The organism is Shewanella sp. GXUN23E, from assembly GCF_050865035.1.
GTDB lineage: Bacteria > Pseudomonadota > Gammaproteobacteria > Enterobacterales > Shewanellaceae > Shewanella.
Genome location: NZ_JBOZWP010000001.1, coordinates 173,015 through 230,685 on the forward strand (window position 1 = coordinate 173,015; position 57,671 = coordinate 230,685).

A 57,671-nucleotide genomic window follows, 5' to 3' on the forward strand; every position below is an offset into this window, starting at 1 on the left:
CACGTTGGTCGGGATCATGCCGATCAGCGTATCCATCACCCCGGGCACCTTGCCCTGCTCGGCAGTCACTGTCATCAAATCATGACCGTGACCGGTAAAATCCACGCCCATACCGGGTTTGAATACCGAGCCCATCACCAGTGCCAGCGCAACCGCCAGGCCAGAAGTGGCGATAAAGAAACCAAAGGTGCCGACACCGATTTTCCCGGCGGCCGGGCTGTTACCCAAACTGGCGGCACCGGCCACAATGGACACCAGCACCAGTGGGATCACCAACATTTTGACCAGACTGATAAAAATGGTGCCCAGCGGGGCAAAAATGGCCGCCTGCTCGCCCAGGGCGAAACCAGCCAGGGCACCGATGATCATGGCGATCACCACCTGTACCCCGATGTTTTTGAAAATACTCTGCTTGCTCACGTTCTCTTCCCCATTTGCTGACAGCTTTATATTTGCCGCCTTATTTACTGCGCCTAAAGTAGCATATTCATCACTGTGTTAACTGTGAAACATCACTCCGTTCGCGCCAAAAATAAGCAAAACACAAAAATACACGCTCAATCCAGATAAACTTTCAAAATTAAATGCCAATTTTTATGGATTAACCAAAAACACATCTATTCAGGTATACCAAATCAGACAATCTGCATTATCGACGAGGTTTTAACCACAGAGTAAATGCTGTTTGCGGCCAATTATTCAGCAGATTCCCCGCCAGCACCGCTCAATACCGGGTTACCGGTAAAAACGGGCCGCCTGACATCTGCCACAACGGCTGTTGTGACATTCGCAGAGCCCACAATCAATGGTCAGGTTTTCGACTCTGACGGTATCACTGTTGGCAGGCTATCGCGGCAGGAAGCCCTCAAGCGGGAAACTGATTGAGCAGCAACAGCATCCCCGGCAACCAGGCGGTGAAGATACCGCAGAACACGGCAAAATAGCCAACGCCCCGCCCCATCGGACGCTGCAGCGCCAGCTCAATAAAACCGGTCAGCCACAGCATTCCCCAGCTCAGCCAGATTGCCATCCAGATCAGGTTACCCGGTGTCATGCTGATTAAGCCCAGGGTATTTGGGTCAATCACCGACAGCGGCAAAGTATTGATAGCCACGAACAGACAGTACCAGCCATAGAGCCGGTCATCGAGATTGAACATCGAGCGCGCGGCAATATACAGGTAAGTAAAGGCAAACAGCAGCCCGGCAGCTGCGGCAAAATAGTCACCGCGGATGATGGCAATAATATTCACCACCAGCGACAGCAGGCCGGTAAACACATTAAATACCGCTGCCGATTTGTCATCGACACCAATCAGTCGACCAATGCCGTTGAGGATCAGTACCACCCCAACGTAAACCAACACCAGCCCCAGCATGATACGCACTCCCGCCAATTGAAATCGCAGCAGTCTAGCATACTCATGAATGCCCTGTTGTCAGCATCATAACCCGGTTGATGACTTATCCGGATTTGCGCTGCCATCGTCAAACGACGCCAGAGCAGTGAAGGTCCTGAGCACTCAGCGGCAGGCATGTTTTTAATATCAAAAAGCCCTGCGAAACGTTCGCAGGGCTGTCTATTTCAAGTCAGTGTATGAGTGAACTTAAGGCAGTTGCCAGCAGAAGTGGTCATCCGCCCGGGTTGCAATAGCCAGACCACCTCACAGTCCGGCTTACCAGCGGTAACTGATTTCCAGCTCCCACTCGGTCATCTGCAATTGGATCTGCTGATCTGAGGTGGCCACAGCCGGATTACGCCCCTTCAGCGTCTGTCCCGGGGCATACATCAACGCCAGACTCAGCTCACGGCCACCCGACAGCGCACGGGTCATCCCCAACGTCACATGTTGCTGCATTACCCCGGGGGCCAGAATGTTGAAAATCACCTCAGTATCCGGGATCGGCTGCTTACCATAGCTGAACCCGGCCCGCCAGTTGTACTCAGGCATGGAACTGACAACCCACTGGTAACCCAGCTTGTAAACCGTCATGTCCTGCCAGCCAAACCCCGGCCCCCCGTCGGCACCCATGCAAAACCGGCTGTCGCCACCGCCATAAGGCTGCGGAAAACATTGCCAGAGTGCGGGCAACATGGGGTTACCCACCGCCGCCACGTCCGAATACTGAATGTGCTGCACATCGAACACCAGAGTGCCGGCGGCACTGACATCATAGGCCAGCCCCAGATTCCAGTTGGCCGGAATATCGAAGTCGCCATGTCCGGCGAACAGCCCGGCGTAACGGTCAAACTCACTCATGGCAATTTTCGATTGATAAGCTGCGCCCAGCGTCAGCCCATCTATCACCTCACCCATCCAGCCCAGCTTGAATCCCCAGCCGTAACTGCTGTCGACGCCCCGATTGGACAGATTATCGGGGTCGGTCGACCAGCCGCCGAATGCCGACAGGCCGCGGGCTTCAAATCGTTGATAGGCAAAAATAAGACTGATCCCCAGTGAAGAGGTTTCGGTCACTTTTCTGGCGTAGGAGGCGTTGACAAACAATTGCTCCAGATTTACCCCGGCCGCACCGCCATAATAGGTGCCCATCCCTGCGGATGCGCTGCCCGGATAGTCGGTATTCATACCGCCATTGCCGTAAAGTGTCAGCCCCAGGCTGGCATCAGCGCCCAGCATCCAGTTTTTGGCCAGATGGGGAATCACAAAGTAGTTGCTGCCGCTGTCCACTTTGCCGGCCACCAGCGGAAGCTCAGGCGGCATCATCGGCGGCGCCGTCAGAGTGCTTATCTCATAACTTCTGGATGGGCTGAACAGCGCAACGCCCATATCCAGCCGCTCCCCCACAAATACCATACCGGCAGGATTGGTGGCAGCGGCCATGGCATCCTGCGGCAACGCCGAGCCCGCACCTGCCAGCCCTTTGTTCTTGGTGCCATAACCGTGGCCGAAATAACCGTTGGTCGCCTGCGCCGGTATCAGGGTGCTCAGCATCACAGTTATCATTGCCAGTATCAGGGGACTGGCTGAAAAAGTCCGAATCTGCATGACTCAACTCGTTGAATAACATTCAGGGTATAGACAAAGTGTAGACCCGGAAAACCCATGAGCAGCGGTCAGGATGCAAGCGACAGGACAGCGGCATGCCATAGCCAGCTGCCTGCGCAGTAAAAAAGGCGAAAAAACACCCTCCTGTGACGGAACAACAGACATAAAAAAGCCGGACTCTGAAAGTCCGGCTTTTACCCGCTGGCAATCTCTATCCAGCCATATTAGCCAGCCATATTAGCCAGCCACTATGCGGCCCTTCTTTCTGCCCGCCGGGCGATGTACCAGGCGACAAAGGCGATCAGGGAAACCGCCAGAATAATCAGGGTTGCCAGTGCATTGATTTTGGGGGATACCCCCATGCGTACTGAGCTGAACACCACCATGGGCAGAGTGGTCGCCCCCGGCCCGGAGGTAAAGCTGGCAATCACCAGATCATCCAGTGACAGACTGAACGACAGCAGCCATCCGGCCAGCAGCGCCGGCATGATCATAGGCACAGTGATCAGGAAAAACGTCTTGAGCGGCGTGGCCCCCAAATCCATGGCCGCTTCCTCGATAGAGCGATCCAGCTCCCTCAGCCTGGCCGAGACCACCACAGCCACATAGGCGGCGCAGAAGGTGGAGTGAGCTATCCAGATAGTCAGCCTGCCCCGCTCTGCCGGCCAACCCAGCAGATCTGCCATGTGCACAAACAGCAGCAGCAGGGATAATCCGGTGATCACCTCAGGCATCACCAGCGGCGCGGTGACCATGCTCGACAGTGACATCTTCAGCCAGGAGCGCCTGAAGCGGGTCATCACAAAGGCCGCCATGGTGCCCAGCACCACCGCCATGGAGGCGGAATAAAAGGCGATGATGAGACTGGTCCACACCGCATCCAACAGCTGCTCATCTTTAAGCAGCTCCAGATACCATTTGCCGGAAAAGCCGCCCCAGACGGTCACCAGCTTGGAGGCGTTGAACGAGTAAAACACCAGAATAAACAAAGGCGCATACAGAAACACCAATCCCAGGCACAGTGCCAGGGATGAAGCACTTGGCCGTTTCATCAATCTTTCTCCAGCGCGCGCCCCTGAGCGCGGTTAAACAACATAATCGGAATGAACAGCAGCACCAGCATCACAATTGCCAGCGCCGAGGCCACCGGCCAGTCGCGGTTGTTGAAAAACTCCTGCCACAGCACTTTGCCTATCATCAGTGAATCCGGGCCGCCGAGCAGCTCTGGGATAACAAACTCGCCCACTGCCGGAATAAATACCAGCATGCAACCGGCAATCACCCCGCCTTTGGACAAAGGCAAAGTCACCTGCACAAACGCCTGCCATTTGCGGGCGCCGAGATCAGCTGCAGCCTCCAGCAGCGAGCCATCCAGCTTGGACAGGGTCGAGTACAGCGGCAGGATCATAAACGGCAGATAGGCATAAATAATGCCGATATACACCGCCAGATCGGTATTGAGTATGTGCAGCGGAGTATCAATAGCGCCCACCCACAGCAGTACTGAGTTGATCACCCCATCGTTGGACAGCAGCCCCATCCAGGCATAAATGCGGATAAGGAAGGACGTCCAGCTGGGCAGCATTACCAACAGCAGCAGCAAGGGCTGATGCCGTTTGGGCGCTTTGGCAATCGCATAAGCCATGGGATAGCCGATGGCCAGACAGCCCGCCGTGGCAATCGCCGCGGTTTTCAACGAGCTGAAATAGGCGGTGTAATACAAAGGATCATCCGCCAGCAGCAGATAGTTACCCAGATTGATAAACACCTGCAGCAGTTCATCGCTGTAGCTGAAAGTCGGCTCATAGGGGGGGATCGCCATAGCCGCCGTGGAGAAGCTGATCTTCAGTACGATGGCAAACGGCAAGCTGAAAAACAGCACCAGCCACAGCAGCGGAAACCCCAGCACCAGGCTGCGGCCATTGATCCCGGGCAGCGACAACCTGCCGCCAAACCAGCGTTTCAGTGCCATCATGTTCTCAGCACCACCCCACTGGTGGCCTCCCAGCTGATATACACGCTGTCATCCCAGGTGGGGTGATCGGCGCCGCGCTCCCGGTTGGTCATAGAGCACTGCACTATCTGGCCGTTTTCCAGCTTGATGTAGTACACAGAGATGCCGCCCAGATAAGCGATATCGTGCACCATACCGGCAGCCCAGTTGTATGGCTGCTGCGGTTTGTCACGGCTGATCAGGGTCTTTTCCGGGCGCACGGCCAGCCAGCAGTGTTTATCCTCAATATTGGTGGCAATACCATGGCCGATGCAGAAACGCTGCGGCAGGCTGTCAGAGCGGATAATGGCGTGATCCGCCTTGTCCTCGACAATCTCGCCTTCAAACAGGTTCACCGAGCCGATAAACTCGGCTACCATGCGGCTGTTGGGCGCTTCATAGATATCCATTGGCGTGCCGGTCTGGACCACCCAGCCTTCACTCATGATGGACATGCGCCCGGCCATGGTCATGGCTTCTTCCTGGTCGTGAGTCACCATCACACAGGTCACGCCGACGCGCTCAAGAATTTCCACCACTTCCAGTTGCATCTGGGTCCGCAGCTTCTTATCCAGCGCGCCCATGGGCTCATCCAGCAGCAACAGCTTGGGCCGCTTGGCCAGAGAGCGGGCCAGTGCCACCCGCTGGCGCTGACCGCCAGAGAGCTGATGCGGCTTGCGCTTGGCATACTGCTCCATGCGCACCAGTCGCAGCATTTCGGCCACCCGCTCGGTAATTTCTGCCTTGGGTAGCTTGTCCTGTTTCAAACCAAAGGCGATATTCTGTTCTACCGTCATGTGGGGGAACAGTGCATAGGACTGAAACATCATATTAATGGGGCGCTCGTAAGGAGGCAGATCAGTAATATCCTGACCATCGAGGAAAATGCGCCCTTCACTTGGGGTTTCAAACCCTGCCAGCATACGCAGCAGTGTGGTTTTGCCTGAGCCAGATCCGCCCAGCAGCGCAAAAATCTCGCCGCGGTTAATGGTCAGGGACACTTCATCGACAGCGCGCACGCCATCAAAAATCTTGCTGACACGCTCAATGCGCAGCAGTACATCAGAGGTGTTAGGGTGGTTGCCACAAACAGCAGTGCTCATAAAAATCTCCAACCCAATAAAACATCAACGCCAGAGCTGCTGTTACCAGCACTCCGGCGTCTTTTTACAACAAAACAGTTACCACATCAGGGTAAACGGCTTAACGACCTGATATCACCTTGGTCCAGACACGGGTCATGTCGCGCTGGGCTTTGAGTGGACGCACGTCCATCAAAAACAGCTTGTCCATGACTTCAGCAGACGGATAAATACCCGGGTTGTTGCGGATAGCCGGGTCAACCAGTTGCTGCGAAGGCAAATTGGGGTTGGCATAGGCCACATAGTCAGAGATCTGGGCGATCACTTCCGGGCGCAGCAGGTAGTTGATGAACTTGTGGGCATTGTCCACATTGCTGGCGTCGGCTGGAATGGCGATCATGTCAAACCACAGGTTGGCGCCCTCTTTGGGGATGGCGTACTCAACATGCTGACCATTACCGGCCTCTTCTGCACGGGCCTTGGCCTGCAGAATGTCACCGGAGAACCCGAAGGCGACACACAGGTTGCCGTTGGCCAGATCCGACACAAAACGTGAGGAGTGGAAATAGCGGATATTGGGGCGCACTTTGGACAGCAGCTCTCCGGCCTTTTGCAGATCGGCACGCTGGGTCGAGTTGGGGTCAATGCCCAGATATTGCAGTGCGTGGGGGATCATCTCATCAGGAGAGTCCAGGAAAGAAATACCGCACTGTGCCAGTTGATCGGCGTATTTGGGATCGAAGATCAGCGCCATGGAATCCACCGGCGCATTATCACCCAGAATCGCCTTGACCTTATCGACGTTATAGCCGATACCGGTCGTGCCCCACAGATAAGGCAGGCTGTATTGATTACCCGGATCAGTCTTGTCCAGCTGACTCATCAGCTTGGGATCCAGGTTTTTGAAATTCGGTAACTTACTCTTGTCCAGCTGCTGGAACGCACCAGCCTGGATCTGTTTGGCCAGGAAATGGCTGGTTGGCACCACCACATCATAACCACTGCGACCGGACAGCAACTTGGCTTCCAGTACTTCGTTGGTGTCGAACACGTCGTACACCACCCGGATACCGGTTTCTTTTTCGAAATCTTCCAGTACCTTGGGTTCAATATAATCAGACCAGTTATATACCCTGACCACTTCCTCTGCCCGTGCCAGCGCACTGATGAGCAAACCGGAAGTAACCAGGGTCAGCAGGACAAACTTGTTTATCAGCTTCAAGGCTTTCTCCTCACTATGAAGCAACCGCACAGCCCCGTTTGGCAAGCGGCAATTAATGGGCGGCGTAATGTATCACGCTTGACAAAAATGTCAGCTTTCATCGTTCAAAAAAGCGGCAAAAGCACTGGATTTTTTGAGATTCCGCGCCAGGGTTTAATATTTTATCTGTCAGAGGAGTGGCAAACTGCTGCCACGACCACAAAACCCTGAGTATGCCCCGGGTTAAAATGAAACTCAGGCAACGGGCGGTAACCCCTTCCGGCTTTGATGGTATCCAGCGACAACACCCTGGCGCTGCTGTCCTGGGAAACTTTATGATAGAGTCATGACAACGGAATACAGCACAGTTTCCCCTTCCTTCAGTCAGACGTTCAAGGAGATCATAAATGACTGATAACCTAATTAAAATTCTATTTCTGGCAATCGCTGTTTATGTGATTTACAAATTGCTGTTTGCGGGAAAGTCAGGTATGACCTTAATGGAAATGCACTTTAAGGATGGCCGAATGACCAGCCATAAAGGCAAAATTCAGGACAGATTCGAGCGGGATATCAGGGCGCTGGCCAAAAAAGAAAAGCTCACCTGTGTCATCCGTGCCGAGCGCAGCGGCAGTGTGCGCCTGCATGTATCAGCCAACGTGGGTGACAATCTGACCCAACAGATCCGTAATCTGTTCCCCTTCGAGTACTATGAAAAAGTGACTGCTGACAACAGCAAGAAGGTCAGTTGATCGACGTCGGTGCCGATGCGGTATTTCTCTTCGCCGGAGCCCCCGCTCCGGCAAAAACCCTACCAGACGCACAAATTAACCCAAATTAACCCACTGCGTTTTAATATGACGGCATTTCATGCTAGATTTCGCGTCTTTTTTAACCCGAAGAACTTAATTCAGCCGCATGAGAAGCTTTATTCAACGTCACGGACGCACCAATATTGTTATCTACATTACCCTGTTGGCTGTGATCACTTCGGATCTGTTGAGTTTGCTGTTGTTCTGGGCCAGCGACAGTTCCCGCAGTCTGCTGATCCCGACCTTTATCAGCACTATGGTGCCGCTGATTGTTACGCCTGCAGTATCCTGGCATCTGGTGGGCCTGCTGATCAAAGTGGACCGACTGGAGCAGGAAATGCGCCGGCAAGCCTGCACCGATTATCTGACCCGCCTGACCAATCGCCGCGCTTTTTTCAATAAGGCACCGGTCTTGCTGCAAACCTCTGAATGTGTCTGCCTTATTTTGCTGGATATCGACAAATTCAAAGCCATCAATGACAACTACGGCCACCCCACAGGTGATCAGGTCCTGATACAGTTCGCCAATACCCTGAAAGCCAATCTGCCTGCCGGTGCGCTGGCGGCGCGAATGGGCGGCGAAGAGTTCGTCATCCTGCTGGCCAATACCCGGGCAGAGCAAGCAAAGGACCTCTGTACATCCCTGCATAATGCCATTGCCGCGCGCACTGTTGTCTTTGATAAACGGCAGCTCAGTTACACCGTCAGCATGGGGCTGACCGAAGCCTTTGCCGCTGTTAATATCGACAGGTTACTGCAGCAGGCAGACAAGGCGCTGTATCAGGCCAAAGCCAACGGCCGCAATCGCACAGAGATCTTCCAGCCAGATGACGCCCCTGACTAACCCGGTCTAACAAGCCCACCGCATATCAGCAGCCTGTGGCGATCATTTAAATTCCTGCACCGGATTGACTGCGCTGCGGCGGCATTGTTCAATCCATATCAGTGCCCTTAATCACCTCCCCATCACTTTGGTGCCAACCATGTCAGGAAAATCATGAATCAGGAAATGAAAGCACTGCTGTTCAATGCCTTTGTCTGTCCCGGCAGCGGGCATTTATTGCTGGGTAAAAAATGGCAGGGATGGAGCATATTGGTCATCAGCACCCTCAGCCTGGCGCTGATGATGACCGATATACTGACACTGTCACAACACATAGCAGACGATATTCTGGCGGGCCGCTTACCACTGAACCCAGCCACCATCATCACCGAAGTCCACCGGCAGATGCAGTCGCTGACCGGGGCCGCCACCGCATTCTGGTTATTGATAGCCAGCTGGGCATTCGCTGTGCTGGACAGCATCAGAATGGTGGTTTCAACTCCCCCTTCTCAATAACCGGTAACATGGCTGTGCCGGGGGATGGCGTTGAACAGCACTCAGAAGCCTGAACAGCAAGTTCAGCGCGGCGTTTTTTGTATCACCAGGGTTACCTGCGCCACAGTAATGCCAAACTTGTTGATATCGCTGCGATTGATAATGGTGTGGTCATTCACCAGAAACATCCAGTCATCGAAACTGACCTGATACTGACTGCCATCAACCGCCAGCAACATATCGTATTGCCACCTCAGCGCACTGCCCACCGCCTGACCCTGAGCCGCACCCAGAATATCGCCGGCACGGCCAAGATATTGCCCCTCTCCCAGTGCATCAATCACCCAGACACGCTTTTGAATTTCACCATCGTCATACACGAAGTCTTCATCCAGCGTCAGCTGTGAGCCCTGCCAGGATGCCTGCATGCTGACATTGAACCTGCGCACCACCTTGCCGGAAAAATCCTGAACCACGCCCGATGCCGTCAGCGCGCCCTGAAAGAACTGCTCCAGCACCAGCCTGGGCTGAGTATCCCGGTAATCCTGAATATCCACGCTGCCACAGGCAGTCATCATCAGACTCAACAGCAGCACCATTAACAATCGCATGTTTTCTCTCCCAGCAATTGTGCCCGCAGCGCCGGACGACTGGTATCGGGCGACAGCCAAATCGCCAGAAATGCGTCGGCAAATCCCGGCTCAGCGACAGTTCCCAGAGGCTTGCCATTAAAATAGAACTGCCCCGAATCCGCCGACTGACAATCAAAAGCCAGCGATTGCCCCTGCTGTACATCCGGCCACAGCCCTGCAAGCGCACGCTGCCAGCGGACAATAGCCGATGAGGTATAGCCCAGGTGTTGCCACTGCTCTACAGTGGCCTTGAGCAAATCCGTCGCATCTATATCCCGCAGGTAATCAATCTCCAGCCTCACCGGATAATCACCCGGCCGGTATTGGCCCGAGGGGGTAAATAGCCCGGCACGATACAGCTCAAACCACAGCAGACTCATTTGTCCCCGGCCAACCTGACGCCACGTCACAGCAGATTCCGTGGCCAGAGGGTCACCGGCAGAATTGACCTGCGCCTTTGACCATTCACCGGCAACACCAGGCAAGCCTGTCAGAGACAGTAGACACAACCCACAGTACAAGCAGTGACGCGACAAGCGAGCTGACAACCGAAACTGTCCCCGCTTTGGCAAGAGAGCAATATTCATCACTGAGTCTCCGTTAAAGGCGCACCACCATTTGCATGGCTCATCCGCGCCAGCCAACCCCCTAAAGGCAGCAAAAGCAGCCAAATCCCGGCCAGCACCAGAGCGGTGATGATATCCCCCTGAGGCAGGTAAACCGCGCCCAGACGGCTGCCGGCAACATAGCTGAGCGGCCCGAATATCGCCCCCAGCAGTGCCACGCCCCATACAGGAAAGCGAGTTAAAAAGCTGAGGCTGGCATTGAAGCTCAGCGCGAAATGCAACCACAGCAACACCAGCCACCAGGGCAAAGACTGGAACTGCAGCAAGCCGAGCCAACAAAGCAAACCATCAAGGATAATCCCCGGCGCCGCCATCAGGCTAAGCAGACGTATGTCCGGGCGCCGACAGGGCGTCATCACCAGGTGAATCACCAGCAGAATCACACTGACGTTCAGGGATGCATTGCCCATCACTACCCCACTCCACCACACCAGCTGGAAACTTAAGGCATTGAATCCTATCCACACGCGGCCAGATATCATGCGCTGCGTCCATCACTCATTCACAGCGCACAGGTCGATAGCCGGGTTTGGCTGCAACAAAATGCACTGTGCCAGTGGTGCGCTCCAGAAATCCACCTTCGCAGTAACACAAATAAAAGCGCCACATGCGAATGAAGTCTTCGCCATATCCCAGCTGGCGGATGGCCGGCAGTGACTGTTCGAAATTTTCCCGCCAGTGCGCCAGTGTTCTGGCGTAATCCATGCCGATATCCTCCAGTTGCACCAGCACCATATCGCTGTGGCGCGTCAGTTGATGGGTCATCTGGCTGACCGACGGCAAGCACCCGCCCGGGAAAATGTACTTCTGAATAAAATCCACGCCTTTGCGGTAGCTGTCATAACGCCTGTCAGCGATGGTGATGGCCTGCAACAACATCCGGCCATCCGGCTTCAACAGGCTGCTGAGCCTGGCAAAAAAGCCTGGCAGATACTCATGCCCCACGGCTTCGATCATCTCGATGGATACCAGGCGGTCATACTGGCCCTGCAACAGCCGATAATCCTCTTTAAGCAGGGTAATACGATCACTCAGTCCCTCGGCGTCGACCCGCGCGCAGGCATACTCATACTGGGCATCAGAAATCGTCGTGGTGGTCACTTTCACGCCATAATGTCGGGCCGCATAAATCGCCAGTGCGCCCCAGCCGGTACCGATCTCCAGCAGCGTCTGGCCGGGCTGTAAATCCAGTCGCTCACAGATGGTGTGCATCTTGTGCAACTGCGCCTGCGCCAGGCTCATATCCGCCTGCGGATAGATAGCGCTGGAATAGAGCATTTCCCTGTCAAGAAACTGCTGATACAGGGCATTGCCCAAGTCATAGTGCGCCAGAATATTGCGCTTCGAACCCTCGCGGGTATTGCGCTTTAGCAGGTGCCCCAAACGATTGAGCGGCCTGGTGAGCCAACCGAAACGCCGCTCAATATCGTCAAGCAGACTCATATTGGCAGCAAACAGCCGGATGACCGCAGTCAAATCCGGGGTATCCCAGCCTCCGGCAATATAGGACTCAGCCGCCCCGATGGAGCCACCCACCAGCACCTGCCGGTAGAAGCGGTTGTCATGCACCTGAAGTTGTGCCTGCCAGTGACTTTGTTTGTCGCCAAACCAGTGCTCACCGCCTGGTTCGCGGATCATCAGGCCTCCACAGGCCAGTTTGCCCAGCGCGCTGAGCAGCAGGCGTCTGGCCTGTTCGTCTGTCCATGACGTTTTTCTGTCGATTCGGGTTGCTGTAGTTTCCATAACGCAGACCTTCTGTAGTTCGCTGTTTAACTTTGTGGATCGTCGGATTTCAGGGCGGATTTCAGGCCACCGGGATGTCCGATAAAGGGAACACCTTTGACCCAAAGCCGCAGCGCCTGCCAATAAATACCCGCAAGGATGCGCCCGGTCATCAGCGGAAAACGCCTGACCATGCTCGCCAGACTGACGGGCGTAAATGGTTGCCGGACAAGTTCGAGGGAAGCGCTGAACAGCCGCTGCTCGCCCTGATTGTCAATGCCAATACGCAGTTGCTGCGCCGGCGGCGTGACCCGCCACAGATATTTCATGTTCAGATCCATAAACGGTGAAACATGAAATGCCTTGTCGCAGGTATCGACCACCTTGTCCCGCGCCTGACTGTCGACTGCCGCCAAGTCCACCAGATAGTAATGACGCTCATTCCAGGGCGTATTGCTCACCTCGGCCAGCAGGTAAATGGGGCGACCCGCCTGATAGCCAAAAAAGAAATTGACCGGACTGAAATACCAACCGAAGTGGCGTATCTGACCGGCAAACACAATTTGGCTGCAGGGCTTGCTGGCCCCCAATTGCACCAGCTTAAGCTCCACCCTTTTTTTCAGTGATCGGACACAATATTGCTGCCCCTTGCCCACACCATCACGCAGGTAGTCACCGGCACGAAAACTCAGCGGTGCAAAGCCCGAGGCGGAAAACCAGCGCGAGCAGGACTCAAGCTGCGGTATTTCATCCAAATCCAGTACCAGCATCCCCATCTCATACTCAAAGCTGTGGTGACGGGGCGCGCGCCGCAGATGTCGCACCTGCCCCAGGTATACACCGCTGCTGAACTGCTGCACCGACGATTGCGGCAACCAGGACGCTGGCGTCATGCCACCCTCCTGCCGTCGCCGGCAAGTGGCGCGAGCTCCGGTCCATCCAGACTGAGGCCAAACTTGCGGCATACCGCCAGTGCGCTTTTGACGCCGTCTTCATGAAAACCGTTGTGCCAGTATGCACCGGCGTAAAACGTGTGCTGCTTGCCACAGATCTCCTCCTTGCGGCTCTGGGCGCGGCTGCTGGCCTGATTGAACACAGGGTGGGCATAGCTGAAACGGCGCAGAATTTTGTCCGGGGCGATGAGCCCGGTCTGATTCAGGGTGACACAGAAAGTCGGGGCATCCGCGGGCAGGCGCTGCAGAATATTCATGTTGTAGGTGACGCTGGCAGGACGGCGACTGTCACCATCGAGACGATAGTTCCAGCTGGCCCATGCTGCGCGGCGTTTGGGCAACAGCGAGGTATCGGTATGCAGCACCACGTCATTGTCCTGATAACGCAGATCGCCAAGGATCTGCTGCTCCTGGGCACTGGGATCAGCCAGCATTGCCAGCGCCTGATCGCTGTGGCAGGCCAGCACCACCTCATCAAAGCGCTCTTCGCCATAGCCGTTGGTCGTAATCAGCACGCCATCAGCAAAACGCCTGATATGCTGCACCGGGGTCGACAGCCGAATGCGCTCGGCAAAGGGCGCGGTTAACCCGGGAATATAGCTGCGCGAGCCACCCGCCAGCACGTACCACTGCGGTCTGTCAGTGACACTCAATAAGCCATGATTGTGGAAAAAGCGGATAAAAAACTGCAGCGAGAACGCCCGCATATCGTCAATGCTGGACGACCAGATGGCGGCGCCCATGGGCAGAATGTAATGGCCGGCGAAGAAATCCGAGAAGCCTTCAGCGTCCAGAAAATCGCCCAGATTGCCAACCGGAAACACCCCGGATTCATGGATGGTTTTACAGCGCCGATTGAAGCGCACAATCTCGGCCAGAAAACGCCAGAATCCCGGATTAAGCCAATTGCGCTTCTGGGCAAACAGACTGCTGAAGGTATGCCCATTGTATTCCAGCCCGGTCTGCACATTATGCACGCTGAAACTCATTTGAGTCGGCATGGGCAGAATATCCAGACCGGCCAGCAATTGCTGAAAGTTGGGATAGGTGCGATCGTTAAACACAATAAAACCCGTGTCGATGGCCCACTGTTTACCATCGACCGCCACATCGACCGTGGCAGTATGTCCGCCAATATAATCGTTGGCCTCAAATACCGTCACCTCATGGGCTTTGCTGAGCACATGGGCACAGGTCAAACCGGCAATGCCACTGCCAACCACGGCGATCTTCTTCATGGTGTCACATCCTTATCCTGAGAAATCTGAGGTGCCGATACGGTACGACCGGCGTTCAGTCTGACCATCAACGCCTGCCACCAGGCTGTGGGAAGAGATCCCAACGCCTTAAGCAGCCAGGTAAATCTTTTGGGGAAATGTATTTCCCGCCGCCCCTGCGCCAGTCCCCGCATTATCTGTTGCGACGCGTGAGTCACATCCACACTCATGGGCATGGGAAAATCGTTGCGGGCGGTTAAGGGGGTGCGCACAAATCCGGGGCAAATAAGCGTTACCCCTGTGCCGCGCCGGCCCGGTTGACAGGCCAGGCTGATCGCCAGCGTTTTGGCCAGATAATTAAGTGCAGCCTTGGACGCACCGTAAGCCTCCGCCCGGGGAAGCGGCAGATAGGTCGCGCTTGAACTCATCAGCGCCAACCGGCCCCGGGGTGACAGCAAGGGTAAAAAGCTGTTGAGACAGTAGCCCACGGACAGCAGATTGGTCGCGATAATCCGCTCAAACAGGCGATCATCAAAATGCCCAGGATCGTCGATGTACTCGCAGTTACCGGCATTGAGGATCAGCAGGTCCAGCGTTTGTCCCTGCAGCAATTGCGTCAGATGGCGACCGGCGCTTTGCACGCCTTCACGCACGGTAACATCAAACACCAGTGGCACACTGCCGGGCACAGACGCCAGTCGTTGAGAACTGCGGCCACAGGCAAATACCTGCCACCCCTGGGCGAGATAGTCTTTTGCCAGCTGCGCGCCAATCCCCGAACTGGCACCGGTGATCAGTACCCGGCCTTGCGGCGATGAACCATGCCTTGCAGCCTGACTCATACCGCCACCCGTTTTTTCAGCAGCCGAATCGTGCTGCCCAGCAGCGGCACATGCTCATACAACATAGCGCCGGCATCAAAGTAGTCACGATGACGAATGATCAGCGAATCATCACAACTCAGCAGGCTGACACCATCAAGCCTGAGCAATTCGCCACCTTTGAGTTTGCGGTGGGCATAATTCATGGTCCATTCGATAGCGAACTCGCTGCCATCACCAATCACCCGCTGAATATCAAAACTGATACTCAGCAAATTCTCGTACATAGAGGCAAAATATCGCTTGAGCGCGTCACGCCCTTCCACCCGGTGCAAAGGGTCGGTAAACACCACGGCCGGATGATAAATGGAGTCCAGCAAATGCAGATTATCGCGGTTGAGATTGCCGTATAAGTCGATAAAAGCGCAGACCACCGCCTCGCCTGATGACGTCCCGGCCGCTTGCCCACTCGCCGACAGCGCCACATGGATTTGGTTAACCGCGGCCGGTATTACAAAGCCTTGTGTGGCATCTGTATGACCAATCTCTGATTGCACTGTCTTTGCTCCCTTAGTCCCTGATTGCATCATCCCGCTCTCCTGGCCGCCGGGGTGATAGTTGAAGCAGACGCCCGCTTCATGACGCCCAAGGCGATCAATGCCCGCTCCCGCGCGGCGCGGTGCTCCACCACTGGCCTTGGATAATCCGGCCCGGATGCAAACAAATCCGCCCCGTGAATATCCGCCCGGTGCAGCGCCAAGGTCGCCACCTGCGATAGCTGTGGCAGCCATTTACGGATGAATTTGCCTTCAGGATCAAACTTCTCGCTCTGACTGATGGGATTAAATATGCGGAAATAAGGCTGCGCATCACACCCGGTGCCGGCAGACCACTGCCAGCCACCGTTGTTGGCCGCCAGATCGCCATCGATAAGCTGACGGCGGAAGTATCGTTCTCCCCAGCGCCAGTCGATAAGCAGATGTTTGGTCAGGAAGCTGGCGACTATCATGCGCAGGCGGTTGTGCATCCAGCCGGTTTGATTCAATTGCCGCATCGCCGCATCGACGATGGGATAACCAGTAGCGCCCTCACACCAGCGCTGAAATTCCTGCTGGTCATTGCGCCATACAATGGCGTCGGCCAGAGAGTTGAAATTTTGTCCCTTACAGAGTGTTGGAAAGGCCACCAGCAGATGACGATAAAAGTCGCGCCAGCACAGCTCAGTCAGCCAGATATACGCGCCGCGGCTGGCCCACCCGCCTCCTTCCATCAGGGCTTCGGGATAGCGCAGCAGCACAGCGGCGAGACACTGGCGGGGGCTGAGTACACCAATGGCCAGGTAGGGGGACAGAGCCGAGGTCCCCTCCATCGCCGGGAAATCCCGCTGCTCATGGTAATTCGCCAGCTCAGAGTCAACAAAGGTCATCAACAACCGCCGGGCATGCCCTTCTCCCGCCTGCCACAGCGCACTGCTTTGGGGGATAACGTTAGTGCGAGTATCATTGAAACTCACCGGCGCAGGGTCCGGCAACGCGGCCCCCACAGGCTCGGGAACAGCCAATGGCAGGCAGGGCAATGCCAGCAGCTGACGGCGCCAGACTCTGGCAAACGGCGTGAACACCCTGAACATCTGTCCCGACTGATTAAGTACGGCCCCCGGAGGCTGCAGGCAATGTCCTGCGAACAGCTCAAAGCTGACACCGTCACGCTGCAGTGCTGAGGCGACTTTGTTATCTCTGACGATCTCGTTGATTTCAGGCTCTGCGTGAGCGAAGAGAGCACCAATTTGCAGTTGTCGGCAAAGATCGGATATCGCCTGAGGGAGCGCAGCAAAATCCGCCAGATGCAACACATGCAGGGGGATCCCCAGCGCCGCCAGTGAGCGGGCCAACAGGTTGACATGGCGCTCGATAAAATCCAGCTGGATGGCGGCCATATCATGCAGCTCCCACTGCGCCGGTGTTACACAAAAAAGTGCATGAACCTGTCCGCCCTGTGAACGGGCTGCAGCCACCGCCGCACATAAAGCCGCGTTATCCGTCAGCCGTAAATCCGTACGAAACCACATCAGGGAATTGGTTTTCATTGTTGCTCTCCCGTTAATATCAGTTTCGCAGTCAACTCGCCGCTGCTGATGATTTGCCAGCCGGGCTGCCGGGCGTAAAGTGACGCAAACTGACCACAGCACAGCAGAGGTAAGCCCATTGCTGCAACGGACCGGGTCAATACCTGCTGCTGCGAGGCATTCATCGACGCCGGTGCCGCCAGCACCAGCCCATCCAGCGGCATGCGCCCGGCCAGCAGCGGTAACTGCTCAGCCTCCGACAAAGACAGCAGCCACCAGCCAATGTTCTGCGCTGCCAGTTCAAGCCCGGCCAGGATTGCCGGCCCGCTGTCGTCTGCCGATGCCAGCAACACCACCCGGGCGCTCAGGGGACCCCGCCTGCTCATCTGTATTGCCGACAGCCGCTGCCACAGCTGACCGTGCACCCACTGTGTCAGCAGGCCGCCATCGGGCCGCTCACTGAGCAGCAGCGGTAGCTGTGTCAGCCAGGGCTGCAGCAAATGGCGCAGCAGTACCCTGAACGGATACAGCGCCGAGACATCATCCAGTACGCGGTGCAGTTGCATACTGTTGAGTGCCAGTACCGCGCTGTCCAATTGCCGGATATGACCTTGCCATTCATCAGGCTGTTCGGTCGTTGCCGGCGCCCCCTGACTGAGCAGAGGTTTCACCTTGCTGATTGCCACGCCTTTAGCCAGCCAGCTCAGAATGGCTTCAATACGCTGCACATCCGCATCTGAATACAACCTGTGGCCCTTGGGTGTGCGTGTGGGTGCAAGCAAGCCAAAACGCCGCTGCCAGGCCCTCAGGGTGACCGGATTGACTCCTGTCATTCGGGCGACATCACCTATGGTCAGTTTGCTCTCAATATCCATATCTCAGCTTCAGCTCCTGAGGATGCGGTTTGAGATAAACCTGCTCCTGGATATAGGGATTGGGAAATTCCCGCAGGTAGTGATTGATCAGGGTGATAGGCACCAGCAGTGGCTGCAGACCTTCGCGATACTCAAGGATGGCGTCGCTCAGCTCGGCTTTTTGCGCCTTGGACAGCATCTTCTTAAAGTAACCCTGGATATGTTGCAGCGTGCTGGTGTGATTGCGGCGGGTGGCATGGTGTTTCAGCGTCGCCATAAACAGGGAGAAATAGGCCTGCGCCTGCCGCTCGATATCATCATCCGGATTGGCAATCATGGGGCCAAGTAAACGGTAATTGTGCGGATGATGTGCCATCAGCAGGTACTTGTAACGGGAGTGAAACTGCACCAGCTTGTGTCTGGTCAGGCCCTCGGACCTGAGAGTTTGCCAGTCGTGATAGGCGTATACCCGGGTAAAGAAGTTTTCCCTCAGCACCATGTCATGCAATCGTCCGGTTTCTTCTACCGGCAATTCGGGATAACGGCTCATCAGCGCTCTGGCGAACACACCTGTTCCGGTTTTGCCCGCGTTGTTGCTGCCCGGCGCATACTCAAGCACCCGCTCCATGCCACAGGATGGCGATTTGGCGCACAGCAGATAGCCGCCAAGATGTGCCAGTTGTGGCAACGTATCCCGACAAAAGGCCATCATGGGCTCTGTGACATCCAGGCTGCCATCGGCACTCTGCAGCAGAATTTCGTCACCGTGCCGAACCTGTCTGATGCTCTTTCTGGGCGCTCCCAATCCAATGGCCATCTCAGGACAAATGGGCTGAAATTCGAAAAAGCGCTGCAGCTCGTCCGTGCAATAAGCGGAACGTTTGTGACCACCGTCAAAGCGGACATTTTGTCCCAGCAGGCAAGCGCTTATTCCTATTTTAATGGTTTTGGGATCAAAGCCTGTCATGTACACCTCCCTTGCTTGATGACTCTCCATACGCACCATACCTGTACAGAGATCACAATTATGTACAAGTTTTTGAATAAGGTTAAAACAATCAACCAATCAGTGCCGTATCAGCTGAGGCAACAGGCCGGCGCAGAGATGACAGACAAAACCCATCAAGATAATTTCACCATTGAAATTCTGAGCAGTTGGCTACTATCGGAGAAGATTCAGTAAGTTAAGCCGTAAAGGCTAGCCGCTAACGGCGTTTTACCTGTCACTGACAGCCTGCAACCTGGCTGATTGGCAGTTCAGATCCGGTTACCCGCAACGAGCTGTACCATGGCAACTTTACGTTTCCAAAGCCGGCGTTATAGAAAGTAAACCGCTCAGCACACAACAGCTGCCGTACAGCTCAGAACCCGCCGTCAGGTAAAGAAGGTGCAGGCAATGATGTGAGCGGCCTGCAAACATTCCCGTGCAGATGGACATCGGGCACCAATAAGCGGTATCTGACGATTTTTTATGGCCAATAACAGGCAGACAAACGGGACAAGAGGCGGCGCACAGTGGCTGCCTGGGTCAATCTGTCTTGCCAGTGAAAGAGCGGTGGGAAGTATTCGTCGGAATCCTTCGTAAATCTCGCTAATATTTTGGCATCAAATTTGCTGACGCTGGGTATCTGTGTTTCCGGCAATCTTTATGCAATCCAACGTTTCGTCTTCCAAACCTTCTCATCCGCTGTTGGCAGAAAGCTGTGGCGCTTTTGCTGATCTGGGAACTTTCCTGCCTTTGGTACTTGGCCTTATCGCCATCAATCAATTCAACGCGCCGGGTATTTTCCTGGGCTTTGGCCTGTTTGCATTGCTGACAGCCCTGGTTTACCGCCGGCCGGTAGCCACTCAGCCAATGAAAGTCATCGCCGCCCTGGTGATCAGTATGCAGCTGACACCCGGCATGATGCAGGCCAGTGCCATGATGATGGGCGTCATTCTGCTGCTGTTGGCGGCAAGCGGCGCCATTGGCTGGCTGGCAAAACAACTGTCGCAGGCGGTCAGCGTCGGCATTCAGCTGGCTATTGGATTGCAGTTGTTGTGGCTCGGACTTGGGATGATGGATGAAACCCTGTGGCTGGGCCTGACGGCGCTGGTGCTGCTGTATGTGAGCCGCTGGTTGCCCATGACCTATCTGATGATGCCGGCCGTATTGCTGCTGGGCATGCTCTGGCAGTACTTCGCAGGCGATATCAATACTCTGCCGGTGTCTGGCTCGCTGGCAGATCTGCAATTTGGCTGGCCAACAACTGATGAATGGTTCAGCGCCGCAGGATTGCTGGTGCTCCCGCAGCTGGCACTGACCTTAACCAATGCCGTTATTGCCGCTTCGGTGATCGGCAAGGAAACCTTTCCAGAAGATGCCAAAAGATTCTCTCCTGCGCGGTTTGCCACCACATCAGGCCTTGCCAATCTGTTACTATCGCCACTGGGCGGAATTGCCATGTGCCACGGCGCCGGCGGCATGACAGTGCAAACCCACTTTGGCGCCCGAACCTGGCGGGCACCGGTAATGTTCGGTGGCGCCTGTATCGCAGTGGCCATACTCTGGGGCAATGAGGTGAGTTATTGGCTTGGGATGATCCCGATGGCGGTGCTGGGCAGCTTGCTGGCAACTGCCGGTATGCAGCTGGCCTGGTCCAAACGGCTGCTGGATGGCAAACCATTCTGCATTTTTGTCATACTGTCCACGGCAGCGGCCAGTCTGTTGGTAAATGCTGCTGCAGGTTTGGCTGTTGGCATATTGCTGGAGCAGGCAAGACGGCTGGGACGCAGGGCATCCGTTCAATGACAGCGTCTCTGAATCTCTGCAAAGTCAATCTGTCAGGCATTGGCGCTGCGAAGTTCACTGCAATATCAATGCTGACCTTATCTACTCAACAGGAAACAATCCCCTTTTATTCAGGAATAGCTTTGATTGGCTGAAATAATAGCGTGCAAAGCGTTTGGCCTGCGCAGTTTTCCCTGACATCTTGATGAGCGGATCCCCGGACTATCTGAAACACTGGGCCAGTTGCACTCGGGTGGATGCCGCCATCAGGCAGCCGCGCTCTTCATCCGAAGCCACCTTGCATTCGGCCATCAGTGCAGCCTGACCGGGTGATTTGCCTCCCTGAACAAATTTCACATGTTCAATGACCTGAGGACACTGGCTTGCCGGTACCTTTTTATCCTGCCCATAAGCAGACATCAGCACACTGATGCCAACCAGACTGCCAATCACCAGCAGGGGGAATTTCACCATCATGAGGTATTCCTTTCAGGGAGTTTCTAGACTTCTGTAAACCTGAAAGTCCCAGGCCATATGAAAGACTTTCTGATTTACAGCTAAAGTACATAAAGCCTAGTTGAGCTCACCCAATATGGCTAAAGTGTCTTAAAAATTTAACACTAAAAGCATAAGCATCTGAATTAAATACCTTTAACAGATAGCTGTAAAAATAGCCGCATCAGGCTTTAAACATTCCACAATCAATTGACTTTAAATATAAAAACCCAAAAATCCCGAGTCACGCCGTAATATATTGATGCAAATAAAGACCATTTGCATTCAAGCTGCAATTGACTTGCAACATTTAATCGCGCGACACTGTTGCCGCTCAGCCTAAAGTCATACACACAATCATTTCGGTCGATACAAACCACCAAAAAGAGACAGGTAATGCCATGTCAGATCCCAAAGCACTGACGTTTTCAGGGTTTACCCTTTTAGTGGATACCAACCAGTTGTTGTTTGAGGGCAAAGTTGTCGCCATCGAGGCTCGTCAGCTCCAACTGCTGGAGGTACTCGCCAATGCCAGCCCGGAGATGGTAAGCAAACAGGAATTGATGGACATATTGTGGCCAGACACCATAGTGACTGAAGCCTCTTTATCAAGGCTGATCTCCGATACCCGTAAATTTCTGGGAACCCTCGGTGCCAGACGGGATCTCATCACCACAGTTCATGGACGGGGTTTTTGCTTGAGCGCAGAGGTCACTCAGGCTGATGCCTCAACCTTCCTGCACCAATCTGCTGAAGCATCCGGGATACCTGTCGATATCGAGCCGTTTCACAGCGCAGTGGTTAAACCGGGCAAGCGACTGTCGCCGCTTTGTTTGATTGCGCTGACAGTCCTGTCAGCGTCGGTTATAGGATTAGTCCTGTATATGGTGATGGCAAAGTCTGAACCCCAACATAACGACTATGTTGGCACCTGGCAGGTAATGCTGCAGCTCAAGGTCAGAGACAGTGTGCTGAATAAATTCGGTCAACCTGTCTGCACCGACAGTCAACGCAGGTATGATGTTGTTATTCATAAAGATCAGGGAAAATATCGGCTTATTCAACCTCAGTTCACCATGTCATTGGGCGACGATCTCACCCAACCTATCGTTGACAATCTGTCCTATCAGGATGCCGGAGGCTATGTGGATTCGGAGCTGACGCTGTATTTTGTCAGTCACAACCGCATGACGGGCCACAGTCAATGGCAATTCAGAATGACCAGGGACTCAGAGGTCATCTGTCGGGGTGATTCAATCTTTGATGCCGTGAAATAGCGCGACCCAATCAACGATTGCCTGCATTGGTGTATTTAGTGTTGATTGGCGCGGCGCGCAGCTACACAGAAACCTCACTGTTGCCTGTATAGCCTGTATAGCCTGTATAGCCTGTAGCCAAATAACCTCAGGTATTGATGGATACATCAACCTTACCAGGCTTGCGTCAATTCAGGGCGGGAATCGAAGGGTTAAGTTCAGGGAGTGCGCAAAAAAGTCAGTCAACACCTGCTAACAGGGCCGCTGAGTTGACTGTTTGCGACGCTCTAATGAACCCTGTCATCCCCCCCCAACTCAATGCCTGCAGCAATAAAAAGTGTGGCCTGAACCCGAGTGTGGCGCCCGGATACCGTTCAGACCACAACCTAACCTTTAAAGCAGACAAAAATAAACGCCTGTAAAAAATCCAATTCCATACTGCGACTGCACCCAATCGGGCTTCTGTTACAGCTTCTGCTGACAACTTTTAGTGAGTGCTGCATTTTGGTCTCTGTTACCAACCGCAACCTTGCCATCCGATTGGATAACAATAGCGGCGCCGATAACAGCCAGTCTGTTTCACTGGAACAACCAAAGCGCAGTTTCTTCACCCTGGGTCTCTTTATCCGAAGCTTATTCTTCCGGAACAGCGGTATCCGACATTGTGTCCCGGGTAAGCGCTGTCGCACGCTGTCCGGCGCAACATGAACGCTTAACTTAATGCGACATCTCAACTCCGCAGAAACTGACTCAGATCATGCTCCGCTCACGCCTTCTGCGCTTTATCCTTTGTCATCTGTTTTTTGCTTTCGGACATATTGGGATTATTTGTTGGCCGAACGCTTATGGTTATCTGTAGTGATAATGGTTTGTATTGAGTGGCAATGTGGCATCAGTTGTCCCAAATTGCTTGAAAAGAATCTGATACTTTTTGAATAAATTTGCGCAGGGAAAGGATCACCAATCAATCCGGCAAGGGCGGACGTTAATCTTTATGATCAGAACCTGATACCAATAGAATCAACTAGATAAAGTTTAAAAAAAGATAATCGCTGTGTTTGAAAGATATTCCGGTTTCAGGATTCAGCCCAAACCAATACAGATCCTGACAGTGACATTGAGAGGTATTCAGGACTGACGGAGTGCTGATTCAACGATGGCAATCTATGTTGTTCCTGCATTTCTCGGCTTTGTTCCAATCAATCCGGAAGCAAGTCTGTTTGTCGACATATCCCCCCCGTAATACCAGCCCGGCTTGTCCGAATAAGCCAGTCATATTGCCAGCAACAAAATGAATGAGCCCCTGAAGTCTGTTCAGGGGCCTGCTCAGGTCAATATCCGGTAGGATGTCAGGAGTATCTCAGGCTGTTTTGAACTGAGCGATATTGCCGGCCAGCGAGTGCATCATCTTGCGCAGCGCCTGCAAATCATGGTCGATCAATTCCGAACCATCACTGGATTCAACCGCAATGGACACCAAAGACTCCAACTCCTGAGACACGCTGGCAAAGGTTAACGCCTGTTGTCTGGCAGACTCGGCGATACCGGCATTCTTGCTGGCCATATCGCCAATATTGGTCTTCAGCTGCGCCAGCGAAACCCGGGATGTTTCCACCGCCTGCTGCGTCTCATAACTGGCACTGCGACTCTGCTGCATATTGGAGAAGGAAGACTCGGCATTCTGGCGGATCTCATCCAGCATCACCGCAATCTCTTCGGTTGAGCGCTTACTGCGCTGAGCCAGATTACGCACTTCATCGGCCACCACGGCAAAACCCCGCCCCATTTCCCCCGCCCGCGCAGCTTCAATGGCCGCATTCAATGCCAGCAAATTGGTTTGCTCCGAGATGCCGGTAATATTGTCCAGGATCGCCTTCACATTGGTGGTCTGCTTTTGCAGCGACTCCATCATGCCGAAGGTGGTATCAATGCTGGCAATCAGGCTGGTCGAGGTATGGGCGGAAGTTTCACCGGACTTGACCGCGTCATTGGTGTAATTTTCTGCCACCTCTGTGGCTCCCTCGACCTGCAGTGCAAACCCAGCCACATCGTCACTGCTGTGTGACATTTCTGTCATCGCAGCGGCCAGCGTCTCGCATTTTGCGGAGGTCTGACGTGACAGCTCAACATCCCGCCGTGCTTTTTCACTCAGCACATTGAGTGATTCATCGGCGCGGGCAGCCAACTGCACTGCGTCATTGAGCACACTGCGGATAGCCGCCACAAAACTGTCGATATCCTGCTCAATTTCGCCAATCTCATCGCCATGTCCCAGCCCCAGTTGCACGGAGAGATCACGGTTTTTTACCATGGCCTTGAGTCTCGCTCCCAACTCTCTGACTCGCTGGTTAATGGAAGTCACACTGTAAAAGGAGCTGATCAGGATAAGCAGGATCACCAGGGTCAATACCAACATCATACTCCAGCTGTAACGACTTGCCGCCGTCGCCGACTGCTCCAATCGCTCTGACAGCACTGCCAGACTGGCATTTTTGAATTGATTGAGTTGACTGATACGCTGGGTTGCCAAAGGAAACCACTCCTGTGGCGTCGGTCCTTTGATCTGTCCGAGATGGTCTTTCTGTGTCAGAAAATTCTGCTCTATTTCGCGGATTTTCGACCAGGCAGGATCATTGGCCAGCGCCATAAAGCCACTCAGTTCTTTGCCGGGCAGCGCGGTGGCCACCGCATCTGCGGCGAAATTAAACTCATCAATGTAACTTTGCACCCGGGCGTAACCATCAAGCTCTACCCTGCTTTTGGCAAATATGCCATTCAGTGCTCCGCGGGATTGCCCCGCTTTTTCCTTCATCAGTGCCAAAGACAGCAAAGCATTGAGCTCCCTGGAAGCCAGCGGATCGCGGGATTGAGTCGATACCGTGCCCGCAGCCAACAATGCGTGCTTATTCAAACCGGAATAATAGTCAAACGGGGAAGAAGTCGGTGCAAGAGAGTCAACCTGCAGCCTGAACGAAGATTTGCTGTTGAACGTCTCAGAGAGATTGTGCAGCGACGCCTGCCACAATTCGCTGTCGATGTAAGATGGGGAAAAGCCGTTCAGCGCCCGCTGCGCCTTGTCTGCCTGCTGACGTTGCTCATCCAGTTTTTGTCTGATCCCGGCATCGCCACCCGAACCCAGATAACCGGCAGTCAGGCCCCGCTCCACGGCAAACTGGTGCGCCACCTCATCCAGCAAACTGAAGGCCTGCAGCGTTTCCAGGGTTTGTCTGGTCTGTGTGACTTCAGCCCGGCTGTCATGCACCTCAAGCCAACCCAGCACACAGGTCAGAGTGAGCGGCAAACCGACCAGTATTAATAACTTATGTCCAATCTTCAGATTGGTAAATACACCTTTCATGGCAATCAAGTTCCTTCTTTGTCATATCCCTGCTGACCTGGCGCCGGAGCACATCCGGATATTGTGGGAAAACAATATGCCGCAAACGCCAAACCGACAACGGCCTGGATCATTCCGGCTTATCCGGCGCACGCTTTAGAGAATCCCAAAATCCCCGCTCAGGCCCAAACCATTTCCCGATTTTACTCTCTGGCCACTGACAAACTATCGGCCATTGGAGTGACTAACTTAAGGAAAAAATTAAACAAAAAGGCGCCCGCAGGCGCCTTGATCAGCAGGATAAGATTAATCCTGATATTCGCTCATGGGCACGCAGGCACAGAACAGGTTGCGGTCACCATACACATCATCGATACGGTTCACCGTTGGCCAGAACTTGTTGACCTTGACCGCCGCCGATGGGAATACCGCCAACTCACGGCTGTATGGGCGCGCATCAAAGGCCGGGTCCATGATATCGGCCATGGTGTGCGGCGCATTGTGCAGCGGATTGTTGTCCGCTGGCCACTCACCACTTTCCACTTTGGCGATTTCATGACGGATAGCGATCATGGCATCGATAAATCTGTCCAGCTCGACCTTGGACTCAGACTCAGTCGGCTCCACCATCAGGGTACCGGCCACCGGGAAGCTCATGGTCGGAGCGTGGAAGCCATAATCATTCAGACGCTTGGCCACATCCATCTCGGTCACCCCAGAGGCTTCCTTGAGCGGACGCAAATCGATAATACACTCGTGGGCAATACGGTCATTGCGGCCACGGTACAAAATCGGATAGTGCTCGCCCAGACGCTTGGCCACATAGTTGGCGTTCAGCATAGCCACCTGAGTGGACTGCGCCAGACCTTTGCTGCCCAGCAGACGGATATACATCCAGCTGATCGGCAGAATGCCGGCACTGCCGTAAGGCGCGGCCGAGACTGCGCCGTTGTCCTGACTCTCAGCACCGGTTTTCACCACCGCATGACCAGCCACAAACGGCGCCAGATGCGCTTTTACGCCAATGGGGCCCATACCCGGACCACCGCCGCCATGAGGAATAGCGAAGGTCTTGTGCAGGTTGAGGTGCGACACGTCTGCGCCGATAAAGCCCGGCGAAGTCAGCCCCACCTGAGCATTCATGTTGGCGCCATCCAGATACACCTGACCACCATACTGGTGAATGATGTTACAAATCTCACGCACGGTTTCTTCATACACACCGTGGGTGGATGGGTAAGTAATCATCACACAGGAGAGGCTGTCGGCCACTTCGGCGGCCTTGGCGCGCAGGTCGTCCAAATCCACGTTGCCCTGCTTGTCACAGGCAGTCACCACCACTTTCATCCCCGCCAGCTGCGCTGAAGCCGGGTTGGTACCGTGGGCAGACTGAGGGATAAGACAGATATTTCTGTGACCTTCGCCGCGGGACTCATGGTACTTGCGGATCGCCAGCAGACCAGCGTACTCGCCCTGGGCACCTGAGTTGGGCTGCATGCACACTGCATCATAGCCGGTGATGTCCACCAGCCAGTCAGACAGTTCACCAATCAATTGCTGATACCCCTTGGCCTGCTCCTGCGGGCAGAAAGGATGCATATTGGCAAATTCAGGCCAGCTCACCGGGATCATCTCCACCGCAGCATTCAGCTTCATGGTGCAGGAGCCAAGCGAAATCATCGAATAGTTCAGCGCCAGATCTTTGCTTTCCAGACGCTTGATGTACCGCATCATCTCGGTTTCCGAGTGATAGCTGTTGAAGGTCGGGTGGGTCAAAAATTCAGTGTCACGCTTGAGCGCGGCAGGAATGGTGTCCACTGCGCTGGCAACCAGCTCATCATCGATGAAACCTGGCTTGAGGCCATGACCAGCGCCCAGAATGATAGTAAACAGATCGGCGACATCGGCACGGGTAGTGGTTTCATCCAGACTCACACCCAGCGTGCCTTCAGCGTCCTGACGCAGGTTCACACCGGCGGCCTGAGCACGTTCTATGACGGCAGCCTTGTCAGCCACCTTGAAGGTCAGGGTGTCAAACCAGCTGTGGTTCACCAGCTCAACGCCTTTGGATTTAAGACCGGTGGCCAGAATGTCGGCCAGACGGTGAATGCGCGATGCGATGCGCTTAAGGCCGGCTGGGCCATGATACACGGCATAGAAAGACGCCATGTTGGCCAGCAGCACCTGCGCAGTACAGATGTTGGAGTTGGCTTTCTCGCGGCGGATATGCTGCTCACGGGTCTGCATCGCCATGCGCAGTGCCTTGTTGCCGCGGGTATCTTTGGACACCCCGATAATGCGGCCCGGCATGGAGCGCTTGTGCTCATCCTTGGTGACGAAGAAGGCGGCATGTGGGCCACCAAAGCCCATGGGCACACCAAAACGCTGCGCTGAGCCGAACACCACATCGGCGCCCATGGAGCCGGGGGATTTGAGCAGCACCAGCGACATAATGTCGGCAGCGACGGTGACAATGGCTTTCTGGGCATGCAGCTGCTCAATCAACTCAGCAAAATCGTTGATCTCACCAAAGCGGTTGGTGTACTGCAGCAGCACCCCGAATACCTGATGATTAACGGCGTCTTTGGCCGGTCCCACCACCACATCAAAACCAAAGCACTCAGCGCGGGTCTTGACCACATCTATGGTCTGGGGGAATACATCGTCAGCCACATAAAACACGTTGGCGTTTTTGGCTTTGGACACCCGCTTGGCCAGTGCCATGGCTTCGGCAGCGGCAGTGGCTTCATCCAGCAGCGAGGCCGAGGCCAGATCCAGCCCGGTCAGATCGATAGACAGGTGCTGGAAGTTCAGGATCGCTTCCAGACGGCCCTGGGCAATCTCTGGCTGATACGGGGTGTAGGCGGTATACCAGCCCGGATTCTCAAGCACATTACGCAGGATCACATTGGGCACTTCAGTACCGTAATAGCCCATGCCTATGTAGGTTTTGAATACCTGATTCTGGTCTGCCAGTTTGCGAATATAGGCCAAACCTTCCGCTTCATTATAAGAAGGTCCTACCTTGAGGCCGTCCTTGAGGCGGATGGACTCAGGAACAATCTGCGCCGTCAGATCTTCCAGCGACTCGGCACCAACATAGGCCAGCATATCGCGCTGCTGGGCGACGTCCGGGCCGATATGACGGCGGATAAATAGTTCATGCTGCTCTAACTGAGTAAGGGTTTGCTTGGTCATGATACGCCTTGTTCTATCTCACTGCCGGCTTGTATTGCCGGTCTTTAAAAGGGCACAGATACAAACAAAGCCCCCGTGGGGGCTTTGCTTTTGGCACAGCTTATTCTTCGTCGATAACGGCCTGATAGGCGTCTGCATCCAGCAGATTGTCCAGCTCAGAAGTATCGGAAGGCATAATACGGAAGAACCAGCCATCGCCGTAGGCATCGCTGTTGACCAGCTCAGGGGCATCTTCCAGCGCTTCGTTCACCGCCAGCACTTCACCGGACAGTGGCGCATAAATGTCAGAGGCGGCCTTGACTGACTCAGCCACAGCGCAATCTTCGCCGGCGCTGACTGTGTCACCCACTTCAGGCAGTTCAACAAACACCATATCGCCAAGCAGCTCCTGGGCGTGCTCAGTAATACCTACTGTGTAGCTGCCGTCTGATTCTTTACGAACCCACTCATGAGAGGAGGCATACTTCAGCTCGGTTGGGATGTTGCTCATTGTTGTAATTCCTTGTTCCGTTATCTTTTAGAAAGCTTGTTTTCCATTGCGTACAAAGCAGGGAGACACCACCCTGACAGGGACACGCTTGTTACGCACGTCGACTTCGGCACTCTGGCCAATGCCCGCAGGGACGCGAGCCATCGCAATAGAATAGCCTAATGTCGGTGAAAAAGTACCACTGGTGATCACGCCCTGACGCTCTGCGCCGGACGGGTCATTAAAACATACTGTCATGCCTTGGCGCAGTACGCCTTTGGTCTCCATCACCAGCCCCACCAGCTGCTCGCTGCCGGCTGCTTTAATGGCAGTTAAGGCTTCACGACCGATAAAGTCGCGATCAGCAGGTTCCCAGGCGATGGTCCAGCCCATGTTGGCGGCCAGCGGGTTAACGGTTTCATCCATATCCTGACCGTAAAGGTTCATGCCGGCTTCAAGACGCAGGGTATCGCGGGCGCCCAGACCGCAGGGTTTCACCCCGGCGTCCAGCAGCGCCTGCCACAAAGCCTGCGCCTGCGCCTGTGGCACAATAATCTCGTAACCGGCTTCGCCTGTGTACCCTGTGGTAGCCACAAACAGCTCACCGGCCTGCAGGCCGAAAAATGGCTTCATGCCTTCAACAGCAGCATTTTGCGCGGCATCAAACACCTGCGCGGCCTTGGCTTTGGCATTGGGGCCCTGCACGGCGATCATGGCCAGTTCAGGACGCTCGGTAACTGTCACATCAAAGCCTTTGGCCTGCTCATTGATCCAGGCCAAATCTTTTTCACGGGTCGCGGAGTTGACCACGACGCGGTAGAAATCGTCGCTGAGGTAATAAGTGATAAGGTCATCGATAACACCGGCCTGCTGGTTGAGCATGCCGCTGTATAGCGCCTTGCCGGGCACCTTGAGCTTGGCCACATCATTGGCCAGCAGGCGCTGCAGGAAGGCTTTGGTGCCGCTGCCGATCAAATCCACCACTGTCATGTGGGAGACATCGAACATGCCGGCGTCCTGACGCACGGCATGGTGCTCTTCAATCTGTGAGCCATAGTTCAGGGGCATGTCCCAACCATGGAAATCGACCATCTTGGCACCGGCTTCGAGGTGCTTGCTGTAGAGTACAGTTTTATTAGCCATTGTAATCCCTTCTATGGGTCTGAGGTCATCTCATCAGGTCTTCGCCTGTTATTGTCGCCCCCAATTTGAGGGCGGGGTCATCTGCGCTAAAACTCAGCAATGACAGAAACAACCTGCTCTGGAAATGCGGCAAAATTATACCGCTGGTTATGCTTTTGTATACAAAAAGATGTTTAGCTGATCACGGTTATTCATTAGTTAAAATAATGCGATTGATTAGTTATTCTCAGGGCGCAATGACTGGTATTGCAGCCATGCCCCGTCACTGCTGGGTTAGCGCCGATCAGCGGCACAGCGCTGGCAGCCCTGATTTCTTGCCCATGGCCTGTTGGATGAACAGTGTTTTCAGAGGAGAAACTGAATCCACCAGGTTCAGCCCCAAATCACGGATCGCACGCTTGATGGGATTGCTGCCGGCAAACAGCTGTCTGAATCCTTCCATCGCCGCGATCATCTCCAGCGCATCGGCTTTACGGGCACGCTCCAGCGCACGCAAATGACGATACTCGCCGATATCCTTGCCGCTTTGTTTGAGCTCAGTCACGGTATCTATAATGGCTCCGGCATCAAGGAAGCCCAGATTCACGCCCTGCCCGGCCAACGGATGTATGGTATGGGCAGCATCACCGGCCAGCAGCAAACGATGGCGGGCAAAATGGCGCGCATAGCGCATTCTCAGCGGGAACGACTGACGCTGCTTGTCTCCGGCCAGAGTGCAAAGCCCCATGCGTCCATCCATGGCAACGGTCAAGCGTTTACCAAATTCGTCATCATCAGTACTGAGCAGCCCAGCCGCCTGCTCAGGGGAAACTGACCAGACAATGGAGCATAAATGGGGATCATGCAGCGGTAAAAACGCCAGTACACCATCACCTAAAAACGCCTGGCGGGCAGTATCGCCGTGAGGCAATTCAGTGCGCACGGTTGCCACTATGGCATGGTGGCCATAGTCCCAGAAGGTCAGCGGAATTTGGCACAAACTGCGCACCTGGGATTGCGCACCATCTGCCGCCACCACCAGCGCTGCGCTCACCTGCTCGCCGTTACTCAGGGTCAGCCAGGCTTCACGCTCGCCAAACGCCAGCCGCTCCATGCTGACATTTTCCAGATGGGTCAGCTCAGCCAGTTCAGCCGCCCGCTTGCTCAGGGCATAGGCGATGGCATCATTTTCGACAATGGCACCGAGTGCAGATTCCGACAGGCTTTGTGCATCAAACTGAATTTTGCCCAGGCCATCTTTATCCCACACTTCCATGCGGCGATAAGGGCCGGTGCGATCGGCATCAAGATACTGCCAGGCACCAAGATTGGTCAGCAACCGCCGACTGGCCTGATTGATGGCACTGACCCGAAGTCTGGGGTGACCGTTGACCGCTTCGCTGCGACCGGCATCAATCACCAGGGTTTTAACGCCGGCCTCAGCCAGCCCACAGGCAGTTGCCAGTCCCACCATGCCACCGCCAACGATGGCAACATCATAGGTTTGCGTCGTTATCATTATTGTATTCCTTGTCCTAAACCTGACTTTCCCGCCAGCCCATCGCCACCTGCGCCAGCGGCGCTTTCAGGGGCGGCACCCAGGATAGTAATCTGAGCCCAAGATTGCGCCCGGCGACCAAAGGCAAATAATCGTTGGAGAAGCCCCGAACCAGAAACTCGATATTGCGTACAGTCGATTGCCTGTCCTGCTCGCGGGCACGCAAGTAACTGTGAATAAGGCTGGCGCTGCCAAGCACATTGTCCGCGTCCAACTCATGTTTGATGCAATCCAGCAGGTCAATCACATCTCTGAGCCCCAGATTGAATCCCTGACCGGCAATGGGATGCAGCGTCTGGGCGGCGTTGCCGATAAATACACAGCGATGGAAGGCCGGTCTGGACATCACACCCAGCGTCAGCGGATAACAGTGACGGCTGCCGGTTTGCACAAAACGCCCGGCGCGATAGCCAAAGGCCTGCTGCAACTGCTGCAAAAATGCCTGGTCATCCAGTGCCATCACGCGGCTTGCGTCGTCATGAGTCAGGGCCCACACCACAGACAGCCGCTGCAGCCCCTCCACAGGCGCCATGGGCAATAATGCCAGCGGACCTGTGTCAGTGAATCGCTCCCAGGCCATGCCGGGTTTGCCCTCAGTCACGGCAATATTGGCGATCACCGCACTTTGTCCAAAATCAGTTTGCTGCAGCGGCAAATTAAACGCTTTGCGCACCGCAGAGTGGGCGCCGTCGGCGGCCACCAGCAAATCGGCCCGTAAGCGGCTGCCAGAAGCCAGTGTCAATTCATGGAAATCTGCCTGACTGTCAAGCGATTGCAACGCATCTGGGCAGTAATACCTGATGTTGCTGCGCTTCAGGGCACGATCGAGCACCTGGCCAACCTGAGCCAGTTCAACCACCTGACCAAAGGCAGGGACATGGAAAGCCGCAGCATCCAGCCGGGTCATACCAAAATGGCCGCGATCAGATACATGGATACTCTTGATGTCGGTACCCAGATGACTGAGTGCTGGCCACAGGCCCAGCCGGGATAATTGATGAATAGAGCCGTGGGACAACGCAATGGCACGGGCATCAAAACCGGGATGGGCATCCTCCACGACAAAGGCTTCCACCAGCGCGATGTTAAGGGCCTGACCATCCGGCCTTTTCAGTGCCGCCAGTCCTAACGCCAGGGTGGCACCTGTCATGGCACCGCCGACAATCACAACATCATAATGCGGGATGATAATTTCACTGCTCATAAACGGTTTGCTGCTGCACAGTCATCACTGCGCCTTCCTTGCGTTCAAAAAATTGCAATCAACAAGTTACGATGAAAAAAAGGCGGCCCCGGCCGCACTTTATCAATGGATAACTTTATCGTCCGCCGCATCGGCCGCGCCTGGCTCAGGCCGGAATTCGGCATAACAGAGAATGGCGGACATACGCACAAACTCCAGAATCTCCTGATAGGCGGCTTCGGACTCATCATCTTCGCTGACATCCAGCTCTACCCGGGCTATCTCGGCCAGGTCCTGGATCACTTCACGCACATCCGCCGACGCCTGATTAAGCTTGGGTTGGATAATGGCAAGACCGGTGAGGAAACTCTGCACCCACAGCGACAACGCCTCAACCCGGTCAGCCAGCGGCACTTCCTCTTCCGGCAGCAGCGGCACAAAGCCAAATTCCACATCCGCCAGACGGGTCTTGGTATCCTGATACATCTCAGTCACCAGATTCCTGATTTCACCGGTCAGCGGCTGGCCATCGTTCATCAGCTCAGCCAATGGCTTCTGCCAGCCATCTTTACTTGCGGCTACGCCACCACAGATCAGGCCCACCATGGCACCATGAACTTCAACCGGGTGCTGACCGATACCGGCATCATCCAGCGCTGACTTCAGATTATCGATACAAAGAGACGGAGGTGTAGCCATAGGTGTTTGAGTCCAAATACAGATTTAATCAGCCAATGCTAGCAGAACTGCCCGCCCTGACCAAGGAATCAGCACGCTCCCCGGAGCATTTTTTCCCCACAAAATCCAGGGCTGTTCACTCCTTGGGCAAGTGCAGTGATCCGGGGCCAAATCAGTCTCTGCTTATCTTGCACTTTCAGTCCCGGCCTTATATAGTCCGCCTCAAGAGACCAACGCGAGGATAGTCGCAGCCAATGAGTAACAGTGCAGTTGAAATCACCCTCCAGGGGCGCACGTACTCTATCGCCTGTCCCCAAGGTCAGGAGACCGCGCTCAAAGCGGTCGCCAACAAGCTGGAAAAACAACTCGCCTCACTCAGAGCCCGAACCAACAGTTTGAGTCGCGAAGAGCTGGCCATTATGGCGGCCCTCAACATTGGCTATGAGTTGTTTGAAGAGCAAAAGAAAAATCAGGACTACATCAGACAGATGGATGAACGCATCACGCTGCTGCAGTCCACCCTCGAAAATGCATTGGTCGAACGCAGTCGGGGAAGTGCTGACAAACAGCACCAAACACCAGAATCCGACTAACGAATTCGCTCTCTGGGGTGTGCGACAACCGGTAATGTCCCTGTGCCGATATTTTTAAACTCAGGGTGAATGCTTTATTGACATTGAGCAGGCTCGGCCAGTACCGAGAAGCCTTAGGAAGTAATCATTGACCCGCCTTGAACCTACGGTTCAAGGGCTACACCGGAACCGGCACCCTGGAGAGCACTCAATTTAGACAGTGGAAACCCGAGCAGAACTCAGACGCCGTATCCGGCAACAGCGCGCCGCGTTAAGCCCCGCGCAGCAAACAGAGGCGGCGCACAGACTCGTCGATGTTCTGCTACCTGAACTGCTCCGGTGCCAGGTCAAACAGCTGGCTATTTATCTTGCCAACGATGGTGAACTCAATACCTTCCCCCTGATCCAGGCCTTGTGGCAACACCACATCAAGGTCGCCTTACCGGTATTGCACCCTTTCTCTCCCGGACACCTGCTGTTTCTCCAGTACCACCCAAATTCACCAATGACTGCCAACAGGTATGGAATTGCCGAGCCCAGGCTCGACCTGACCCAACTGGTGCCTCTGCATCAGCTGGATCTGATCCTGACTCCTTTGGTGGCCTTTGATGAGCAGGGCAACCGGCTGGGTATGGGAGGCGGCTTTTACGACCGCACCCTGGCCAGTCCACATGCGCCTGCAGCCATGGGTATCGCGCACGAGTGTCAGCGGGTCGCCCAGCTGCCCGTGGAAAGCTGGGATATCCCGCTTGCCCGGATAGCCACCCCCGCCGCCCTGTATCAATTTACCCCCAATTAAATCCACTCAGTAGTAGGGCTTTCGCCCTGATGTAAAGAGACATTGTGAATACCGCACTTGCACCTAAACTGCACTCGACAGACAAACGCATGCTGTTTGTCGGGATCCTGCTGTTTGTGTTGCCCATCACCCTTGCGTTATCCGTCCACCAAATTGTGACGCAACAGGTGCTGGAATATCGGATGCAACAGGCCATGGACAGCATACTCAGCCTGATCAATCTTCAAACCCAAAGTGGTAAGTCCGCCGACTCACATCAGTTTCTGATGCAGGCATTTGACTTTGATTGTGGTTACAAAGACCAGACACTGTTGTCTGATCCTCACCTCAGTCCAAGGGAAGTCCGGGTCGTGCAATTACAACTGGCCAATGGCGAACGCTGCTCCAATCTTGGAACTGCGGTGGACTTTCATCTCGACAGCGTAAAAAAAGTCGACGACACCGGCATCTATCTGGGTACCAGCCGCTCGCCACTGCTGGAAAACCGTGCTCTGGTCTACATTCTGCAGCTCGGTGAGCACAGGCTGCTGGCGATGGTCAACAACCGGATTTACAGCGATATGCTCAACGACGAATGCCAGAATTGTTTCCAACTGGTGTTTAACTATCCCGGCCTGAAGCCCATATTGCTCGGTCCCAGTCTGCTGCAACAACAGCAGTACCGCTACAGCCAGCAAAAATATGCTGCAGCATTTGAACTGCGTCTGACCCTCAATGCAGGTGATGAGCTTTACAAAACAGTCAGCCGACAGGTGTGGTTGTTACTGTTGCTCATGGCACTGGCCCTGGGTTTTGCCGGCAACTGGCTGGCATCCCAGTGGCGCAGTCGCCGCATTTCGACCGCCTATCTTATTCGTCAGGGTATGGCACAAAATGAGTTTATTCCCTTCTATCAGCCTGTTGTTGACAGTCGCAGCCATACTCTGGTCGGCCAGGAAGCATTGATCCGCTGGCGTCAGCCCAACGGTCAACTCATTCCTCCCGGCCAATTCATTCCCTATGCAGAGCAGCATGGACTGATCATTCCATTGACCGAAACATTGCTGGACAACATCATCCGGGATCTGCCTGCGCTGCAGGGCTGGGTGAGCATCAATCTGGTGGCTGAACATCTGGAAAAAGGCTTGTTGAGCCCCTATTTGCAGAAACTACAGGAAGACATCAGCCCACTGTGCTTTGAACTGACAGAGCGGCAGCCGATGACCAATTTCGTCGCCGCCACCGAAGAAATTGAAGCGCTCAGCCGTCTGTGCCACGGAGTCAAACTGGACGATTTCGGTACCGGCTTCGGTGGCTTTGGATACCTGCAAAAACTGGGGATCCACAGCATCAAAATTGACAAAATGTTTATCGATACCATAGGCACAGATGACCTGAAACGGGGAGTGCTGGACGCGATTATCGCTTTTGGCCACGAAAGCGGTATGGAGATGATCGCCGAGGGTGTGGAAACCCGGGAGCAGGTTGATTATCTGGCAGCCAAAGGCGTGTATCTGATCCAGGGATACTACTATTCACCTCCGCTGCCATTGAGTGAATTACTGGCAACCTACCCAGCTTTCATCGCCCCTTCTCGGCAGAGCGCCTGAGACCAATACAGCAGAGTGCAGCCCGGGAAGTTGCACTCCTGCTCGTTCAATACCACCTGCCAAAACGCATCACGCGGTGTCCGCTCGTCACTCAAGACCAGAACCTGAATCGGCTCAGGCCCTGCAACTTTGCCGTAAACGCATCGCCCACGCAGTCGTGTGACCCCAGAATATGTCTGACAATCTCAGAGACAGAGTCATCGGCCACGCAGGGGAACCCAGGGATTTCCCCCAACAACACTTCAGGCACAAACCACCAGACACACGCATATCCCGCAGTTTCAAAGCTAACATTTGCCGGTGTGCCTCTTCACTCCGGGTGAGTCATTAACCTCAGCGCCACTCTGGCATCATTACCAAATGCTTATTCAGAGCATCCTGTTACTGCCTGTGATAAGCATCAGCATTTTGCCAACAAGTTCCTTTCTGTCTCAAATATCAATTGATGTTGATAACCATTATCATTTACATTAACGGCGAATTTGGCTGTACTGGCCATCCAAGGACACACCATCACACAAGAGACAGGACTGATGTATCTCAAATCAACTATCGCTTTGGCCGTTATGCTGGCCCTGCACGCCCCTTCCGCTCTGGCGCACGCAAAAAAAATCGACCCGGAATCAGACCCCTCTGTACAACACCCCATGGAAAGCATAGAAGTACGCGGGGTCCGTCAGCGTCTGGAAAAAGCCGGTCTGTTATCGGATAACATCCAGAAAACCGAAGTGATAAGTTCAGAGTTCATCGACAACCGCAATGCTGTAAACCTGACCGAAGCCATTGATAACACCCCGGGGGTAAGGGTATCCAACGAATGTTCAATGTGCGGTGTAAAACGTATCATGCTCAATGGTTTACGCGGTGAGCAAACCACCCTGCTGGTCGATGGCCTGCCGGTTCATGCCATGATCGCCGGATATTATGCCGTAGATGCCATCCCCACCACAGGCATTGATCGCATTGAGGTTGCCCGGGGCGCCGGAGCCTCGCTGATCGCCCCGGAAGCCATTGGCGGCACCATCAATATCATCACCAAAACCGCGGTTGAAAATGGTGCCAGTGTGGATGTATCCGTCGGTGAAGACGGCAATCGCAAAATCGGTATTCTGGGAACAGGGGTCAGCGAGGATGGTAAAACTCGTGCAACCCTGATAGCCCAGTATGACAACCGGGATCAGGTAGATGAAGATAACAACCGGGTCAACGAAGCACCGGCTCAGGAAAACCGCACCTTCACGGTTCGTCTGTCACAGGATCTGACCGACAGGGATAATCTGGTATTCAGGTATTCCAATGTAGATGCTGAGATCTTTGGTGGCCCTGTGCTGGGTGAACAATTTGCCGATGGCATCGCCAGCAGCATAGGTACGGTGCTGTCCGGTTTTGACGACATCAGCTCGGATATCCTGTTTGCCGACAATGACGTTCGCAATGATTTTATCGGCAAAGCCTGGGAAACCACTGAGTGGATCCACACCCAGCGGGATGAGGTCTCGCTCAGTTGGCTGCACGAGCTGAATGATGACTGGAACATGACGCTGGCCAGCAGCTATTCGGACCACACCCAGGATTCATTTTACGAAGGCTTTCGCTACTACGCAGAAGACACCATGTGGTATCTGGATGCCAGATTTAACTATTTCTTCAATGACAGCCACCTGCTGACCTTTGGCAGCGATCACCGCAGCGAGAACATGCGCTCCCGCTCCAGCGGTGAGAGTAATCCTGCCTATGTGTCTGATTCATTTGATTATGATGTTCAGGGTTTCTATCTGCAGGATACCTGGCAGGCCACCGATGATTTGGAAATTGCCATGGCACTGCGCTACGACACCGTCAGGGCTGACTTCATTGATCCCAACAAGCCGGGCAAAGAAATAGACAAGTCGATTCTGGCGCCCAGAGTAGATATCCGATACAGCCACAACGATGAATGGACCTCCCGCCTGTCAGCAGGTCGTGGCTATCGTGCACCTTTGTCCTTCTTTGAAACCGACCATGGCATCCTGGATGCCGAGCTGGGTTTTCAGATTGATATCCAGGAGCTGGAGCGCTCTACTTCCGCCACCTATGCGCTGAGCTACGCGGGGGACGCGCTGACCATGACTACCTCAGTGGCCTGGACGGAAGTGGAACACCTGGCCACCCTGACGGAGACTGCTGAAGGCGTGCCACTGCTCAGCCAACTGGACAACAAAGCGGCGGTGACCACTGCTGATATTGCGCTGGGATATGATGTGACCGACGACCTGACAGTAGGACTGACTGCAGAAGGCTTCTTCTATGACGATACCTTCAAATCATCTTATGCGCTGGCGCCTGTGGAACAACGCCTGACGCTCAATGCAGACTGGCTGGTAAGCGGCTGGGATATCTTCGCCAATCTGGTATGGATAGGCTCCCGTGACCTGTCAGACTATGGCTATGAAGGCTACAACCAAATTGATGCCAACGGCCAGGTGATTGAAAGCTCGAGAAAATCAACCAACGCACCATCATACTGGACGCTGGATCTGAAAGTGACCCGCAGCATCACTGACAACATAGATTTCTACGCCGGGGTCAACAACCTGCTGGACTACACCCAGGTTAACGAGGGCGAGTCGCCGCTGTTCTTTGATGCCAACGGCAGTTATGACGTGGCTTACATCTGGGGACCACTGCGGGGACGAGAAATCTATGCCGGATTCAAAGCATCTTTCTAATCCTCATGCAATGACAGGCTCCCGCATCAGACATGCTATTGGTCAGTCGCTGCAGCGACTGACCAATACCCTGCGCCTGCTGTTGCTTCTTGGCTGCATCTCGCCGTCAGTGACCGCTCTGGAGCTGCTGGGATTTGAGCATCAGCGGCTGGATGACGGCCAGTTCGAAAACCTTGAGTATTTGAAGGGCAAGCCCACCCTGATGATGTTTTACAAGCCGGACTGCCCCTGGTGTTCCAGGCAGGGAAAAGCTTTCAATCAGTTGCTTGCCCGGTGTGGTGACAAACTGCAGGTGGTGGCGCTGGGTACTCTGGGAGATAAAACCAGGTTGCGCCAGGAGTGGTGGAAAATGAAGCCTGCCTTTGCCGGGTTTGTGGCAGGGACAACGATGATGGAGTCGATGGGTGAATTACCCGCAACCCCGTTGACTTTAGTGACCAATGCCCGCGGAGAGCTGATTACCTATCTGCGCGGCTACATCAAACCCGCGCAGATGAATACCATTCTGCAGGAAACCCTGGCACTTGAGTGTGCAACAGTAGCAACGCAGGCTCAATGAGCCTGCGTTGCTCCCCGTAACCGGTTAATCACAAAGACCAGCAGCAACGCCAGGCTTCCGGCGACCACACCAAACAGCGCAGCCAGCAGGGTGGGCAAGAGGTAGGCAATTACAGGACCGACCAAGGCAACCTGGGAAAACATTCCGGCAAGATGGGTAAAATACTCTGAAACCGAGTGCAGGCCATGTACCAGAATGCCGCCCCCCACCATAAACATGGCCAGTGTGCCGACGACAGCCAGCAACTTCATCAGCGCCGGTGCCGCCGCCAGCAACAGATTGCCCAGCCATTTGCCAAATCCTCCGGCATTTTTGCGGCTGACCAGATAAAGTCCGGCATCATCCAGCTTCACGATGGCCGCGACCAGACCATAAACCCCGGCGGTCATCACCACGGCAATAATGCACAAAGTCACCACCTGAGTCATGAAACTGGTATCCGCCACAACCCCCAGAGTAATGGCGATGATCTCAGCCGAAAGAATGAAGTCGGTGCGAACGGCGCCTTTTATTTTCTCTTTTTCATAGCTTTCAAGATCAATATCCGCCGGCAGATCCGCTTCGACTTCCTCGTGCTGATGGAACCAGGAATGCCAGAGTTTTTCCACCCCTTCATAGCACAGATACAGGCCACCCAACATCAACAGGGGAGTCACCAGAAATGGCGCAAACGCGCTGATTAACAAGGCCGCAGGTACCAGAATCGCTTTGTTGATCAATGAGCCTTTGGCCACGCCCCACACCACAGGCAGCTCCCTGTCAGCCGCCACCCCGGTTACCTGCTGGGCGTTGAGCGCCAGATCATCACCCAGAACCCCGGCGGTTTTGCGGGCGGCAACTTTGCTCATCAACGCCACATCGTCCAGTACCGCAGCAATGTCATCCAATAAAGTCAACAGACTTGCACCCGCCATGCCTCTCTCCGCCTTGTCAGTTATATCCACAGTCACAGTATCCGGCAAAAACCGCTGCCGGGCACTGGCAGTACATGTTTCCGGAAACAATTCTGTTAACTCTACCCCAGCACAGCGGGAATACATAATGATTGTATTTTCATAGAAAACTACCGCTGATACCTGCCTTGAGGGTTATAATGGCGGCATTTCCCGGCTCCAGTTGGAAGGACTAACATGACACAAGACGAAATGAAAAAGGCTGCGGCTCAGGCTGCACTGGCTTATGTGGAAGAAGGCAGCATTGTTGGCGTAGGCACCGGCTCTACCGTCAATCACTTTATCGATGCGCTGGCCAGCATGAAAGATGACATTGAAGGCGCGGTATCCAGCTCAGAAGCATCTACTGAGCGTCTGAAAGCACTGGGTATCGAGGTATTCGATCTCAACAGCGTCAGTAACCTGTCTGTGTATGTCGATGGCGCCGATGAAATCAGCCCACATATGGCAATGATCAAAGGCGGTGGTGCGGCACTGACACGGGAAAAAATTGTTGCCGCGGTGGCTGACAAATTCATCTGTATTGCTGATGAGAGCAAGCAGGTGGATGTCCTGGGTGAATTCCCGCTGCCGGTAGAAGTTATCCCCATGGCACGCTCCTATGTCGCCCGTCAGCTGGTCAAACTGGGGGGTGACCCGGTTTACCGTGAAGGTGTGGTCACCGACAACGGCAATGTAATTCTGGATGTGTACAACCTCAAAATCCTCAATCCCAAAGAGCTGGAAACCCAGATCAATGCCATTGTTGGCGTCGTCACCAATGGCCTGTTTGCCCACCGTGGTGCCGACGTGCTGCTGGTTGGCGCTGCCGATGGCGTGAAAACCCTGACCGCCTGAGGTCTTCAGGACGGGGAAAACTGATAACAAAGCCTCCGTTTGGAGGCTTTTTCATGGGTTAAAACTCATCCCAGTTGTCACCAAAGGGCGGTTGCAGAGGCGAATGTTCGGTTCCCGTGCGCCAGATTGCCCTGGCGCGTACCAGCTGCTCATCCGTATCATTGATGGTGAAAAATTCCATCATATAACTCATGTCCCGCGCCTGATTGGTCATACTTTCTGCCGCCACAGCCGCCTGCTCTACCAATGCGGAATTCTGCTGGGTCATGGCATCCATGCGGGCAATCGCAATATTCACCTGCTCGATACCGGCGCTGTGCTCCTGAGCCGCATCGCTGATGCCGGACATTTTAAGCCCGACCTTTTCGACCATGCTGACAATTTCCTTCAGCGTCTCACCGGACTCATTCACCAGTTCGCTGCCATCCAGCACCTTTTCATTGGTGTCGCGGATAAGCTCTTTAATCTCCTTGGCCGCTTCGGCACTGCGCTGCGCCAGATTCCGTACCTCACCGGCCACAACCGCAAATCCCCGCCCCTGATCGCCGGCCCGGGCGGCTTCTACCGCAGCATTCAACGCCAGCAGGTTGGTCTGAAATGCAATGGCATCGATCACCCCGATAATGTCTGAAATTTTATTGCTGGCACCGCTAATCTGCTCCATTGCCAGAATAGTACGCTCGACAATCTCCCCGCCTTCCCTCGCCCGACTGCGGGTTTGCTCACTGAGTTCATTGACCTTGAGTGCATTTTCCGCACTTTGTTTCACCGTATCAGTCATGTTGTCCATGCTGGCCGCCGTTTCCTGCAACGAACTGGCCTGTGCTTCCGTGCGCTGGCTGAGATCGCGGTTACCATCGGCAATCTCATTGGACGAGTTGGTAATGGTCGCTGCCGCTTTACGGATGTTGCCTATTACATCTGTCAGCTTGTCGATGGTCGCGTTGGAGTCCTGCTTCAATGACAACAGTCGCCCGCTGTACTCTTTTTCAATCCTTTGCGTCAGGTCACCATTGGCCATGGCCCCCAGAATCCGCTGCATATCCGCAAGGGCAGCATCAATATTGCCGGTCACCCGGTTAAGCCCGTCAATCAGCTTCAGCTGGAAGCCTTTTTTCCCTTCCCGGGAGAGTTTCCGGGAGAAGTCGCCACGACCGGCAGCATCCACCATGGCGTCGATTTCCCGTTCGATGGCCACTTCAGCAGTTCGGTCCTGCCACTCGATAACAGTGCCGATACGACTGCCCTCATCATCAATAATGGCACTGGCGGCCAACCCCATTACCCGGCTGCCGACGGGAAACTGATTGGAGAACGTGCCATCAAGCTGCTCCAGGATCTCCCGCTGCACCTCTGGCCTGGCGTGGAACATATCAATACTGCTGCCAATGATCCGCTCCGGCTCAAAGCCGGGCAGCAGAGTTTTGAAGTCCTGTTTGGCATCCTGCATCAGCCTTTTTGACGCACGATTGATATAAATCACCTCGTAGTTGGCATTGGCGATCATGATATTGGTCGACGCATTGTCCAGCGCCTGACGTACCCTGGCATTTTCCTCTGCCCTAACTCTGGCTTCCTGCTCCATGTCAAGCCGGCGCAGCTCAGATTCCTCAACATTGGTCAGCGAGGTATTGATGGCCTCTTTAATGGACAGTAGTTCGCCTTTCAGCTCGGCTTCTATGCGGTTACTGAAGTCCCCTTTAGCCAGTCCTTCCATGACTTTTTTGATTTCACTGACGGCGGTCTGGGTGGCTTCCATTAACGTGTTAAACGCCGCGGCAGACTGCCCCAGCTCATCACGACTGCGTACTTTTATCCTGGCATTGTAGTCACCGGTGCGGGCGACGCTCTCCAATTTGAAGGTCAAATCCAGTATGGGTCTGGTCACTGAGCGGGTCACCAACATGGCTATCAGCACAATCAGCAACACACCGCCCAACAGCACCAGGGCAATCAGATACTTGAGCTCGTTGATGGCTGCAAACGCCTCCTGCTCGTCCATTTCAGCCACCAGTGCCCAGGTCAGGTCGCCAAACTTTACCTGTGTATAGGCAGTCAGAATGGGCGCGCCTTTGTAATCGAACGCGATGGCATCGCCGGTTTCACCCAGCAAGGCACTTTTTACTGGCTGGGTATCAATTTTGCCCGCCTCTGCGGAGCTGAAGGACGCCACAACTGAATGGCTGCCGTCATCCTGATACAGATCCGAACGCATCCGTAAATCCGGCCCCACCAGATAGGTTTCGCCCGAGTCGCCCATCCCGGCGCGCTGGCCCATGATGTTGTTTATCTCATCCAGTGACAGTTGCAGTACCGCCACCGCCAGGGTGGTGCCCCGCAGATCCACTACCGGGCTGCCAATAAAGGCTGCCGGCGCATTCCCCTGAGGGCCATAGGAATGAAAATCCTGCACCTGGGCCGTGCCGGTTTGCACAACCTTGTTATACAGTGCCGCCAGATGACTGCCCGCCAGCTCACCGGTTTTGAGATTGGCCCCCAGATCGGCCTGTCTGCCCGCACTGAATACCAGATGACCGGTATCCGCCTGAATGATGAACACCTCCCGATAACCGTATACGTTGACATAATCGGTCAGGGTTTTTCCGTACAGACTCCAGATTTCGCCATACTCATAGGTGTCAGTGTAAAACGGCTGATCTGCGGCAATTTCTTCATCCACTGCATAAAATTTCAGCAGTTTCTGAATTTGCCGGGTATCTTCACTGCCAGCCAGGATCTGAATGTCGTCAAATGCCCGTTCAAAATAGCTTTCTATCTGATTTTTTTTCACCTCCCGCATGCTGATAAGCTGAGCAAAGGCCTGCCTTTGCAGCGCCTGCGTTGACTCCCTTAACGCCAGCGAGCCCACCACCAGAATTGGCAGCACTCCGATAAACAAAAAAATCAGCAGTAATTTGGTTCTTAGCCTGGCAAACATTGACAACCTCTTCATGCCCCGCAAGGAGCGATAGCGGACCCGATCCCCGGCAACTCAGCGTAAAGACCAGTGTTTCGGACTGACTTCGATTTCCCACAGCGGCATATTGGCCATCCGGTAGGGCTGATACTGCACCTCCTGATTGACGGCCAGCACTTTGTTGGGCGTGGGTACAAACAACATGTATCCCCTGTCGTACACGTGCTGCATGATTTCCAGCGTCACGGCGTCAAACTCGGGCGTTCCCACCGAGGCTTTAAACATATCGTCTATGTGATCGTCCAGATCCGGATCGGGGGCCAGCGTGCTCCAGTAATTGTGGGTGCGATAAACCAGAAACGCCGACCAGGGGTGGTTGTAGTACCAGTCGTCGTCTCCCCAGACCAGCAAGTCCCAGTCCCTGGTGTTCTTTTTGGCGTTGGTCGTCAGCAACTGACCAAACACATCCTTTTCGCTGGATGTGATATTGAAGTTGAGTTTGACACCCACTTTGCGCAGATCCCGGTCAATGCCTTTCCAGATATACATAAACCTGTCCTGGGTGTAGACATTGAGCGTAAGGCCGCTGAGTATCGATTTGAGTTCTGCGCGGATCGCCGCCGGGTCCTGAACTTCAGAATAAGGCGTAAGCTGGTCAACCACATTGCGGACACCGGGAAACAATGGCGCAGCCAGCGTAGGCTTTATCTGGCCCTCACCGTCATAGTATTTATCCAGCAATTTGCGCTGATCGATGGCGCGGTTGAGTGCCACCCTGACCTCACGGTTAAGCAGCCGTGGATTACCGGTACGCATGTTGAAATGAATGGCAACATTGTCGGTTGACGGGGCGGTCACCAGCTTGGCATATCGGGAGTTAAACACCCTGTCCTTCTCGGACACAGGGATTGGCATGATGTCCAGCTCGCCTTCCTTATCCAGCGCCATCTCCATGGCGATCTTGCTGTCCAGCTCGGTGTAAACCGTAACCTTGTCGATTTTCGGATATTCAGGATTCCAGTAATTGGGATTGGCCTCCAACACTGCCGACGGAGTTTGCCGGTCGCCTTCTATATAACCTTCTTTCAGGATGTACGGCCCCAGTCCATAAGGGCCAGGCTCAGCCAGATTCGGGCAGGTCGCTTTGCCATTCCAGCCAAACTTTTCCAGATAGGTTCGGGTATAAAACTGTATCCAGATAGCGTCATTGAGGAACTGACCATATTTTTCCGTCAGATGGAATCTGACCGTGTAATCATCAATTTTCTCCGCATGATCAAAGACTTTATCTATCTTGGTAAACAGAAACGGCTGGCGCTTGAAGTAATGCATATTCAGCAGCACTGCATCGGCATTAAAGGGGGTGCCATCCTGAAATTTCACCCCCTGCCTGAGAGTGAATTCGTAGGTGGTATCATCTATCTGTGAGTGGCTGGTCGCCATGTCGTATTCCCAGCCCCGGTCATTGTTGGCAGGGCGCAGCAAGGCAGCATTTATTGAATGAGAAATATAGATGTAAGGCAGACTGGGGATAAAAACCTTGAGGTGGGAGCCGGCAACCGGCCTGGCGCAGAGGCTGGCGGACGTCAGACTGAGTATCAGCACAATGCAGCCGGCGAAATACCTCATAGCTTGCATAAATCCCCCTGTGCACACGCTAGTTAATGCGTTTTTCGATGAAAAATGACTGACCTATGAAAAAGTGTAGTCAAGCTTTTCAGGGGGCGGGGAGACAGGGTGGCGAAAGCAGGCCTTTCAAAAGAGGAGAAAAATACCGGCAGTAAACGCATTAACGCGCAAAAGCCGTGCCCTCAGGACTGTCCCGGGCACAGAGGAAATGGCAGCTGCCACAGCGCTGCAAACTAACCTGACTTCAGTAAGTATTCGCTAGCTGGCAGCGCTCAGGCAGGAGAAAATAACAGGTGTCAGCAGGCCTCTATCTGCTCAACCAGCAGCTGCAACGATTGATTCCCACGAAACTCATTCACGTCCAGTCGATAGGCCAGACGTACATGACTGATGGTGGCATCCGGCCAGATACTCATATCCACGTTGAAGGCAATGGCATCCAGCATCAGACTGCCACATTCGGTTTCCACCATCATTTTCAGGTGTTTCTCACCAACAACCCGCTGCTGCAACAACCGAAAATGACCATCAAACAGGGGCTCTTCAAAGGCCTGCCCCCAGGGACCGGCGTTACGCAGCATCAGCGCCGTGTCCAGCGTCAACAGATCCGCGCCAAGCTCGCCGTCACTGAGGATCTCACCGGTCAGCTGCTCAGGTTGCAGTGACTCGTGAACCGCTTTATCAAATGCCGCCGCGAAATCATCGTATGCCGAAACAGGAATACTCAGCCCGGCCGCCATGGCATGGCCGCCAAACTTGATGATCATGCCGGGATGACGACTGTTGATCAGCTCCAGAGTGTCACGCATATGCAGCCCCTTGATAGAGCGGGCAGAGCCTTTAATCACCCCATCGCCGGCATCGGCAAACGCAATCACAGGTCGGTGGTATCTGTCTTTAATGCGCGAAGCCAGAATACCAATCACCCCCTGATGCCAGTCTTCCTGAAATAAAGCAATCCCCCAAGGCAACTCATTTTCATTGAGCTCAAGCGCACTGAGGCTTTGCAGTGCTTCCTGTTGCATCCCATATTCAAGCTCCCGCCGCTCGGCATTGAGCGCATCGAGCTGCGCCGCCATCCGTCTGGCCAGATGAATATCGTCACACAGCAGAGTTTCCACCCCCAGCGCCATCTCATCCAGACGCCCGGCGGCATTCAGTCTTGGCCCCACCGCGAAGCCAAAGTCGGCCGCAACCATACGCTGGGGATTGCGTTTGGCCACATCCAGCAATGCCGTAATCCCCGGGCGGCAGCGACCGGCCCGAACCCGCTTCAGTCCGGCATCCACCAGAATACGATTGTTGGCATCCAGTGCCACCACATCAGCAACTGTGCCAAGGGCTACAATGTCCAGAAGCTCAGCCAGATTGGGCTCAGCCAGTCCTCTGGCGGCAAACCAGTTGCGGCCGCGCAGGGTCTGACGCACCGCACTCATCAGGTAAAAAGCGACCCCCACTCCGGCGATGGATTTGCTGGCAAACTGACAGTCGAGCTGATTGGGATTCACTATGGCATCGGCATCCGGCGCCGTCTGGCCGGGCAGGTGATGATCTGTAACCACCACTTTCATTCCCAGCGCCCTGGCTGCCGCAACCCCTTCAATGGAAGATATGCCGTTGTCGACCGTGATAAGCAGTTCTGCCCCCTGCTGATGCGCCACTGCAACAATTTCCGGGCTCAGACCATAGCCATAATCAAACCGATTGGGGATCAAATAATTAACCCGGGAGGCGCCCATCATACGCAGAGCCAGCATACAGACGCTGGTACTGGTGGCGCCGTCAGCATCGAAGTCACCAACGATCAATATCGCCAGCTGTTGCTCCATGGCGTCGGCGACTATCGCAGCGGCTTTATCCAGATCTTTCATGCTATCGGGCCGCAGCAACCCCGACAGGGTCAATTCACATTCCCGGGGACTGGCACCACGTCTGGCGTATAACTGACGGAGCAGAGGAGGTAATTCAGCAGGCAGATGAGAGTCATCCACCTGTGGACGGCGAAGGATATTGTGGATCACGAAAAAGCGTTTCCTGCAGACCTGACAAAGCCGACAAGATAGCAAAAAGGTGAGCCAGTGGCTCACCTTTTTTCATTTGCGCAAGGCTGGATTTATTTGGCTTCCAGCATACGCAGCAAAGATTCAGCAGGCTGGTAACCCGGGATCAGCACACCATCTTCCAGCACCACTGCCGGTGTACCACTAACCCCCAGAGTGCCACCCAGGCGATACTGACCGGCGATGTCTGCATCGCACTTGGCCACTGGCACGCTCTTGCCGTTTTGCGCATCGGTCATGGCCTTCAGTGGATCAGCGGCACACCAGATAGAGCGCATGTTCTCGGCATTGGCCGATGGCACACCCTGACGCGGGAATGCCAGATAACGAACCGTAATGCCGGCGTCATTGAAATCTTTCATTTCATTGTGCAGCTTGCGGCAGTAGCCACAGGTGATATCGGTAAAGACAGTGATCACATGCTTCTCGTTTTTGGCCTTGTAGACCAGCATCTGATCTTCAAATTCCTTGATCATGTCTTTACGCGGACCTGCCAGTGCGGCATCGGTCAGGTTCAGCATGCCGCGGTCAATGTCGTAAATATTGCCGTGAATAAGCTTGCTGCCGTCATCGGAAATGTAAATGACACCCCGATCAGTCAGCGCCTGCTGCATGCCCGCGATTGGGGAGGGTTGCAACTCGGCAACTTCCAAACCCAGAGTATCACTGAGCTTCTTCTTCAACACATCGGCGGAAGGAGCGTCAGCAGCAAATGCTGAAGTCATGGTGGAAACCAGCAACGCGGCACTGACAGAGAAAGCTAGGGTAAACTTCATGATAAATCCTTTGACTGATCGGGCTGTTACAGGTGAACAGACCCCTTTTTGGCCTGAAAAATTACAGACTCATTTCATTAAAAGCAACTGCCCACCGGCAATAAACTGTATCCAAGTTTGACCGCCCCGACAGAAGCCGGGGAAATTGTGGCCAGCATCATCCCCTGGGATGATGCTCACTGTGCAACTGCGCCAGCCTCAGCTTGGCGACATGAGTATAAATCTGGGTTGTTGACAGCGAACTGTGTCCAAGCAACAACTGCACCACCCGCAAATCGGCGCCATGGTTAAGCAAATGGGTCGCAAAGGCATGCCGCAGGGTATGCGGTGAAATATCGCCGTGGATACCGGCCCGCAGCGCATAGCGCTTAATCCGGTGCCAGAAGGTCTGGCGGGTCATCATCCGCCCCTGACTGGAGGGGAACACCACGTCAGCGGATTGTCCGCCAAGCAACAACTCCCGTGCGCTCACCAGATAACGCTCCAACGACGCACTGGCCATTTCGCCTATGGGGACCAGCCGCTCTTTACCGCCTTTCCCCACAACCCGCACCACGCCCTGACGCAGACTGATTTGATCCAGCGTTAGCCCCACCAGCTCTGTCACCCGCAATCCGGTCGCATATAACAGCTCAAGCATCGCCTGATCCCGGCACTCGAGGGTATCCTCCGGGTCCGGCTCAGCCAGCAGCCGCTCAACATCCTGCTCAGATAAAGTCCCCGGCAGTTTACGGTCCCGTTTGGGCGCACTGAGTTCCACACAGGGGTCAAGCTGAATAATGGTCTTTTCAAGCAAATAACCGAAAAAACGCCGCATGGCGCTGAGCACTCTGGCACTGGAGGACTTGGCAAAACCTTTATCTTTTCGCCAGCCCAGATAATCCCGTAAATCCTGTTTGCCCGCCTGTTTCAGCTCAATCCGCTGCGCCGCCAAAAAGCACGCCAGCAGACTGAGATCGGTGCGATACGCATTCAGGGTGTTATCACTCAGACCGTCTATAGACCACAGCTCATCCAAAAAAGTTTCTATCGTCGCCTGACTGAGACTCAAAATTCCTGCATCAGCCCGCTCTCTGAGGGCGAGCGTAATCGCCTTCCACTCTGTTTCGTTCGCCAAAACCATTCCTTTCCGATACCAATGAAAACGGCGCCCCGGGGCGCCGCTTTATTATGTTGTCTGACAAAGGATTATGCCACTTTGCCGGAAGTGCCTGATCCTTTGATAAACAGGCAGGCGATCATGGCAATAACCGTAGGCAGCAACCAGGCCATACCTTCTGCATACAGCGGCATAAAGCTCAGGAATCCGGTATCCACACCCGCCACCTTAAGGCCATCAAACAGACCGAATACCAGCGCTACCCCAAGTACCAGACGGTGAGAAAAGGCAGGACGGGTATACTTGTTGGTCAGGAAGGTAACCAATACCAGCGCAATTGCCACGGGGTAAACCGTCACGAGCACCGGAATACTGAAGTTAATCAGTTCCTTCAGACCCAGGTTGGCCATCGCCATACAGCCGGCACACATGAGCAATACCCAGGCGCGATAGCTGATCTTCGGCAGCAGTTCATTGAAATATTCAGAGCAGGCACTGACCAGCCCCACCGCCGTGGTCAGACAGGCCAGAGTAACTACGCCCGCCAGCAAAATAATCCCAGTACTGCCGAAATGATAAGTCACATATTGAGTCAGCAGTTGACCACCTGTGGTGGCGCCCTTGGCCAGATCGCCTGCAGTGGTGCCCAGATAGAACAGCGACAGATAGACAAATGCCAGGCCGCTGGCAGCGATCAGCGCCGCGCGAACCAGATACTTGGTTTGTTTGGCAGGATCCGTTACCCCTTTCTTGCGCAGAATATCGATAATCAACATACCGAAAATCAAGGAGGCCAGCGTATCCATGGTGTTATAGCCTTCCAGAACACCCTTGGTCAGCGGAGAACTGGCGTACTCACCCTGAGGCAGACCAGGCTCGGCACCGGGCAATACAAATACTGACACAGCCAGACCGACCAGCAAGAAAATCAGCACAGGAGTCAGCACCTTACCTACACTGTCCAGCAGTTTGCCGGGGAAAGCAGACAACACCAGGGTAATCATGAAAAAGCACAGGGTGTAGATCAACTGGCTGGTGCCGACATCGGCAGAGTCAGACAGAAATGGCAGCGCCCCGATTTCAAAGGCCACCAGACCAGTCCGGGGAGCCGCAATAATAGGACCAATAATCAGGTAGATAGATACGGCCAGTGCAGTTGCCGCCGCCGCGGGCAGCATATTCATCACCTTACCGTTTGATTTGGCGACTGCGATAAGACCAATCAGCGGCATACCCACCGCAGTTAACAGAAATCCAATCATGGCCGGCAGGGTGTTATCCCCTGCCAAATGTCCGGCGAAAGGCGGGAAAATCAAATTGCCTGCGCCCAAAAAGAAGGCAAAGGTCATGAACCCCAAGCCTACTGTATCCCCAACTGTCATTTGCTTGTTCTGCACAAAATCCCCCCACTTTGTAATTATGTTTTTCACCAACTTAAGTTATCACCGGCCGGGAAGCCAATTTAGTTTCCATGGCAACCCACAAGTGTAAACCAATGATTACAGTTGATATTGACGTTATTCAGACCGTTCCTGGCGAGTTTTTGTGCAATTTTATCATTTCGATTCGCGCACGCTGGATTTTATCCTTTTCCCCTGTCTCTTCCCGGCTGGCAACCCCAAGATATTGTGGTCAACCGGGTCGTCACATGTATCAAAGTTAATTTAACTGCACAAGACTTCAGCGCATCAACTGGTCGCAATTTGCCCGACAAAAAACACTGCCATAACAAGCCCTGCCATTTACTAACACTTGCTGACAAATTCGACCGACAGCACAACAGATTCCCCCGGAGCTGCCGACGGGTTATCCGGTGAAAATCCGTACTACACCAAAAACCCACCAGATAGGACTGGAGATAGCTGCCAACACTGGCTACAATCCGCCCTCATTTTTCAGCTGGATATTCCTGTGCCTTTTACCTTTAAACAGTTTCACATCGATGATCAGGATTGCGGTATGCCTGTCAGTACCGATGCTGTGGTATTGGGAGCATGGGCACCACTTGAAAATGCACGGCAGATTCTGGATATCGGCGCGGGCAGTGGCTTGCTTAGCCTGATGGCGGCGCAGCGCAGCCAGGCGCAGATCACTGCCGTGGAAATTGACACCGGCGCCGCCAAAGCCTGTGCAGCCAATATCGGCGCCTCTCCCTGGGCCCAGCGCATTAAGCTGTATCAGGGCGATATTACCGGCTTTGTGGCGCCGCAAACTGCCGGGGGTATGGCGGGGTTTGATCATATCATCTGTAATCCGCCCTACTTTGAGACCGGCCCACAGTCCGCCAAAGCAGGCCGCGCAGTGGCCCGTCACACCGAATCCCTGCCATTCCATGTGCTGGCGCAGCAACTGCAACGTTTGCTGGCGCCTCAGGGGCAAGCCAGCCTGATTTTACCGTTGGCGTCGCTGCCCGCCTGGCGCGAAGCGGTGGCACAGCACAGCGCTCTGCAGCTGATCCGGCAGTGCGACGTGATAAGTGTGCGGGGAAAAGCCCCCAAACGGGCACTGCTGCTGATGCAGCACAGCCAAAGCGCCGCTGGGGCATTAAAGCAAGATCAACTGGTTATCCGCGAACCGGACAACAGCTACAGCGAGCAGATGCACGCACTGACCCGGAATTTTTATCTGTTCATGACGTGAAAACTGCCGTCACAGGCGTTTTCCTCCCGGCCCGGCCATCGAGGTCATTGGTATTCCAATACCCGCAGCATATAATGTCGGCCACTTAGTTAAGAGATGCAGCCAATGCAATTTGAAGATTTTGACCTGGACCACAGCCTGCTGGATTCACTCAAGGCCATGGGGCATAAAAGCCCGACCACCATTCAATCCAAAACTCTGCCATTGGCGCTGGAACAGCGTGACATTATGGCAAGCGCTCCGACAGGAACCGGTAAAACCGCCAGTTTCCTGTTGCCGGCCCTGCAGCATCTGATAGATTTCCCCCGTCGCCATCCGGGACCTGCGCGGGTACTGATCCTCACACCAACCCGTGAGCTTGCCAGTCAGATCCACCGCTATGCCTGTCACCTGGCCACAGGTCTGGGACTGGATATTGCCATCGTCACCGGCGGTGTACCTTACGGCCCTCAGGAGGAAGTGCTCGCAGGCAATGTAGATATGCTGGTCGCTACCCCGGGACGTCTGGTGGAATATCTGGACAAGCGTAAGTTTGATGCCCAGTCAGTGGAAGTGCTGATCATCGATGAAGCCGACCGCATGCTGGACATGGGGTTTAATCAGGTTGTCCAGACTCTGGCTATTGAAGCACAGGGCCGCAAGCAGACTATGTTGTTCTCTGCGACGCTGGAAGGCTATGGCGTGCAGAAGTTTGCCGCTGAACTGCTGACCGATCCCGAGCGCATTGATGCCGACGATCTGCCCCGCAGCGAAAAAGCCAAAATCCATCAGTGGGTACATCTGGCCGACACCCGCGAGCACAAGTTTGCCCTGCTGTGCGCCTTGCTGGCCAAAGAAGATGTGCAGCGCACCATAGTGTTCTGTAAGACCCGCGAAGTCGTGGCCTCACTGGAAGGTTTGCTGCAGCAAGCCGGTATTCAGGCTGCATTTTTGCGTGGCGACATGGATCAGAAACGTCGCTTCCAGGCTCTGGGACGCTTTATCAAGGGCGAAGTCAATGTGCTGCTGGCGACTGATGTGGCGGCGCGCGGTATCGACATCGACGATATTACCCATGTGATCAACTATGATATGCCGCGCTCTGCCGATGTCTATGTGCACCGTATCGGCCGTACCGGTCGTGCCGGTAACAAAGGTACTGCCATCTCTTTGGTCGAAGCTCACGATATGCGCATTCTGGCCAAGGTTGAGCGCTATATCGAGCAGCCGCTCAAGCGCCGGATTGTGGAAGGTTTGAGACCCAAGCACAAAGAAGCCAAGGTGCCTGCCAAGAAGAAGCCCAAGGAAAAGGCAAAGGCTGCGCTTAAGCGTGCCAAAAAGGCCAAGAAGAAGTAAACCTGACAGGCCCCAACCCCAAGAGCTGCCGATGCAGCTCTTTTGCTATCCATGGCTCGGTAACTGGCCACAGCCACCGACGTTTTGGCGTTCAGGAGCTGGCTCACGGTTTCAGGCTTTCTTTAATCAAAATATATTCTTATCATCTTCACCCAAGTCAGCGGCACACTGGCAGTCTATTGTCAGCAGTCTTTGGCTTGTCACTCAGAGCCGCGGCTCGCACACCCTCACCCACAGAAACAATTTATTTACATTTTTTGTTTTGAAGCGGGGTGGCGGTTTGGTAGTTTAAGCAACAATTCCGTTTTCGGCATGGAGCCAAGTCACAGCATGTTAATGACCTTTCTCAGGCGAGTTCTGCCTCCTATTCTGATCCTTATCGGTTTTATGGCGCTGGCGGCACTGCTGATGGCGACCAAAGAAGAGCCGGAAAAGAAAGAAGAGGAAGTCCAGCTGACGCTGGTGGATGCCCGCAATGTTCAGCAACAGCAGGTCTCATTGAATCTGCCCTCTTACGGTGTGGTTGAACCCAAACACAAAACTCTGCTGGTCGGTGAAGTGGCCGGTCGGGTGCTGACCATTGCGCCGGAATTTGTCGCCGGTGGCGTCGTCAAAAAAGGTCAGCAACTGGCCGTGATTGAACCATCGGATTATGAAGCCGATCTGGCTCAGGCTCAGGCATCACTGGCGCAGGCGCAGGCGGCTCTGGAAGAAGAGCAGGCCCGTGGCGAAGTGGCCAAAATTGAGTTTCAGGGCTTCGATAAAGGTGTGCCACCGGAGCTTGGACTGCGCAAACCTCAGCTGAAAAAAGAACAGGCCAACGTTAAGTTTGCCCAGGCGGCCGTGGACAGAGCCATGCGCAACCTTGAGCGCACGGTCATCCGCGCGCCATTTGATGGCATAGTGAAAACCCGCAATGTGGATCTGGGCCAATATGTAACGCTGGGAACCAATCTGGGTGAACTTTACAGCACAGATATCGCCGAGATCCGCCTGCCGCTGAGCAATTCCGATCTGGCTTATCTGGAATCAGTGGATAATCCCGATACTCAGGTGGTGCTGACCGCCAAACTGGCTGGCCGCGATATAACCTGGGAAGGCAATATCGTGCGCAGCGAAGGGGTTATCGATGCTGCCAACCGTATGGTTTATCTGGTTGCCGAGGTGAATGATCCCTACCTGCATCAGAATCGTGCCGTTGGTGAATTGCCACTGAAATTCGGCACCTTCGTCAACGCCGTTATCCGTGGCCGCACCGTTGATGGCATTGTCAAACTGCCGCGCCATTTGGTGCGTAACGGTGAAGTTGCACTGGTGACTCCGGACAACACCATCGAAATGCGCAAGGTTAATGTGGTGCGCTCCGATGTTGAACATGTCTATATCAAAGACAGCATCCGCAATGGAGAGAAGGTTTCCTACACTCCCATTAATACCCTGAGCGCCGGTCAAACCGTCAGACTGCTGGGCGAGCAGGCAGATGACTCGGGTAAGCAGGAGTCTGTCCCAACCCAGCAACTGGCCGCCGCTGAGGCACAGGAGTAACTATGCAGTATGATACCTCCAAAGGCATCATCGCCTGGTTTGCCCGCAACAGTGTAGCCGCCAATCTGCTGATGTTTATTCTGCTGCTGGGTGGATTGGTCAGTGCCTTTACCATTAACAAGGAAGTCTTCCCCAATATTGAGCTCAATTATCTGAAAATCTCGGTGGCCTACCCGGGCGCGGCGCCACAGGAGATTGAAGAAGGTATCAATATCAAGATTGAAGAAGCGGTTGAGGATATTGCCGGCATCAAACGCATGACCTCGGTCGCCTCCGATGGCTTTGGCAATGTCACCCTGGAAGTGGATGACAACTATGAAGTGCTGGATGTGCTGGATGAAGTCAAATTGCGCATCGATGCCATCGCCACTTTCCCGGCCAATATTGAGAAACCGGATATCTTCCAGATCAAGCCTGAAAATGGTGTGATGTGGGTGTCTGTATACGGCGACATGAGTCTGGCGGAAATGAAGGAATTCGCCAAAACCATTCGCGATGAAATCACCTCCCTGCCTGATGTCACCCGCGCCAATGTGGTTGGGGTGCGCAACTATGAAATCGGTATTGAGTTATCGGAAGACAAGCTGCGCGAATACGGGCTGACTTTCTCTCAGGTGGCGCAGGCGGTGCAGGCGTCGTCCATCGATCTGCCCGGCGGTGCGATTCGCGCCGAGGATGGCGATATTTTGCTGCGCACCAAAGGCCAGGCCTACACAGGTGAAGACTTTGCCAACATAGTCGTCAGCACCCGGCCGGATGGCAGCCGTATCATGTTGCCTGAAGTCGCCAACATTAAGGATGGCTTCGAGGAGCGCCTGGAATACACCCGCTTTAACAAAGAGCCTGCGGCGGTTATTGAAATCAAGAGTATCGATGACCAGGATGCGCTGGCGATCTCCAAAGAAGTAAATGAATACATAGAGCAGCGCCGTGCCACCTTGCCCCCCGGCGTCAAACTCGACAGCTGGGGCGATGGCACCCACTACCTCAAAGGCCGTCTGCAGATGATGCTGTCCAATATGGTGACCGGCGCCCTGCTGGTATTCATCATTCTGGCGCTGTTTCTGGATCTGAAACTGGCATTCTGGGTAATGATGGGCCTGCCGGTCTGCTTCCTTGGCACTCTGCTGGTGATGCCGATGGAGCCTATTGGGCTGACCATTAATCTGCTGACCCTGTTTGCTTTTATTCTGGTGCTCGGGATAGTAGTGGATGACGCCATTGTTATCGGCGAAAGCGCCTTTACCGAGGTCGAACAGAAAGGCCACTCCATTGATAACATTA

The 57,671-nt window shown here is 54.4% G+C and carries 48 protein-coding genes and 1 other RNA gene (2 of these 49 running past the window's edge); 16 read left to right on the plus strand and 33 right to left on the minus strand.

The genetic code is table 11. The annotated features are described in order from the left end of the window. The 7 genes from ACRRUX_RS00755 to ACRRUX_RS00785 form a co-directional block, all read right to left on the minus strand. Nucleotides 1-420, minus strand: the 5' end (the start) of a protein-coding gene (locus ACRRUX_RS00755; protein WP_432526276.1) for a dicarboxylate/amino acid:cation symporter. Its footprint begins 807 nt before the window's first position; only the first 420 of its 1,227 coding nucleotides appear in the window; its start codon is at nucleotides 418-420; its stop codon lies off the left edge, out of view. A 445-nt stretch (nucleotides 421-865) separates the two neighbouring features. After that, complete coding sequence (locus ACRRUX_RS00760; RefSeq protein WP_432526278.1) at nucleotides 866-1,378, minus strand: AmiS/UreI family transporter; 513 nt, start codon at nucleotides 1,376-1,378, stop codon at nucleotides 866-868. A gap of 297 nt (nucleotides 1,379-1,675) precedes the next feature. Further along, entirely contained in the window at nucleotides 1,676-2,953 is a 1,278-nt protein-coding gene (locus ACRRUX_RS00765) for an OmpP1/FadL family transporter (protein WP_432526280.1), read from the minus strand. Between the two features lie 302 nt (nucleotides 2,954-3,255). Continuing rightward, on the minus strand, nucleotides 3,256-4,059 hold the full coding sequence (locus ACRRUX_RS00770; protein ID WP_432526282.1) for an ABC transporter permease subunit: 804 nt from the start codon (nucleotides 4,057-4,059) through the stop codon (nucleotides 3,256-3,258). After that, on the minus strand, nucleotides 4,059-4,982 hold the full coding sequence (locus tag ACRRUX_RS00775; RefSeq protein WP_432526283.1) for an ABC transporter permease subunit: 924 nt from the start codon (nucleotides 4,980-4,982) through the stop codon (nucleotides 4,059-4,061). The genes ACRRUX_RS00770 and ACRRUX_RS00775 overlap by 1 nt, the downstream gene beginning before the upstream one ends. Beyond that, the gene (gene potA, locus ACRRUX_RS00780; protein ID WP_432526285.1) at nucleotides 4,979-6,103 is read right to left on the minus strand and encodes a polyamine ABC transporter ATP-binding protein; all 1,125 of its coding nucleotides are present in this window, start codon (nucleotides 6,101-6,103) and stop codon (nucleotides 4,979-4,981) included. The genes ACRRUX_RS00775 and potA overlap by 4 nt, the downstream gene beginning before the upstream one ends. A 100-nt stretch (nucleotides 6,104-6,203) precedes the next feature. Beyond that, nucleotides 6,204-7,304: a polyamine ABC transporter substrate-binding protein gene (locus ACRRUX_RS00785; RefSeq protein ID WP_432526286.1), complete on the minus strand. Its 1,101-nt coding sequence runs from the start codon at nucleotides 7,302-7,304 to the stop codon at nucleotides 6,204-6,206. A 386-nt stretch (nucleotides 7,305-7,690) separates the two neighbouring features. Between ACRRUX_RS00785 and ACRRUX_RS00790 the strand changes: the two genes are divergently transcribed. From ACRRUX_RS00790 to ACRRUX_RS00800, 3 genes are all read left to right on the plus strand, one after another. Next, nucleotides 7,691-8,035: a DUF3634 family protein gene (locus tag ACRRUX_RS00790; RefSeq protein ID WP_432526288.1), complete on the plus strand. Its 345-nt coding sequence runs from the start codon at nucleotides 7,691-7,693 to the stop codon at nucleotides 8,033-8,035. A gap of 166 nt (nucleotides 8,036-8,201) precedes the next feature. Continuing rightward, on the plus strand, nucleotides 8,202-8,939 hold the full coding sequence (locus ACRRUX_RS00795; protein WP_432526289.1) for a GGDEF domain-containing protein: 738 nt from the start codon (nucleotides 8,202-8,204) through the stop codon (nucleotides 8,937-8,939). Between the two features lie 153 nt (nucleotides 8,940-9,092). Next, nucleotides 9,093-9,434, plus strand: a complete 342-nt coding sequence (locus ACRRUX_RS00800; protein WP_432526290.1) for a hypothetical protein — start codon at nucleotides 9,093-9,095, stop codon at nucleotides 9,432-9,434. Between the two features lie 62 nt (nucleotides 9,435-9,496). Here the strand turns inward: ACRRUX_RS00800 and ACRRUX_RS00805 are convergent, their stop codons facing one another. Genes ACRRUX_RS00805 through ACRRUX_RS00855 form a run of 11 tightly spaced genes read right to left on the minus strand, consistent with a single transcriptional unit; the run spans nucleotide 9,497 to nucleotide 19,270 of the window. After that, nucleotides 9,497-10,024 (minus strand): DUF3833 domain-containing protein, encoded by a 528-nt coding sequence (locus ACRRUX_RS00805; RefSeq protein WP_432526291.1) that lies wholly within the window; start codon nucleotides 10,022-10,024, stop codon nucleotides 9,497-9,499. Then, the gene (locus ACRRUX_RS00810) at nucleotides 10,012-10,632 is read right to left on the minus strand and encodes a chalcone isomerase family protein (protein ID WP_432526292.1); all 621 of its coding nucleotides are present in this window, start codon (nucleotides 10,630-10,632) and stop codon (nucleotides 10,012-10,014) included. Before ACRRUX_RS00810 ends, ACRRUX_RS00805 begins: the two co-directional genes overlap by 13 nt. Further along, nucleotides 10,632-11,153, minus strand: coding sequence for a DUF2878 domain-containing protein (locus tag ACRRUX_RS00815; protein ID WP_432526293.1), 522 nt, complete (start codon nucleotides 11,151-11,153; stop codon nucleotides 10,632-10,634). The genes ACRRUX_RS00810 and ACRRUX_RS00815 overlap by 1 nt, the downstream gene beginning before the upstream one ends. A gap of 16 nt (nucleotides 11,154-11,169) precedes the next feature. Further along, the gene (locus tag ACRRUX_RS00820; RefSeq protein ID WP_432526294.1) at nucleotides 11,170-12,414 is read right to left on the minus strand and encodes a class I SAM-dependent methyltransferase; all 1,245 of its coding nucleotides are present in this window, start codon (nucleotides 12,412-12,414) and stop codon (nucleotides 11,170-11,172) included. A gap of 26 nt (nucleotides 12,415-12,440) precedes the next feature. Next, nucleotides 12,441-13,286, minus strand: coding sequence for a DUF1365 domain-containing protein (locus tag ACRRUX_RS00825; protein WP_432526295.1), 846 nt, complete (start codon nucleotides 13,284-13,286; stop codon nucleotides 12,441-12,443). Continuing rightward, nucleotides 13,283-14,584, minus strand: a complete 1,302-nt coding sequence (locus ACRRUX_RS00830) for an NAD(P)/FAD-dependent oxidoreductase (protein ID WP_432526296.1) — start codon at nucleotides 14,582-14,584, stop codon at nucleotides 13,283-13,285. Before ACRRUX_RS00830 ends, ACRRUX_RS00825 begins: the two co-directional genes overlap by 4 nt. Then, a complete protein-coding gene (locus ACRRUX_RS00835) occupies nucleotides 14,581-15,405 on the minus strand; it encodes an SDR family NAD(P)-dependent oxidoreductase (protein ID WP_432526297.1) in 825 nt (274 codons plus the stop codon). The genes ACRRUX_RS00830 and ACRRUX_RS00835 overlap by 4 nt, the downstream gene beginning before the upstream one ends. Beyond that, nucleotides 15,402-15,941 carry a nuclear transport factor 2 family protein gene (locus ACRRUX_RS00840; protein ID WP_432526298.1) on the minus strand — a complete coding sequence of 180 codons (540 nt, stop codon included), beginning with the start codon at nucleotides 15,939-15,941 and terminating at the stop codon, nucleotides 15,402-15,404. The genes ACRRUX_RS00835 and ACRRUX_RS00840 overlap by 4 nt, the downstream gene beginning before the upstream one ends. Before the next feature lie 29 nt (nucleotides 15,942-15,970). After that, a complete protein-coding gene (phrB, locus tag ACRRUX_RS00845) occupies nucleotides 15,971-17,470 on the minus strand; it encodes a deoxyribodipyrimidine photo-lyase (RefSeq protein ID WP_432526300.1) in 1,500 nt (499 codons plus the stop codon). After that, a complete protein-coding gene (locus ACRRUX_RS00850) occupies nucleotides 17,467-18,324 on the minus strand; it encodes a MerR family transcriptional regulator (RefSeq protein WP_432526302.1) in 858 nt (285 codons plus the stop codon). The genes phrB and ACRRUX_RS00850 overlap by 4 nt, the downstream gene beginning before the upstream one ends. Next, nucleotides 18,314-19,270 carry a YbgA family protein gene (locus ACRRUX_RS00855; protein ID WP_432526303.1) on the minus strand — a complete coding sequence of 319 codons (957 nt, stop codon included), beginning with the start codon at nucleotides 19,268-19,270 and terminating at the stop codon, nucleotides 18,314-18,316. The genes ACRRUX_RS00850 and ACRRUX_RS00855 overlap by 11 nt, the downstream gene beginning before the upstream one ends. 681 nt (nucleotides 19,271-19,951) lie before the next feature. Between ACRRUX_RS00855 and ACRRUX_RS00860 the strand changes: the two genes are divergently transcribed. Then, nucleotides 19,952-21,094, plus strand: coding sequence for a putative sulfate/molybdate transporter (locus ACRRUX_RS00860; protein ID WP_432526305.1), 1,143 nt, complete (start codon nucleotides 19,952-19,954; stop codon nucleotides 21,092-21,094). A 201-nt stretch (nucleotides 21,095-21,295) separates the two neighbouring features. On the opposite strand, the gene ACRRUX_RS00865 is transcribed toward ACRRUX_RS00860, so the two are convergent. Then, nucleotides 21,296-21,550 carry a hypothetical protein gene (locus tag ACRRUX_RS00865; RefSeq protein WP_432526306.1) on the minus strand — a complete coding sequence of 85 codons (255 nt, stop codon included), beginning with the start codon at nucleotides 21,548-21,550 and terminating at the stop codon, nucleotides 21,296-21,298. Between the two features lie 419 nt (nucleotides 21,551-21,969). Here ACRRUX_RS00865 and ACRRUX_RS00870 point away from each other — a divergent pair, with 419 nt between their 5' ends. Further along, a complete protein-coding gene (locus ACRRUX_RS00870; RefSeq protein ID WP_432526307.1) occupies nucleotides 21,970-22,845 on the plus strand; it encodes a winged helix-turn-helix domain-containing protein in 876 nt (291 codons plus the stop codon). 1,339 nt (nucleotides 22,846-24,184) lie between these two features. On the opposite strand, the gene ACRRUX_RS00875 is transcribed toward ACRRUX_RS00870, so the two are convergent. The 7 genes from ACRRUX_RS00875 to ACRRUX_RS00905 all read right to left on the minus strand — a co-directional run bounded on the left by ACRRUX_RS00875 (nucleotide 24,185) and on the right by ACRRUX_RS00905 (nucleotide 34,390). Continuing rightward, nucleotides 24,185-26,182, minus strand: a complete 1,998-nt coding sequence (locus tag ACRRUX_RS00875) for a methyl-accepting chemotaxis protein (protein WP_432526308.1) — start codon at nucleotides 26,180-26,182, stop codon at nucleotides 24,185-24,187. 285 nt (nucleotides 26,183-26,467) lie between these two features. Beyond that, nucleotides 26,468-29,359, minus strand: a complete 2,892-nt coding sequence (gene gcvP / locus ACRRUX_RS00880) for an aminomethyl-transferring glycine dehydrogenase (RefSeq protein ID WP_432526309.1) — start codon at nucleotides 29,357-29,359, stop codon at nucleotides 26,468-26,470. A 100-nt stretch (nucleotides 29,360-29,459) separates the two neighbouring features. Further along, nucleotides 29,460-29,849 carry a glycine cleavage system protein GcvH gene (gene gcvH, locus ACRRUX_RS00885; RefSeq protein ID WP_432526310.1) on the minus strand — a complete coding sequence of 130 codons (390 nt, stop codon included), beginning with the start codon at nucleotides 29,847-29,849 and terminating at the stop codon, nucleotides 29,460-29,462. A gap of 27 nt (nucleotides 29,850-29,876) precedes the next feature. Then, entirely contained in the window at nucleotides 29,877-30,971 is a 1,095-nt protein-coding gene (gene gcvT / locus ACRRUX_RS00890; protein ID WP_432526311.1) for a glycine cleavage system aminomethyltransferase GcvT, read from the minus strand. Between the two features lie 283 nt (nucleotides 30,972-31,254). Further along, nucleotides 31,255-32,469, minus strand: a complete 1,215-nt coding sequence (locus ACRRUX_RS00895; RefSeq protein ID WP_432526313.1) for an FAD-dependent monooxygenase — start codon at nucleotides 32,467-32,469, stop codon at nucleotides 31,255-31,257. Between the two features lie 16 nt (nucleotides 32,470-32,485). After that, nucleotides 32,486-33,712, minus strand: a complete 1,227-nt coding sequence (gene ubiH, locus ACRRUX_RS00900) for a 2-octaprenyl-6-methoxyphenyl hydroxylase (protein ID WP_432526315.1) — start codon at nucleotides 33,710-33,712, stop codon at nucleotides 32,486-32,488. A 102-nt stretch (nucleotides 33,713-33,814) separates the two neighbouring features. Continuing rightward, entirely contained in the window at nucleotides 33,815-34,390 is a 576-nt protein-coding gene (locus ACRRUX_RS00905; RefSeq protein ID WP_432526316.1) for a UPF0149 family protein, read from the minus strand. Nucleotides 34,391-34,623: 233 nt separating this feature from the next. On the opposite strand from ACRRUX_RS00905, the gene ACRRUX_RS00910 reads away from it, so the two are divergent. The 6 genes from ACRRUX_RS00910 (at nucleotide 34,624) to ACRRUX_RS00935 (ending at nucleotide 40,596) form a co-directional block, all read left to right on the plus strand. Further along, nucleotides 34,624-34,962: a cell division protein ZapA gene (locus tag ACRRUX_RS00910; protein ID WP_432526317.1), complete on the plus strand. Its 339-nt coding sequence runs from the start codon at nucleotides 34,624-34,626 to the stop codon at nucleotides 34,960-34,962. Nucleotides 34,963-34,968: 6 nt separating this feature from the next. Beyond that, nucleotides 34,969-35,149, plus strand: a non-coding RNA gene (gene ssrS, locus ACRRUX_RS00915) — 6S RNA. A 12-nt stretch (nucleotides 35,150-35,161) separates the two neighbouring features. Further along, nucleotides 35,162-35,740, plus strand: a complete 579-nt coding sequence (locus tag ACRRUX_RS00920) for a 5-formyltetrahydrofolate cyclo-ligase (protein ID WP_432526319.1) — start codon at nucleotides 35,162-35,164, stop codon at nucleotides 35,738-35,740. Nucleotides 35,741-35,784: 44 nt separating this feature from the next. After that, nucleotides 35,785-37,329 (plus strand): EAL domain-containing protein, encoded by a 1,545-nt coding sequence (locus ACRRUX_RS00925; protein ID WP_432526320.1) that lies wholly within the window; start codon nucleotides 35,785-35,787, stop codon nucleotides 37,327-37,329. A gap of 533 nt (nucleotides 37,330-37,862) precedes the next feature. Further along, nucleotides 37,863-40,037 (plus strand): TonB-dependent receptor plug domain-containing protein, encoded by a 2,175-nt coding sequence (locus ACRRUX_RS00930; RefSeq protein ID WP_432526322.1) that lies wholly within the window; start codon nucleotides 37,863-37,865, stop codon nucleotides 40,035-40,037. A 10-nt stretch (nucleotides 40,038-40,047) separates the two neighbouring features. After that, entirely contained in the window at nucleotides 40,048-40,596 is a 549-nt protein-coding gene (locus ACRRUX_RS00935) for a TlpA family protein disulfide reductase (protein ID WP_432526324.1), read from the plus strand. On the opposite strand, the gene ACRRUX_RS00940 is transcribed toward ACRRUX_RS00935, so the two are convergent. Beyond that, complete coding sequence (locus ACRRUX_RS00940; RefSeq protein ID WP_432526325.1) at nucleotides 40,590-41,510, minus strand: DUF808 domain-containing protein; 921 nt, start codon at nucleotides 41,508-41,510, stop codon at nucleotides 40,590-40,592. The two genes, ACRRUX_RS00935 and ACRRUX_RS00940, sit on opposite strands and share 7 nt — an antisense overlap. Before the next feature lie 216 nt (nucleotides 41,511-41,726). On the opposite strand from ACRRUX_RS00940, the gene rpiA reads away from it, so the two are divergent. Next, nucleotides 41,727-42,386 (plus strand): ribose-5-phosphate isomerase RpiA, encoded by a 660-nt coding sequence (gene rpiA / locus ACRRUX_RS00945; RefSeq protein ID WP_432526326.1) that lies wholly within the window; start codon nucleotides 41,727-41,729, stop codon nucleotides 42,384-42,386. Nucleotides 42,387-42,444: 58 nt separating this feature from the next. Here rpiA and ACRRUX_RS00950 read toward each other — a convergent pair whose 3' ends face one another. The 6 genes from ACRRUX_RS00950 to brnQ all read right to left on the minus strand — a co-directional run bounded on the left by ACRRUX_RS00950 (nucleotide 42,445) and on the right by brnQ (nucleotide 52,264). After that, nucleotides 42,445-45,324: a methyl-accepting chemotaxis protein gene (locus ACRRUX_RS00950; protein ID WP_432526327.1), complete on the minus strand. Its 2,880-nt coding sequence runs from the start codon at nucleotides 45,322-45,324 to the stop codon at nucleotides 42,445-42,447. A 54-nt stretch (nucleotides 45,325-45,378) separates the two neighbouring features. Further along, nucleotides 45,379-46,941 (minus strand): ABC transporter substrate-binding protein, encoded by a 1,563-nt coding sequence (locus ACRRUX_RS00955; protein ID WP_432526328.1) that lies wholly within the window; start codon nucleotides 46,939-46,941, stop codon nucleotides 45,379-45,381. Between the two features lie 287 nt (nucleotides 46,942-47,228). Continuing rightward, complete coding sequence (gene recJ, locus ACRRUX_RS00960) at nucleotides 47,229-48,953, minus strand: single-stranded-DNA-specific exonuclease RecJ (protein ID WP_432526329.1); 1,725 nt, start codon at nucleotides 48,951-48,953, stop codon at nucleotides 47,229-47,231. A 92-nt stretch (nucleotides 48,954-49,045) separates the two neighbouring features. After that, the gene (dsbC, locus tag ACRRUX_RS00965; RefSeq protein WP_432526330.1) at nucleotides 49,046-49,768 is read right to left on the minus strand and encodes a bifunctional protein-disulfide isomerase/oxidoreductase DsbC; all 723 of its coding nucleotides are present in this window, start codon (nucleotides 49,766-49,768) and stop codon (nucleotides 49,046-49,048) included. Between the two features lie 157 nt (nucleotides 49,769-49,925). Further along, on the minus strand, nucleotides 49,926-50,822 hold the full coding sequence (gene xerD, locus ACRRUX_RS00970; RefSeq protein WP_432526736.1) for a site-specific tyrosine recombinase XerD: 897 nt from the start codon (nucleotides 50,820-50,822) through the stop codon (nucleotides 49,926-49,928). A gap of 134 nt (nucleotides 50,823-50,956) precedes the next feature. Next, nucleotides 50,957-52,264, minus strand: coding sequence for a branched-chain amino acid transport system II carrier protein (gene brnQ / locus ACRRUX_RS00975; RefSeq protein ID WP_432526331.1), 1,308 nt, complete (start codon nucleotides 52,262-52,264; stop codon nucleotides 50,957-50,959). A 514-nt stretch (nucleotides 52,265-52,778) separates the two neighbouring features. Between brnQ and ACRRUX_RS00980 the strand changes: the two genes are divergently transcribed. The 4 genes from ACRRUX_RS00980 to ACRRUX_RS00995 form a co-directional block, all read left to right on the plus strand. Beyond that, nucleotides 52,779-53,507, plus strand: coding sequence for a tRNA1(Val) (adenine(37)-N6)-methyltransferase (locus tag ACRRUX_RS00980; protein WP_432526332.1), 729 nt, complete (start codon nucleotides 52,779-52,781; stop codon nucleotides 53,505-53,507). 105 nt (nucleotides 53,508-53,612) lie between these two features. After that, nucleotides 53,613-54,842, plus strand: a complete 1,230-nt coding sequence (srmB, locus tag ACRRUX_RS00985) for an ATP-dependent RNA helicase SrmB (RefSeq protein ID WP_432526333.1) — start codon at nucleotides 53,613-53,615, stop codon at nucleotides 54,840-54,842. A gap of 330 nt (nucleotides 54,843-55,172) precedes the next feature. Beyond that, entirely contained in the window at nucleotides 55,173-56,387 is a 1,215-nt protein-coding gene (locus tag ACRRUX_RS00990; RefSeq protein ID WP_432526334.1) for an efflux RND transporter periplasmic adaptor subunit, read from the plus strand. Between the two features lie 2 nt (nucleotides 56,388-56,389). Next, a protein-coding gene (locus tag ACRRUX_RS00995) for an efflux RND transporter permease subunit (RefSeq protein ID WP_432526335.1) crosses the window boundary here: on the plus strand, nucleotides 56,390-57,671 show its beginning. It continues 1,874 nt past the right edge of the window; only the first 1,282 of its 3,156 coding nucleotides appear in the window; the start codon lies at nucleotides 56,390-56,392; its stop codon lies beyond the right edge, outside the window.

What these genes read in the sequence shown, in the direction of transcription:
- ACRRUX_RS00865 (WP_432526306.1), bottom strand. Translation starts at nt 21,550, where the DNA reads ATGATGGTGAAATTCCCCCTGCTGGTGATTGGCAGTCTGGTTGGCATC.
- ACRRUX_RS00875 (WP_432526308.1), bottom strand. Translation starts at nt 26,182, where the DNA reads ATGAAAGGTGTATTTACCAATCTGAAGATTGGACATAAGTTATTAATA.
- ACRRUX_RS00935 (WP_432526324.1), top strand. Translation starts at nt 40,048, where the DNA reads ATGACAGGCTCCCGCATCAGACATGCTATTGGTCAGTCGCTGCAGCGA.
- ACRRUX_RS00910 (WP_432526317.1), top strand. Translation starts at nt 34,624, where the DNA reads ATGAGTAACAGTGCAGTTGAAATCACCCTCCAGGGGCGCACGTACTCT.
- ACRRUX_RS00940 (WP_432526325.1), bottom strand. Translation starts at nt 41,510, where the DNA reads ATGGCGGGTGCAAGTCTGTTGACTTTATTGGATGACATTGCTGCGGTA.
- gcvT (WP_432526311.1), bottom strand. Translation starts at nt 30,971, where the DNA reads ATGGCTAATAAAACTGTACTCTACAGCAAGCACCTCGAAGCCGGTGCC.
- ACRRUX_RS00815 (WP_432526293.1), bottom strand. Translation starts at nt 11,153, where the DNA reads ATGATATCTGGCCGCGTGTGGATAGGATTCAATGCCTTAAGTTTCCAG.
- ACRRUX_RS00775 (WP_432526283.1), bottom strand. Translation starts at nt 4,982, where the DNA reads ATGATGGCACTGAAACGCTGGTTTGGCGGCAGGTTGTCGCTGCCCGGG.
- ACRRUX_RS00895 (WP_432526313.1), bottom strand. Translation starts at nt 32,469, where the DNA reads ATGATAACGACGCAAACCTATGATGTTGCCATCGTTGGCGGTGGCATG.
- ACRRUX_RS00855 (WP_432526303.1), bottom strand. Translation starts at nt 19,270, where the DNA reads ATGACAGGCTTTGATCCCAAAACCATTAAAATAGGAATAAGCGCTTGC.
- ACRRUX_RS00820 (WP_432526294.1), bottom strand. Translation starts at nt 12,414, where the DNA reads ATGGAAACTACAGCAACCCGAATCGACAGAAAAACGTCATGGACAGAC.
- rpiA (WP_432526326.1), top strand. Translation starts at nt 41,727, where the DNA reads ATGACACAAGACGAAATGAAAAAGGCTGCGGCTCAGGCTGCACTGGCT.
- phrB (WP_432526300.1), bottom strand. Translation starts at nt 17,470, where the DNA reads ATGAAAACCAATTCCCTGATGTGGTTTCGTACGGATTTACGGCTGACG.
- ACRRUX_RS00955 (WP_432526328.1), bottom strand. Translation starts at nt 46,941, where the DNA reads ATGCAAGCTATGAGGTATTTCGCCGGCTGCATTGTGCTGATACTCAGT.
- ACRRUX_RS00830 (WP_432526296.1), bottom strand. Translation starts at nt 14,584, where the DNA reads ATGAAGAAGATCGCCGTGGTTGGCAGTGGCATTGCCGGTTTGACCTGT.
- ubiH (WP_432526315.1), bottom strand. Translation starts at nt 33,712, where the DNA reads ATGAGCAGTGAAATTATCATCCCGCATTATGATGTTGTGATTGTCGGC.
- ACRRUX_RS00765 (WP_432526280.1), bottom strand. Translation starts at nt 2,953, where the DNA reads ATGCTGAGCACCCTGATACCGGCGCAGGCGACCAACGGTTATTTCGGC.
- ACRRUX_RS00950 (WP_432526327.1), bottom strand. Translation starts at nt 45,324, where the DNA reads ATGTTTGCCAGGCTAAGAACCAAATTACTGCTGATTTTTTTGTTTATC.
- ACRRUX_RS00905 (WP_432526316.1), bottom strand. Translation starts at nt 34,390, where the DNA reads ATGGCTACACCTCCGTCTCTTTGTATCGATAATCTGAAGTCAGCGCTG.
- gcvP (WP_432526309.1), bottom strand. Translation starts at nt 29,359, where the DNA reads ATGACCAAGCAAACCCTTACTCAGTTAGAGCAGCATGAACTATTTATC.
- ACRRUX_RS00860 (WP_432526305.1), top strand. Translation starts at nt 19,952, where the DNA reads ATGCAATCCAACGTTTCGTCTTCCAAACCTTCTCATCCGCTGTTGGCA.
- ACRRUX_RS00870 (WP_432526307.1), top strand. Translation starts at nt 21,970, where the DNA reads ATGTCAGATCCCAAAGCACTGACGTTTTCAGGGTTTACCCTTTTAGTG.
- ACRRUX_RS00810 (WP_432526292.1), bottom strand. Translation starts at nt 10,632, where the DNA reads ATGAATATTGCTCTCTTGCCAAAGCGGGGACAGTTTCGGTTGTCAGCT.
- ACRRUX_RS00930 (WP_432526322.1), top strand. Translation starts at nt 37,863, where the DNA reads ATGTATCTCAAATCAACTATCGCTTTGGCCGTTATGCTGGCCCTGCAC.
- ACRRUX_RS00795 (WP_432526289.1), top strand. Translation starts at nt 8,202, where the DNA reads ATGAGAAGCTTTATTCAACGTCACGGACGCACCAATATTGTTATCTAC.
- ACRRUX_RS00805 (WP_432526291.1), bottom strand. Translation starts at nt 10,024, where the DNA reads ATGCGATTGTTAATGGTGCTGCTGTTGAGTCTGATGATGACTGCCTGT.
- ACRRUX_RS00825 (WP_432526295.1), bottom strand. Translation starts at nt 13,286, where the DNA reads ATGACGCCAGCGTCCTGGTTGCCGCAATCGTCGGTGCAGCAGTTCAGC.
- potA (WP_432526285.1), bottom strand. Translation starts at nt 6,103, where the DNA reads ATGAGCACTGCTGTTTGTGGCAACCACCCTAACACCTCTGATGTACTG.
- ACRRUX_RS00760 (WP_432526278.1), bottom strand. Translation starts at nt 1,378, where the DNA reads ATGCTGGGGCTGGTGTTGGTTTACGTTGGGGTGGTACTGATCCTCAAC.
- ACRRUX_RS00835 (WP_432526297.1), bottom strand. Translation starts at nt 15,405, where the DNA reads ATGAGTCAGGCTGCAAGGCATGGTTCATCGCCGCAAGGCCGGGTACTG.
- dsbC (WP_432526330.1), bottom strand. Translation starts at nt 49,768, where the DNA reads ATGAAGTTTACCCTAGCTTTCTCTGTCAGTGCCGCGTTGCTGGTTTCC.
- ACRRUX_RS00800 (WP_432526290.1), top strand. Translation starts at nt 9,093, where the DNA reads ATGAATCAGGAAATGAAAGCACTGCTGTTCAATGCCTTTGTCTGTCCC.
- ACRRUX_RS00770 (WP_432526282.1), bottom strand. Translation starts at nt 4,059, where the DNA reads ATGAAACGGCCAAGTGCTTCATCCCTGGCACTGTGCCTGGGATTGGTG.
- ACRRUX_RS00850 (WP_432526302.1), bottom strand. Translation starts at nt 18,324, where the DNA reads ATGGATATTGAGAGCAAACTGACCATAGGTGATGTCGCCCGAATGACA.
- ACRRUX_RS00790 (WP_432526288.1), top strand. Translation starts at nt 7,691, where the DNA reads ATGACTGATAACCTAATTAAAATTCTATTTCTGGCAATCGCTGTTTAT.
- ACRRUX_RS00990 (WP_432526334.1), top strand. Translation starts at nt 55,173, where the DNA reads ATGTTAATGACCTTTCTCAGGCGAGTTCTGCCTCCTATTCTGATCCTT.
- srmB (WP_432526333.1), top strand. Translation starts at nt 53,613, where the DNA reads ATGCAATTTGAAGATTTTGACCTGGACCACAGCCTGCTGGATTCACTC.
- gcvH (WP_432526310.1), bottom strand. Translation starts at nt 29,849, where the DNA reads ATGAGCAACATCCCAACCGAGCTGAAGTATGCCTCCTCTCATGAGTGG.